The sequence below is a fragment of the Exiguobacterium sp. s64 genome (assembly GCF_018618035.1).
Classification (GTDB): Bacteria; Bacillota; Bacilli; order Exiguobacteriales; family Exiguobacteriaceae; genus Exiguobacterium; species Exiguobacterium mexicanum_A.
Window position 1 is genome coordinate 1 of record NZ_JACSLH010000003.1, and the last position, 55968, is coordinate 55968.

At 53.2% G+C, this 55968-nt stretch carries 62 protein-coding genes, 2 riboswitches and 2 other annotated features (1 of these 66 only partly in view); of the genes, 33 read left to right on the plus strand and 29 right to left on the minus strand.

Features of this window, described 5'->3' with window-relative positions; translation table 11 throughout:
• Nucleotides 1–106 precede the first annotated feature (106 nt).
• On the minus strand, nt 107–1468 hold the full coding sequence (locus KNP64_RS05930; RefSeq protein ID WP_214792114.1) for an amino acid permease: 1362 nt from the start codon (nt 1466–1468) through the stop codon (nt 107–109).
• A 195-nt stretch (nt 1469–1663) separates the two neighbouring features.
• Nucleotides 1664–1893: a binding site (T-box leader), on the plus strand.
• Nucleotides 1894–1943: 50 nt separating this feature from the next.
• Nucleotides 1944–2168: a binding site (T-box leader), on the plus strand.
• A gap of 56 nt (nt 2169–2224) precedes the next feature.
• Between KNP64_RS05930 and trpD the strand changes: the two genes are divergently transcribed.
• From trpD to trpA, 5 genes are read left to right on the plus strand one after another with little or no spacing between them, the layout of a single operon-like run.
• Entirely contained in the window at nt 2225–3214 is a 990-nt protein-coding gene (gene trpD, locus KNP64_RS05935) for an anthranilate phosphoribosyltransferase (RefSeq protein ID WP_214792116.1), read from the plus strand.
• Nucleotides 3211–3972, plus strand: a complete 762-nt coding sequence (gene trpC, locus KNP64_RS05940; RefSeq protein ID WP_214792118.1) for an indole-3-glycerol phosphate synthase TrpC — start codon at nt 3211–3213, stop codon at nt 3970–3972. The genes trpD and trpC overlap by 4 nt, the downstream gene beginning before the upstream one ends.
• Entirely contained in the window at nt 3948–4523 is a 576-nt protein-coding gene (locus tag KNP64_RS05945; protein WP_214792119.1) for a phosphoribosylanthranilate isomerase, read from the plus strand. Before trpC ends, KNP64_RS05945 begins: the two co-directional genes overlap by 25 nt.
• On the plus strand, nt 4505–5686 hold the full coding sequence (gene trpB, locus KNP64_RS05950) for a tryptophan synthase subunit beta (RefSeq protein WP_214792121.1): 1182 nt from the start codon (nt 4505–4507) through the stop codon (nt 5684–5686). Before KNP64_RS05945 ends, trpB begins: the two co-directional genes overlap by 19 nt.
• Nucleotides 5686–6462: a tryptophan synthase subunit alpha gene (gene trpA, locus KNP64_RS05955; protein WP_214792123.1), complete on the plus strand. Its 777-nt coding sequence runs from the start codon at nt 5686–5688 to the stop codon at nt 6460–6462. The genes trpB and trpA overlap by 1 nt, the downstream gene beginning before the upstream one ends.
• A 26-nt stretch (nt 6463–6488) precedes the next feature.
• On the opposite strand, the gene KNP64_RS05960 is transcribed toward trpA, so the two are convergent.
• Together KNP64_RS05960 and KNP64_RS05965 are read right to left on the minus strand one after the other, a co-directional pair.
• On the minus strand, nt 6489–6932 hold the full coding sequence (locus tag KNP64_RS05960) for an Hsp20/alpha crystallin family protein (RefSeq protein ID WP_214792125.1): 444 nt from the start codon (nt 6930–6932) through the stop codon (nt 6489–6491).
• Nucleotides 6933–7046: 114 nt separating this feature from the next.
• Nucleotides 7047–8543: a potassium/proton antiporter gene (locus KNP64_RS05965; RefSeq protein ID WP_138858682.1), complete on the minus strand. Its 1497-nt coding sequence runs from the start codon at nt 8541–8543 to the stop codon at nt 7047–7049.
• Nucleotides 8544–8698: 155 nt separating this feature from the next.
• Here KNP64_RS05965 and KNP64_RS05970 point away from each other — a divergent pair, with 155 nt between their 5' ends.
• Nucleotides 8699–9634: an ATP-grasp domain-containing protein gene (locus KNP64_RS05970; RefSeq protein WP_138858683.1), complete on the plus strand. Its 936-nt coding sequence runs from the start codon at nt 8699–8701 to the stop codon at nt 9632–9634.
• Between the two features lie 15 nt (nt 9635–9649).
• On the opposite strand, the gene KNP64_RS05975 is transcribed toward KNP64_RS05970, so the two are convergent.
• Together KNP64_RS05975 and hemQ are read right to left on the minus strand one after the other, a co-directional pair.
• On the minus strand, nt 9650–9796 hold the full coding sequence (locus KNP64_RS05975) for a hypothetical protein (protein WP_021066006.1): 147 nt from the start codon (nt 9794–9796) through the stop codon (nt 9650–9652).
• Nucleotides 9797–9873: 77 nt separating this feature from the next.
• Nucleotides 9874–10647, minus strand: coding sequence for a hydrogen peroxide-dependent heme synthase (gene hemQ / locus KNP64_RS05980; protein ID WP_021066007.1), 774 nt, complete (start codon nt 10645–10647; stop codon nt 9874–9876).
• A 339-nt stretch (nt 10648–10986) separates the two neighbouring features.
• On the opposite strand from hemQ, the gene pta reads away from it, so the two are divergent.
• The 4 genes from pta (at nt 10987) to KNP64_RS06000 (ending at nt 13273) form a co-directional block, all read left to right on the plus strand.
• Nucleotides 10987–11976 (plus strand): phosphate acetyltransferase, encoded by a 990-nt coding sequence (gene pta, locus KNP64_RS05985; RefSeq protein ID WP_214792127.1) that lies wholly within the window; start codon nt 10987–10989, stop codon nt 11974–11976.
• A 77-nt stretch (nt 11977–12053) separates the two neighbouring features.
• Nucleotides 12054–12773 carry a DUF2711 family protein gene (locus KNP64_RS05990; RefSeq protein ID WP_214792129.1) on the plus strand — a complete coding sequence of 240 codons (720 nt, stop codon included), beginning with the start codon at nt 12054–12056 and terminating at the stop codon, nt 12771–12773.
• Nucleotides 12774–12809: 36 nt separating this feature from the next.
• Nucleotides 12810–13109 (plus strand): rhodanese-like domain-containing protein, encoded by a 300-nt coding sequence (locus KNP64_RS05995; RefSeq protein WP_021066010.1) that lies wholly within the window; start codon nt 12810–12812, stop codon nt 13107–13109.
• On the plus strand, nt 13085–13273 hold the full coding sequence (locus KNP64_RS06000) for a hypothetical protein (RefSeq protein WP_214792494.1): 189 nt from the start codon (nt 13085–13087) through the stop codon (nt 13271–13273). The genes KNP64_RS05995 and KNP64_RS06000 overlap by 25 nt, the downstream gene beginning before the upstream one ends.
• A 35-nt stretch (nt 13274–13308) precedes the next feature.
• Here KNP64_RS06000 and folE2 read toward each other — a convergent pair whose 3' ends face one another.
• A complete protein-coding gene (gene folE2 / locus KNP64_RS06005) occupies nt 13309–14217 on the minus strand; it encodes a GTP cyclohydrolase FolE2 (protein WP_021066012.1) in 909 nt (302 codons plus the stop codon).
• 439 nt (nt 14218–14656) lie between these two features.
• Between folE2 and KNP64_RS06010 the strand changes: the two genes are divergently transcribed.
• Together KNP64_RS06010 and KNP64_RS06015 are read left to right on the plus strand one after the other, a co-directional pair.
• A complete protein-coding gene (locus KNP64_RS06010) occupies nt 14657–15517 on the plus strand; it encodes an Hsp33 family molecular chaperone HslO (protein WP_214764422.1) in 861 nt (286 codons plus the stop codon).
• 59 nt (nt 15518–15576) lie between these two features.
• Nucleotides 15577–16305, plus strand: coding sequence for a MerR family transcriptional regulator (locus KNP64_RS06015; protein WP_214792131.1), 729 nt, complete (start codon nt 15577–15579; stop codon nt 16303–16305).
• 183 nt (nt 16306–16488) lie between these two features.
• Here KNP64_RS06015 and KNP64_RS06020 read toward each other — a convergent pair whose 3' ends face one another.
• Nucleotides 16489–17061, minus strand: a complete 573-nt coding sequence (locus KNP64_RS06020; protein WP_214792133.1) for a GNAT family N-acetyltransferase — start codon at nt 17059–17061, stop codon at nt 16489–16491.
• A 92-nt stretch (nt 17062–17153) separates the two neighbouring features.
• Here KNP64_RS06020 and pdxR point away from each other — a divergent pair, with 92 nt between their 5' ends.
• Both pdxR and KNP64_RS06030 read left to right on the plus strand, forming a co-directional pair.
• The gene (gene pdxR, locus KNP64_RS06025; protein WP_240731282.1) at nt 17154–18515 is read left to right on the plus strand and encodes a MocR-like pyridoxine biosynthesis transcription factor PdxR; all 1362 of its coding nucleotides are present in this window, start codon (nt 17154–17156) and stop codon (nt 18513–18515) included.
• Between the two features lie 292 nt (nt 18516–18807).
• Nucleotides 18808–19641, plus strand: coding sequence for a TerC family protein (locus tag KNP64_RS06030; RefSeq protein WP_138858690.1), 834 nt, complete (start codon nt 18808–18810; stop codon nt 19639–19641).
• A 37-nt stretch (nt 19642–19678) separates the two neighbouring features.
• Here KNP64_RS06030 and KNP64_RS06035 read toward each other — a convergent pair whose 3' ends face one another.
• From KNP64_RS06035 to KNP64_RS06050, 4 genes are read right to left on the minus strand one after another with little or no spacing between them, the layout of a single operon-like run.
• Nucleotides 19679–20212: a 1,2-dihydroxy-3-keto-5-methylthiopentene dioxygenase gene (locus KNP64_RS06035; protein ID WP_138858691.1), complete on the minus strand. Its 534-nt coding sequence runs from the start codon at nt 20210–20212 to the stop codon at nt 19679–19681.
• Nucleotides 20213–20225: 13 nt separating this feature from the next.
• The gene (locus KNP64_RS06040; protein ID WP_128123584.1) at nt 20226–20843 is read right to left on the minus strand and encodes a methylthioribulose 1-phosphate dehydratase; all 618 of its coding nucleotides are present in this window, start codon (nt 20841–20843) and stop codon (nt 20226–20228) included.
• Nucleotides 20840–21490 carry a 2-hydroxy-3-keto-5-methylthiopentenyl-1-phosphate phosphatase gene (locus KNP64_RS06045; protein ID WP_138858692.1) on the minus strand — a complete coding sequence of 217 codons (651 nt, stop codon included), beginning with the start codon at nt 21488–21490 and terminating at the stop codon, nt 20840–20842. Before KNP64_RS06045 ends, KNP64_RS06040 begins: the two co-directional genes overlap by 4 nt.
• Complete coding sequence (locus KNP64_RS06050; RefSeq protein ID WP_214792135.1) at nt 21487–22644, minus strand: 2,3-diketo-5-methylthiopentyl-1-phosphate enolase; 1158 nt, start codon at nt 22642–22644, stop codon at nt 21487–21489. Before KNP64_RS06050 ends, KNP64_RS06045 begins: the two co-directional genes overlap by 4 nt.
• 69 nt (nt 22645–22713) lie before the next feature.
• A riboswitch (SAM riboswitch) is annotated at nt 22714–22815 on the minus strand.
• A 205-nt stretch (nt 22816–23020) separates the two neighbouring features.
• Nucleotides 23021–23123: riboswitch (SAM riboswitch) on the plus strand.
• Nucleotides 23124–23204: 81 nt separating this feature from the next.
• On the opposite strand from KNP64_RS06050, the gene mtnK reads away from it, so the two are divergent.
• Genes mtnK through KNP64_RS06075 form a run of 5 tightly spaced genes read left to right on the plus strand, consistent with a single transcriptional unit; the run spans nt 23205 to nt 28832 of the window.
• Nucleotides 23205–24356, plus strand: coding sequence for an S-methyl-5-thioribose kinase (mtnK, locus tag KNP64_RS06055; protein ID WP_214711275.1), 1152 nt, complete (start codon nt 23205–23207; stop codon nt 24354–24356).
• Entirely contained in the window at nt 24353–25387 is a 1035-nt protein-coding gene (mtnA, locus tag KNP64_RS06060; protein ID WP_214764417.1) for an S-methyl-5-thioribose-1-phosphate isomerase, read from the plus strand. Before mtnK ends, mtnA begins: the two co-directional genes overlap by 4 nt.
• Nucleotides 25380–26456 (plus strand): sugar ABC transporter substrate-binding protein, encoded by a 1077-nt coding sequence (locus KNP64_RS06065; RefSeq protein WP_138858696.1) that lies wholly within the window; start codon nt 25380–25382, stop codon nt 26454–26456. Before mtnA ends, KNP64_RS06065 begins: the two co-directional genes overlap by 8 nt.
• Nucleotides 26456–27829: a sugar ABC transporter ATP-binding protein gene (locus KNP64_RS06070; protein WP_138858697.1), complete on the plus strand. Its 1374-nt coding sequence runs from the start codon at nt 26456–26458 to the stop codon at nt 27827–27829. The genes KNP64_RS06065 and KNP64_RS06070 overlap by 1 nt, the downstream gene beginning before the upstream one ends.
• Before the next feature lies 1 nt (nt 27830).
• Nucleotides 27831–28832 (plus strand): ABC transporter permease, encoded by a 1002-nt coding sequence (locus KNP64_RS06075; protein WP_214792137.1) that lies wholly within the window; start codon nt 27831–27833, stop codon nt 28830–28832.
• A gap of 9 nt (nt 28833–28841) precedes the next feature.
• Here the strand turns inward: KNP64_RS06075 and KNP64_RS06080 are convergent, their stop codons facing one another.
• Nucleotides 28842–29327 carry a GNAT family N-acetyltransferase gene (locus tag KNP64_RS06080; protein WP_214792139.1) on the minus strand — a complete coding sequence of 162 codons (486 nt, stop codon included), beginning with the start codon at nt 29325–29327 and terminating at the stop codon, nt 28842–28844.
• Nucleotides 29328–29406: 79 nt separating this feature from the next.
• On the opposite strand from KNP64_RS06080, the gene KNP64_RS06085 reads away from it, so the two are divergent.
• A complete protein-coding gene (locus KNP64_RS06085) occupies nt 29407–29787 on the plus strand; it encodes a VOC family protein (protein WP_214792141.1) in 381 nt (126 codons plus the stop codon).
• A 28-nt stretch (nt 29788–29815) separates the two neighbouring features.
• On the opposite strand, the gene KNP64_RS06090 is transcribed toward KNP64_RS06085, so the two are convergent.
• Entirely contained in the window at nt 29816–30121 is a 306-nt protein-coding gene (locus tag KNP64_RS06090) for a winged helix-turn-helix transcriptional regulator (RefSeq protein WP_138858700.1), read from the minus strand.
• Nucleotides 30122–30239: 118 nt separating this feature from the next.
• On the opposite strand from KNP64_RS06090, the gene KNP64_RS06095 reads away from it, so the two are divergent.
• Genes KNP64_RS06095 through KNP64_RS06110 form a run of 4 tightly spaced genes read left to right on the plus strand, consistent with a single transcriptional unit; the run spans nt 30240 to nt 33217 of the window.
• On the plus strand, nt 30240–30731 hold the full coding sequence (locus KNP64_RS06095; protein WP_021066026.1) for a lactoylglutathione lyase family protein: 492 nt from the start codon (nt 30240–30242) through the stop codon (nt 30729–30731).
• Nucleotides 30732–30733: 2 nt separating this feature from the next.
• Nucleotides 30734–31714 carry a zinc-binding dehydrogenase gene (locus KNP64_RS06100; protein ID WP_214764414.1) on the plus strand — a complete coding sequence of 327 codons (981 nt, stop codon included), beginning with the start codon at nt 30734–30736 and terminating at the stop codon, nt 31712–31714.
• Between the two features lie 49 nt (nt 31715–31763).
• Nucleotides 31764–32822, plus strand: a complete 1059-nt coding sequence (locus KNP64_RS06105) for a threonine aldolase family protein (protein WP_214792144.1) — start codon at nt 31764–31766, stop codon at nt 32820–32822.
• Nucleotides 32823–32845: 23 nt separating this feature from the next.
• The gene (locus KNP64_RS06110) at nt 32846–33217 is read left to right on the plus strand and encodes a YidH family protein (RefSeq protein ID WP_021066029.1); all 372 of its coding nucleotides are present in this window, start codon (nt 32846–32848) and stop codon (nt 33215–33217) included.
• A 42-nt stretch (nt 33218–33259) separates the two neighbouring features.
• Here the strand turns inward: KNP64_RS06110 and KNP64_RS06115 are convergent, their stop codons facing one another.
• The 5 genes from KNP64_RS06115 to KNP64_RS06135 form a co-directional block, all read right to left on the minus strand.
• Nucleotides 33260–33760 carry an SRPBCC family protein gene (locus KNP64_RS06115; RefSeq protein WP_138858704.1) on the minus strand — a complete coding sequence of 167 codons (501 nt, stop codon included), beginning with the start codon at nt 33758–33760 and terminating at the stop codon, nt 33260–33262.
• 77 nt (nt 33761–33837) lie between these two features.
• Nucleotides 33838–36129: a bifunctional glutamate--cysteine ligase GshA/glutathione synthetase GshB gene (gshAB, locus tag KNP64_RS06120; RefSeq protein ID WP_214792146.1), complete on the minus strand. Its 2292-nt coding sequence runs from the start codon at nt 36127–36129 to the stop codon at nt 33838–33840.
• Nucleotides 36113–37441, minus strand: a complete 1329-nt coding sequence (locus KNP64_RS06125; RefSeq protein ID WP_214792148.1) for an MATE family efflux transporter — start codon at nt 37439–37441, stop codon at nt 36113–36115. Before KNP64_RS06125 ends, gshAB begins: the two co-directional genes overlap by 17 nt.
• A 133-nt stretch (nt 37442–37574) precedes the next feature.
• Nucleotides 37575–38039: a hypothetical protein gene (locus tag KNP64_RS06130; RefSeq protein WP_214711286.1), complete on the minus strand. Its 465-nt coding sequence runs from the start codon at nt 38037–38039 to the stop codon at nt 37575–37577.
• Complete coding sequence (locus tag KNP64_RS06135; RefSeq protein WP_021066034.1) at nt 38036–38245, minus strand: helix-turn-helix transcriptional regulator; 210 nt, start codon at nt 38243–38245, stop codon at nt 38036–38038. Before KNP64_RS06135 ends, KNP64_RS06130 begins: the two co-directional genes overlap by 4 nt.
• Before the next feature lie 119 nt (nt 38246–38364).
• Here KNP64_RS06135 and KNP64_RS06140 point away from each other — a divergent pair, with 119 nt between their 5' ends.
• Together KNP64_RS06140 and KNP64_RS06145 are read left to right on the plus strand one after the other, a co-directional pair.
• Complete coding sequence (locus KNP64_RS06140) at nt 38365–39297, plus strand: ring-cleaving dioxygenase (RefSeq protein WP_214792150.1); 933 nt, start codon at nt 38365–38367, stop codon at nt 39295–39297.
• Between the two features lie 29 nt (nt 39298–39326).
• Nucleotides 39327–39824, plus strand: coding sequence for a hypothetical protein (locus KNP64_RS06145; RefSeq protein WP_214792152.1), 498 nt, complete (start codon nt 39327–39329; stop codon nt 39822–39824).
• Nucleotides 39825–39865: 41 nt separating this feature from the next.
• Here KNP64_RS06145 and KNP64_RS06150 read toward each other — a convergent pair whose 3' ends face one another.
• The gene (locus KNP64_RS06150) at nt 39866–40306 is read right to left on the minus strand and encodes an RrF2 family transcriptional regulator (protein ID WP_021066036.1); all 441 of its coding nucleotides are present in this window, start codon (nt 40304–40306) and stop codon (nt 39866–39868) included.
• A 190-nt stretch (nt 40307–40496) separates the two neighbouring features.
• Between KNP64_RS06150 and KNP64_RS06155 the strand changes: the two genes are divergently transcribed.
• On the plus strand, nt 40497–41597 hold the full coding sequence (locus KNP64_RS06155) for a globin domain-containing protein (RefSeq protein WP_128123555.1): 1101 nt from the start codon (nt 40497–40499) through the stop codon (nt 41595–41597).
• Nucleotides 41598–41658: 61 nt separating this feature from the next.
• On the opposite strand, the gene KNP64_RS06160 is transcribed toward KNP64_RS06155, so the two are convergent.
• The 7 genes from KNP64_RS06160 to tnpA form a co-directional block, all read right to left on the minus strand.
• On the minus strand, nt 41659–42207 hold the full coding sequence (locus KNP64_RS06160) for a hypothetical protein (RefSeq protein WP_128123554.1): 549 nt from the start codon (nt 42205–42207) through the stop codon (nt 41659–41661).
• Between the two features lie 59 nt (nt 42208–42266).
• A complete protein-coding gene (locus tag KNP64_RS06165) occupies nt 42267–42680 on the minus strand; it encodes a DUF350 domain-containing protein (protein WP_021066039.1) in 414 nt (137 codons plus the stop codon).
• Complete coding sequence (locus KNP64_RS06170; RefSeq protein WP_128123552.1) at nt 42677–43900, minus strand: glutathionylspermidine synthase family protein; 1224 nt, start codon at nt 43898–43900, stop codon at nt 42677–42679. Before KNP64_RS06170 ends, KNP64_RS06165 begins: the two co-directional genes overlap by 4 nt.
• On the minus strand, nt 43897–44262 hold the full coding sequence (locus KNP64_RS06175; RefSeq protein WP_214792153.1) for a hypothetical protein: 366 nt from the start codon (nt 44260–44262) through the stop codon (nt 43897–43899). The genes KNP64_RS06170 and KNP64_RS06175 overlap by 4 nt, the downstream gene beginning before the upstream one ends.
• Nucleotides 44259–44717: a hypothetical protein gene (locus KNP64_RS06180; RefSeq protein ID WP_214708348.1), complete on the minus strand. Its 459-nt coding sequence runs from the start codon at nt 44715–44717 to the stop codon at nt 44259–44261. The genes KNP64_RS06175 and KNP64_RS06180 overlap by 4 nt, the downstream gene beginning before the upstream one ends.
• Nucleotides 44718–44907: 190 nt before the next feature.
• Nucleotides 44908–45984 carry an RNA-guided endonuclease InsQ/TnpB family protein gene (locus tag KNP64_RS06185; protein WP_214792155.1) on the minus strand — a complete coding sequence of 359 codons (1077 nt, stop codon included), beginning with the start codon at nt 45982–45984 and terminating at the stop codon, nt 44908–44910.
• 4 nt (nt 45985–45988) lie between these two features.
• Entirely contained in the window at nt 45989–46387 is a 399-nt protein-coding gene (gene tnpA, locus KNP64_RS06190; protein WP_138858715.1) for an IS200/IS605 family transposase, read from the minus strand.
• 203 nt (nt 46388–46590) lie between these two features.
• On the opposite strand from tnpA, the gene KNP64_RS06195 reads away from it, so the two are divergent.
• The 5 genes from KNP64_RS06195 (at nt 46591) to amyS (ending at nt 51436) form a co-directional block, all read left to right on the plus strand.
• Nucleotides 46591–47622 carry an ion channel gene (locus KNP64_RS06195; RefSeq protein WP_214764392.1) on the plus strand — a complete coding sequence of 344 codons (1032 nt, stop codon included), beginning with the start codon at nt 46591–46593 and terminating at the stop codon, nt 47620–47622.
• Entirely contained in the window at nt 47622–48749 is a 1128-nt protein-coding gene (locus KNP64_RS06200; protein WP_214764391.1) for a YfbR-like 5'-deoxynucleotidase, read from the plus strand. Before KNP64_RS06195 ends, KNP64_RS06200 begins: the two co-directional genes overlap by 1 nt.
• A 114-nt stretch (nt 48750–48863) precedes the next feature.
• Nucleotides 48864–49196, plus strand: a complete 333-nt coding sequence (locus KNP64_RS06205; RefSeq protein ID WP_214764390.1) for a PadR family transcriptional regulator — start codon at nt 48864–48866, stop codon at nt 49194–49196.
• Nucleotides 49193–49720, plus strand: coding sequence for a DUF2812 domain-containing protein (locus tag KNP64_RS06210; protein WP_214764389.1), 528 nt, complete (start codon nt 49193–49195; stop codon nt 49718–49720). Before KNP64_RS06205 ends, KNP64_RS06210 begins: the two co-directional genes overlap by 4 nt.
• 171 nt (nt 49721–49891) lie before the next feature.
• Nucleotides 49892–51436 (plus strand): alpha-amylase, encoded by a 1545-nt coding sequence (gene amyS, locus KNP64_RS06215; protein ID WP_214792157.1) that lies wholly within the window; start codon nt 49892–49894, stop codon nt 51434–51436.
• 56 nt (nt 51437–51492) lie between these two features.
• Here amyS and KNP64_RS06220 read toward each other — a convergent pair whose 3' ends face one another.
• Both KNP64_RS06220 and lipA read right to left on the minus strand, forming a co-directional pair.
• Nucleotides 51493–52323 (minus strand): lipoate--protein ligase family protein, encoded by an 831-nt coding sequence (locus KNP64_RS06220; protein WP_138858721.1) that lies wholly within the window; start codon nt 52321–52323, stop codon nt 51493–51495.
• An 18-nt stretch (nt 52324–52341) separates the two neighbouring features.
• Entirely contained in the window at nt 52342–53241 is a 900-nt protein-coding gene (lipA, locus tag KNP64_RS06225) for a lipoyl synthase (protein ID WP_308162274.1), read from the minus strand.
• Between the two features lie 327 nt (nt 53242–53568).
• On the opposite strand from lipA, the gene KNP64_RS06230 reads away from it, so the two are divergent.
• Nucleotides 53569–55518 (plus strand): glycoside hydrolase family 3 protein, encoded by a 1950-nt coding sequence (locus KNP64_RS06230; RefSeq protein ID WP_138858723.1) that lies wholly within the window; start codon nt 53569–53571, stop codon nt 55516–55518.
• A gap of 277 nt (nt 55519–55795) precedes the next feature.
• Here KNP64_RS06230 and KNP64_RS06235 read toward each other — a convergent pair whose 3' ends face one another.
• On the minus strand, nt 55796–55968 hold the final stretch of the coding sequence (locus tag KNP64_RS06235; protein ID WP_214792155.1) for an RNA-guided endonuclease InsQ/TnpB family protein. 904 nt of this gene lie beyond the right edge of the window; the window shows 173 of its 1077 coding nt (coding positions 905–1077); its start codon lies beyond the right edge, outside the window; its stop codon occupies nt 55796–55798.

The window sequence follows — 55968 nt, forward strand, 5'->3', positions numbered from 1 at the left end:
TATGTCGACTTCTCGTCATAAAAAAACACTCCCCAATCAGATAAACAGATTTGTTATTTCATCTGTCTACTTATTGGGGAGCATATCATGCGGACAGGCGCTTGTTTCAGTTGGCTTGTTCGATGTCGTTTAATTGTTCGTTCGCTTTGCGGAAGTGCTCACGCACGAGATAGATGACGGTCAATCCGACCAACCACGGAATCCCGAACTTGAGCAGAATATTGAAGTCGGTGAACCATGTCGTGATCATGAGGCTGAGCAATAGTCCGGCACCGAGTAACGGCAAGAACGGGTAACCGATCATGCGGACCGGTAATTTGCGTCCTGTCCACTTTTTGCGGAAGAACAGGTGCGAGACGAATACCATGAACCATGTGAAGATGGCTCCGAACATCGAGATCCCCATGAGGAACGGATACGACGATTCCATGAACACTTGAAGCAGCGCCGCGAGAATGATTCCGCCTGTAGAGACGAGCAAGGCGGGCATTGGAATCCCGCTAGTGCTGACTTTTTTAAAGAGACGCGGAGCATCACCAGCTTCGGCGAGGGAATACATCATTCGCGTTGAAGCATAGAGCTGAGCGTTCATCGCTGACAACGCAGCGATCAAGATGACAAAGTTTAAAATGCCGGCTGCGCCAGGCACGTCGAACTGCTGCATGACGAGAACGAATGGGCTTTGATCAATCCCGGCTTGCTGCCAAGGGATGAGCATGAGCATGATGGCGATTGTGACGAGATAAAAGAACGTCAACCGGAATACCGTCGCACGTAGCGCTTTCGGGACGGCGCGGTCCGGGTCTTTCGCTTCGCCGGCCGTGACGGCGACGAGCTCGGTCCCGAGGAAACTGAAGAGGGAGATGAAAATCGTCACCCACATCCCGTAAAACCCGAAGGCGAAGAAACCTTCATCACCGGTCGTGATCGATTCGATTGGTGAACCGGGTTGACCGAACAGCGTGGCTGCCCCGAGCACGATGAAGAGGATGATGGCGGCCACTTTGATGAACGATAACCAGTATTCGGTCGTCCCGAACGTATGGACGTGCCGGGCGTTCACATAGATGAGTAAACCGCCGAATACGGCGACCCAGACGAATCCGTTCACGTCGGGGAACCAGTAGCGCATATAGATGGCGATCGCGCTCACTTCGACGCCGATGGCGAGGACGTTGGCGACCCAGTACGAGTAGCGGACCAAAAAGCCGGCGAGTGGATGGACATATCGCTCGGCGATCGTGCCGAATGAGCCTGAGGTCGGATGGGCGACCGTCATCTCGGCGAGACAGCCCATCAGTAAGAGGACGATGAACGCCCCGATGGCGTAACTGACGAGCACGCTCGGTCCTGCCGTTTGGATGGCGAGCCCGCTTCCGAGGAAGAGGCCCGTCCCGATGGCGCTACCGAGCGAAATCATCGTCAACTGCCGTGTGGACAGTTCACGTTTTAATTTGCTAGTTTCCAAAGTTGATTCTCCTTTAGTTGAGTGAAGTGTTGTTGGGGACGACTATAGCAGACAAAAAAATCGGGTGTCAACTCGCGAAATCGTAAAAAGCGGTATCGATTCGGCCGCACCTATAGAAGCAAAGTTTTTTTGTACGCTTTTGTTTGACAGGGAGTTTCCTGCCCTGTATAGTACGAGTTAACTTAACTGAAACGAATAAAGGCGTCGACGAAGAGAAGTAACGACGGTCCCCGTATGACAGAGAGCTGATGGTTGGTGTGAATCAGTATGCGGGACGTCGCGAATGGACTTCCGAGCTCTAAACCGAAACTTTTAGTAGGCTTTAGCGGGTCACCCACCGTTACCATGGGAAAGCGGATGATTGTCCGTGAAGTGGGTTCTACGGAACCAACGAAGGTGGCACCACGGGGTTACTCGTCCTTCTCATAGCGCAAGCTATGAGAAGGGCGGGTAACCCTTTTTCGTTTCAATACATCATAAATCAGTGATTGAGAAGAGTAGCGTGAACAAGTCTCGTCAAGAGAGCCGGGGGTGGTGGGATCCTGGCCGAGACACTTACGTGAATGGGCTCATGAGAGCATGGCTGAATCAAGTAGGTCATGACGGTTTCCTCCGTTATCGGGATACGATGTGATAGCATCGGAAAGTGGGATCAATCGATCCAACGAGAGGTGGCACCGCGGTCCATACCGTCCTCCATACGACAGACGTCGTATGGAGTTTTTTTATACCCAAAATGCTTGAGGAGGAACGGACATGTTAACACGACTATTGACGAACCCATTGACGACGAATGAAATGAAACGGGCGGCGGCCGAGCTGTTCCAAGCCGACGAAGCGCAAATCGCCGAGGTGTTACTCGCCATGAAAGCGCGCGGTGAGACGGCCGAGGAGATGGCCGGACTCGCTGATTACATCCGTGAGGCGGCAACGTTCCCCGAGACGGCGCTTCCTGTGCTCGACGTCTGTGGCACGGGCGGCGACGGGGCGAACACGTTCAATATCAGCTCGACGGTCGCGTTCGTCTTGGCGGGGCTCGATATCCCGGTCGCCAAACATGGGAATCGCAGCGTGTCGAGCCGGTCAGGCAGTGCCGACGTCCTCGAGTCATTGAATATCCCGATCGTCCAAAGTCATGAGGCGATGCTCGCCGACCTCGAGCGGACGAACTTGAGCTTCTTGTTCGCCCAACACATCCATCCGGTCATGAAGCACGTCATGCCGGTCCGAAAACGACTTGCCACGGCGACCATCTTCAATCAAATCGGCCCGTTGACGAACCCGCTCAAGCCAAAGCGGCAATTGATTGGCGTGTACCATCCATCGCTCATCGAGAAGATGGCGACGGCGATGCGCCACCTCGGCGTCGAGCGCGGCATGGTCGTCCATGGGGCAGGCGGGCTGGATGAAGCGAGTCTCGCCGGCAGAAACGACGTCTTGTTCTTCAACGGCGACAAAGTGGCCCGCTACACCGTCGACCCGCGCGACGTCGGATTGATGCGAGCGCCGTTGTCGGCCTTGCAAGGCGGGACACCGACTGAGAATGCCGAGACGCTCCTGGCCGTCTTGAACGGAGAGCAGGGACCGACGCGCGACGTCGTCTTATTGAACGCCGCACTCGCCCTCTGTACGTACGGGACGGTCCAGACGCTTCGCGAAGGCGTCGCCGTGGCAATGGCAAGCATCGACGAAGGGCACGCCATCCGCGTACTCAAACAATTACAACGAACGGAGGTTGGCGCATGAGCTACTTGACGAAAATCATCGGAACGAAAATCGAAGAGGTTAATCAAATGGAAGACATCGAGGTGGCGAAGACGACACCGATCTCGCTACAGCGATTGATGGGGGAAGGGTTTCATGTCATCGCGGAGATTAAACGGGCTTCTCCGTCGAAAGGGTTGATTCGCGGCGAAATGGACGTCGCGGAGCGAGCCCGGACGTATGAACGGGCGGGAGCGACAATGATTTCCGTCTTGACGGACGAGACGTATTTTCAAGGTTCGTTCGACGACTTGCGCGATGTCGCGGCCGCCGTTGAAATCCCGGTCCTCTGTAAAGATTTCATCATCGACGAACGGCAACTCGACCGGGCCAAAGCGGCCGGGGCGAGTGCAGCACTGTTAATCGTCGCGGCGCTTCATCCGAGCCGAATCCACGCCTTGAAGACGTATGCCCGATCAATCGGCCTCGACGTGCTCGTCGAAGTGCACGATGAGGCCGAGCTCCAGACGGCACTCGAACTCGGAGATGTGTTGATTGGCATCAATAATCGGAACTTGAAGACGTTCGAGGTATCGCTCGATACATCGGTCGATTTGATGACGAAGTATCCCGATGTCGCGTTCGTCAGCGAGAGCGGTGTCAGCACAGGAGAGGCGGCCCGTCGGTTACAGACAGCCGGGGCCCGGTCGATTCTCGTCGGAGAGGCGCTTATGCGACAGGACGACCCGACAGCCTTGATCGAGGAGTTGACGTCATGTTCGTTAAAATATGTGGACTGACGACCGAGGCCAGTGTCGTCACGGCGGTAGAGGCGGGAGCGGACGCCATCGGGTTCGTGTTTGCGGATAGCCCGCGCCAAATCGATATCGCGACAGCGCAGCGGTTGCGACGGTTGATTCCAAATGAAGTTCGGGTCGTCGGCGTGTTTCTCGACCCGACAGTTGAAGAAGTCGAAGCTGCCGTCGCTTGTGGTTTGACCGACATTCAACTGCACCGTCGGACGCGTCCGCTTGAAGCGTTCCGTCAGTTCGAGCTTCCGCTCATCGAAGCGGATCACCACCAGTCGGAGGCCGACATCATTTTACTCGACGCGCCGACACCGGGCAGTGGGCAGGCGCTCGATTGGGAGACGCTGGAACGTCCGGAGCGAACGTTTTGGCTCGCCGGTGGATTGACAGTCGACAATGTCGGCGCGGCGATTCGCGCCATGCGACCGGACGGCGTCGACGTCTCGAGCGGTGTGGAAACGAATGGACAGAAAGATCATGATAAAATTCGCGCGTTCATCGGACACGCCAAGGAGGAAACACGATGTATACACAACCAGTGAACGGAAAGTTCGGCCCCTATGGAGGGAAATATATACCGGAGACGCTCATGCAAGCGGTCGAAGAGCTCGAAGTGGCGTACGAGGAAGCGAAACAAGACCCTGAGTTCCAGGAACGCTTCAACGATCTCCTCAGTGAGTATGTAGGACGGGAAACGCCACTCTATTATGCGGAGAACATGAGTCGCCGTCTTGGGACGAACGTCTATTTAAAACGAGAAGATTTGAACCATACCGGTGCTCATAAAATCAACAACACAATCGGTCAGGCACTCCTCGCCAAACGAATGGGCAAACGAAAAGTCGTCGCCGAGACAGGGGCCGGGCAGCATGGTGTCGCCACGGCGACGGTATGTGCGCTCCTCAATCTCGAATGTACGATTTTCATGGGTGAGGTCGACGTCGAACGTCAAGAATTGAACGTGTTTCGGATGGAGCTACTCGGTGCGACCGTCGTTCCCGTCAAGTCGGGGAGCCGAACGCTGAAAGATGCCGTCAACGAGGCGCTCCGTTACTGGGTCAAACACGTCGATGACACGCATTACGTGATGGGGTCGGTGCTCGGACCGCACCCGTTCCCGACGATGGTCCGCGATTTCCAAAGCGTCATCGGGACGGAGACGCGTCGCCAAGTACTCGAGAAGACAGGTCGTCTCCCTGACGCGGTCGTCGCTTGTGTCGGTGGCGGGAGCAACGCGATGGGCATGTTCTACCCGTTCTTGAATGATGAAACGGTCGCCTTATACGGTGTCGAGGCAGCAGGGAGTGGCGTCGATACGGACAAGCATGCGGCGACGCTCACGAAAGGTGAGGTCGGGGTGCTCCACGGGTCGCTCATGTACGTCTTGCAAGACGCGGCCGGACAAATCCAGGAAGCACACTCGATCTCGGCCGGGCTCGATTATCCGGGTGTCGGACCAGAGCACAGCTTCTTAAAAGACATTGAGCGGGTTCGCTACGCGGCGGTAACGGACGAAGACGCACTTGCGGCCTGCATGACGCTCAGTCGCCAAGAAGGGATCATCCCGGCACTCGAGTCATCGCATGCGCTCGCCTATGCGGAAACGCTCGCCAAAACGATGGACGCGGATGACGTGCTCGTCATCTGTCTATCTGGTCGCGGGGATAAGGATGTTCATACGATTCGAGAAAGGGTGACACAATGATGCGATTAGATGAAGCGATTCGACAGCGGAGTGAAGGGACGGCGTTCGTCCCGTACATTATGGCCGGGGACGACGGTCTCGACAGCTTGATCCCGACGATCGAACGGTTGGAGGCGATGGGTGCGACGGCGATCGAGCTCGGTATCCCGTTTTCCGATCCGGTAGCGGACGGCCCCATCATTGAGGCAGCTGGAATGCGCGCCCTCGAACAAGGGGTGACGTTGACGGACGTGTTGGACCGTTTAATAGAAGGAACGGGTCGTTTTTCGGTCCCGATTGTCCTGATGACGTACTTGAATCCGGTGTTCCGGTTCGGGGTCGAGCGCTTCTTCGAGCGAGCGGCAGCGTCTGGAGTCAGCGGCGTCATCATTCCCGATTTGCCGTTTGAAGAGAGCCTCGATTTGTTCGCCGGCATCGATCGTCACGAGGTCGCGGTCGTACCGCTCGTCACGTTGACGAGCAGTCAGGCTCGCATCGACACGATTCTGGATCAGGCGGAAGGATTCGTCTATGCGGTGACGCTCAAAGGGACGACCGGGAAAACGGATGTGTTCCCGGAGGCGTTACTCGACCACTTGCGTTCGTTGACGGAGCGGTCACCGGTACCGGTGCTCGCCGGATTCGGTGTCCATCGCGCCGATCAGGTTCGGACGCTCGGGGCAGCCTGTGACGGGGTCGTCGTCGGTAGTTTTATCGTCGAGGCGCTCCACGCCGGACGTGAACAAGACGTGGCGGCGTTGATTGCATCGGCACGGACGGTCAGCGTAAAAAAATAAGGATCGTGCTTCGGCACGATCCTTGTTCATTCCTCGATTTCGATGGTGCGTGTGCTCGAGCCGTCATCGGCTTTCGGTACGGTCAAGTGGAGCACGCCGTCCGACAGTTTCGCTTTGATGGCGTCTTCTTTCACGTTCGGCAGATAGAGTGAACGTTGCATCGATGTGACGCGGCGTTCCCGATAGACGTAGTCCTTGTCTTCTTCCTTCTCTTCACGTTGATCGACCGAGAGGATGAGATAATCTTTGTCGTAGCGGATGTGGATGTTGTCTTTTTTGATGCCTGGCATCTCGGCCTCGATGACGTATTGGTCGTCCTGGTCCCGAACGTCGAGTTTGAACGAGTCGAGGAACGACGTCGCCCCGTCTTTCGGGTCGAACAGATGATTCATCCGATCAAAGACATCCCCAAACAAGTCTTTGCGCAATCGATCGAGTTCATTCTTCCGAAATGGCGTCAAATCGAACATACAAATTCCCCCTTCAAAAAAACGGACAGAGTAGAAGTGTTGTCACTTTTACTGTGTCCGTTTTTAGCTAGGGATAAACGTAATCGACGTGACAGTTTATTGAAGAAACGAGAGTCACAATTCGACGCGTTCTAACCCGTCCTCCCCGAATTTTCGGTCGAGTTGGTCGTGGCGATACGTCGAGGCGAGCACGTACAACAAGTCACCGGGTTCGATTTTTGTCTGTCCCGTCGGTGGGATGAGATAGTCTTGACGGACGATAGCATTCACGACCGTGTTCGGTGGCAAGGTGATATCAGCAAGCGTCTTGCCAATCATCGAGGATTCCTCGGTCGCTACGTAAGGGACGAGCTGATGCTGCGATTGCTTGCTCGAGACGAGTGCGATCGTATAGGGCGATCGAATTTTATCCGGTCCGAGCAAATCGAGTTTCGCCGCAAGCGGTGTTAATGTCGTTCCTTGAATCAAGGCACTCGTCACGACGACGAAGAAGACGGCGTTGAAAATCAATTGGGCGTTGTCGATGCCTGCGATGAGCGGGAACGTAGCGAGGACAATCGGCACGGCGCCTTTCAGTCCGGCCCACGAGATAAACAGTTTTTCTTTGTGGGTAAACTGCATCTTGATTGTCGATAAATAGACGGCAATCGGCCGGGCGATGAACATCAGGATGAATGAAATCAATAACCCTTTCCAGATGAGCTCGGGGTCAAGCAACTGTCTCGGGAAGACGAGCAGACCGAGGATGACGAACATGATGATTTGCATGATCCAGGCCAAAGCCTCAGAGAATTGAACGATTGTCACTTCATGGGCCGTGTGCGCATTCCCAACAATCATCGCGGCGAGATAGACGGCAAGTAGTCCGCTACCGGCAAAGTAAGCAGCGACCCCATACGTCATAAAGGCCATCGAAATCATGAGGACAGCATGCAGACCACTCGACTCGAGACGCAAATGGTTGAGCATGAGTCGGGACAAGTTTCCGAGCATGTAACCGACGAACGCGCCGACAATGATTTGCAGGATGAACATCCAAATACCGTCCCAAATCGTCGTGTCGGGTTTTAACATGAAGTCGAGGGCGAGAATCGTCAAGAACATCGCCATCGGGTCATTCGTGCCGGACTCTGCTTCGAGTGTCGAACCAACTTTCGGTGAGATATTCTTTCCTTTGAAGGCGGCGAAAACAGCAGCCGCGTCAGTAGAGCCGATAATGGCGCCAAATAGGAAGGATTCCACCCAGTCGAAGCCAAATACGAAACGAACGGCCACAGCGATGAGTCCGGTCGTCAACAGCACACCAATCGTGGCGAGTGAAGCGGACGGGGCGAGCACGCTCCGGATCGACGACCATTTCGTCTGTAAGCCACCTTCGAACAAGATGACGACGAGGGCCGCGACCCCAATCATTTGGGCGAGATTGGTGTCATCGAAGAAAATCAGCCCGGTGATATCGCTGCCCATCAGCATGCCGATGCCCATAAACAAAATCAGGGCAGGTAAGCCGAAACGCGTCGATACGCGTGTGGCTAACACGCCGGCGACAAGGAGCAGACCAAATAAAAGAATCAAAAAATCGGTACTCAAAATCGGTGCGGTCAAACACATCACTTCCTTCTTCACGTTAATAGTCGCATTGTATTATTAAGTTCATTATACCATGAAATGGTTATGAAGTAAGAATCAACGCACTGTCGATTATGCAGATTGGAATAATCGGATATGGATATGGTAAAGTAAGGACAATCAAAAGGGGGATTCACATGGCCAAAATTCACGTACTCCACGAAAACAACGAATGGACGGACCATCTCGTCCGACGACTCGAGGAATTATCACTTCCATATGAGCTGTGGCATCTCGATCAAGGCATCATCGACATCGCGGCCGAGCCGCCAGAGGGCGTCTTCTATAACCGGATGAGTGCCTCGTCGCACACACGGGGGCACCGGTACGCGCCGGAGTTGACAGAAGGTGTGCTCGCTTGGCTCGAGGCGAACGGACGGACCGTCTTCAACGGCACACGCGCGATTCGGCTCGAAGTGAGCAAGGTCAATCAGTATACGGCGCTCCGCCAAGAGGGAATTCGGGTGCCGAAGACGATTGCGGCCGTCGGGAAAGCCCAAATCATCGAGGCGGCCGAGAAGCTCGGGATGACGCCGTTCATCACGAAACACAACCGGGCCGGTAAAGGGCTCGGGGTTCAGTTGTTTCATTCCGTTGATGCGTTGAAGGCATACGTGAACGGACCGACGTTCGAGGAATCGATTGACGGGATTACGCTCATCCAACAATATATCGAGGCACCAAAACCGTTCATCACACGCTGTGAGTTCATCGGGGGCAAGTTCGTTTACGCGGTACGAGTCGATACGTCAGACGGCTTCGAACTCTGCCCGGCCGACGCCTGCTCGATTGAAGACCAGTTTTGCCCGGTCGGCGAGACGCCACCGGCGAAGTTCGAGATCGTCTCTGGTTTCGACGACCCGATTATCAAGCAGCTAGAGGCGTTTCTGAAGAACAATCACATTGCCGTTGCTGGAATTGAAATCATCGAAGACGAGGATGGAAACGTGTACGCGTATGACGTCAACACGAACACGAACTACAACTCGGACGCCGAAGCGAAAGCAGGGCAGTACGGTATGCTCGAACTCGCGACATTCCTCGGGGACGCCTTGACGGTCACGACTAAATAAAGACAGAAGAAAGGGTCAGGCTTTTGCCTGACCCTTTCGCTGTGTATGTTGTAATTGCTGTTCAAATCGAAGTTGGACTAGTTCTGCCGTCGGTGCCATTCGTTCGATGAACGAATCTAAACGTTTCGCCGTGTCTCGATCTGATTCCTTGAACACGCGCATCGTTGTTCACCTCATTGATCATTGTTATGTTGCTTCTACAACAATGATTCCCGAGGGCATGATAGCGTAAACCTCGATTACCCGAGGAATGTGCCGAGTTCTTCTTTTGGAAGGATGTTCCCGACATAAAAGTCGCCGAACTCGCCATATTTGGCACTGACTTCATCAAAACGCATCTCATAGACGATCTTTTTGAATTGGAGCGAGTCTTCCGCAAACAAGGTGACGCCCCACTCCCAACCGTCAAAACCGGTCGAACCGCCGATGAACTGTTGAATCTTGCCGGCGTAGCTGCGGCCGATCATGCTGTGGCGATACATGAGGTCTTTGCGCTCATCCATCGACAACGTGTACCAGTTGTCCCCGTCGCGACGAGCCTTGCTCATCGGGTAGAAGCAGATGTGGGCCGCTTTCGGGAGTGTCGGATAGAGGCGGGCCCGAATGTGAGGGTTCTCGTACGGGTCACCGTCTCCTGAACCACGGTACATGCCGAGTTCGATGACAGACACGTATGAATAGCTTGGAATCATGTAATCGTACAATTTCGTCTTCCGAAGAGCGAGTTCGACTTGCTCGAGCTCTTTGAACGTCGGACGAAGGACCATCAAGACGACGTCCGCCTTTTGACCAAGGATCGAGTAAAAGGCATGGCTTCCTTCACCGCGTGTCTCGACCTCTTCGAGTGAGCCGAGGAAGGCGACGAACTCGTCAATCATTTCTTGACGGGCGGTTGGGTCGACTGCTTTTAAACGAGTCCAATCGATGGAGCGGAAATCATGGAGCGTATACCAACCGTCTAACGTGGCGGCTGCGTGTTGCGTTTCGGTTGTCGGTGCTGGACGTTCTGACATTAAAAAAAACTCCTTTCGAGACTAGGCTTCGCTGACTATTTTACCATACACGTTTGACCGTCTGGCAAATTTGACGCCGCCGTGAGGATAGTCACACTCCGGGCGGGGTAAAGAGATAGGGAGCAAGATTTTTGAAAACGGCTTCACGATGGGCTGTATCAGTCGGAAATGGTAAACTGTTCTATTCATATAATGATTGATTTCAAGCGATTTATGACGAAATGGGCAGAATAGTTTATTTTAAAAATCGTACTGTGTATAATAAAACTCGCATATGGACGAGAGCGTCCGAGAGAGAAAAAATCCGATTTCTTCTAATCGAAAAGGAGTTCATTCACTATGAAACTATTTGACACGTTGAAACAAAAAGTCAGCCCGATTCGCCCGACCATCGTCTTCCCAGAAGGGATCGATGAGCGCGTCCTCGGTGCCGCTGTCCGTTTGAAAAATGATGGCATGGTTGAACCGATCGTCATCGGACCAAAAGCTGAACTCGAAGCGGTCGCTTCGAAGCACGGCTTTGACATCTCAGGTTTGACGCAATACGACCCAGCGACGTACGAAGACATCGATACACTCGTCGAATCGTTCGTTGAGCGCCGCAAAGGTAAAGCGACACCGGAACAGGCACGTGAATTGTTGTCGTCAGACGTGAACTACTTCGGTACGATGCTCGTCCACACGGGTAAAGCAGAAGGTCTCGTCTCAGGCGCGATGCACGCGACAGCCGACACGGTTCGTCCGGCCCTTCAAATCATCAAGATGCAACCGGGCATCAAAAAGACGTCAGGCGTCTTCATCATGGTACGCGACGACGAGCAGTACGTCTTCTCGGACTGCGCCATCAACATCGCACCGGATGCGGCTGACCTCGCCGAGAACGCCTACTTGTCAGCGTTGACAGCGAAGACGTTCGGCATCGAGCCGCAAGTCGCGCTCCTCAGCTTCTCGACAAAAGGATCAGCGAAGTCGCCAGAGACAGAAAAAGTCATCGAAGCGACACGTCTCGCCAAAGAGAAGGCGCCAAACCTTCCAATCGACGGCGAACTTCAATTCGATGCGGCGTTCGTACCGAGCGTGGCGGCGAAGAAAGCACCAGGCTCTGAAGTAGCCGGAAATGCGAACGTCTTCGTCTTCCCAAGCCTCGAAGCCGGAAACATCGGCTACAAGATGGTTCAACGTTTCGGCGGATTCGAAGCGATCGGACCAATCCTTCAAGGTCTCAACAAGCCGGTCAACGACTTGTCGCGTGGCTGTAACGAAGAGGACGTCTATAAATTGACGCTCATCACAGCGGCACAAGCGATCGACGAGCGTAACGAAGCGTAAGTCGCAAGCATCCTTCCTGAGCGGAGGATGCTTTTTTTGTATGCCCATTGTAAACTATTGGAAAAGGGGGCGAGGAAATGGATGAAGAGGAAGGCATCATCACATTGCCGGAAGGGCATCGGTACGCCATGTTCGGTGGCGGGGATGATTATCCGATCAAAACGTATTACAAAGGGGTGTTCGAAACAGTATTCGTCGTGTTTCATCCGTTTCTGGTCCCGAAAGACGACCCGACCGCGGTTGACCGTTATGTCGAGTTGGATAAAAACGAGGTCGAACAGCAATTTCGGGCCATCACATGGGCAGATATGTGTCGCCGACTTGATTTCGATGACATCAAACGCATCGATCACGCGCTCCGGACGATGATTGCGGCGCTGAAACCGCATGCCGAAGATCGAGAAGGTGCGAATCGAATCATCGAATTTTGCAATCGCGAGAACGTACTTCCACCAGGCGAAGGAGAGCTGTCGAATCTTTTAGAGAATCAGGTGTTACGAGCACTGCTTGGGATGGGAGAAGAGTGGATGTGGAGCGGAGACGAGTTCTGCACGGAACGGCATCTCATCAACATTCGGGAGACGCTAACCTCCGATACGTGGGGGATGCGGCATCGGACGTTCTTCGGACATCAACATGATTGGCTCATCGTACCGCCTTGGGATAGCCATTTCACGTTGATTTGTGGCAGCCGAGCTTGGGTCGAGCAGGTGGTCGAGCGGTGCGAACTCGAAGGCTTCTATTGTGATGAAAACACGACAATCAATTGGAGTTTGCTTGATCGAAAACTGAGGTAAACTAGTAGGGGACAACACTATTAAGGGGGAACTACCATGCAAAACATCCATGCAACTGAATTACGGGAAAAGCTTGAGAACGGCGAAACGCTCCATATCATTGACGTGCGCGAACAAGACGAGTACGACGCGGGCCATATCCCGCACGTGCCGCTCTATCCGCTGTCTGAATTTCCTGGCGTCACGGACAAGCTCGCGAAAGATAACGTTTATCACGTCATCTGCCGCTCAGGCGGCCGCAGTGTGACGGCATGCGACTATTTGGAGTCGGAAGGCTATAAGGTCGTCAACGTCGAAGGCGGCATGCTCGCGTGGGACGGCGATATCGAGGCGTGATGCTCGACAATCCATGGGTCGTCATCCCGCTGTTAATCGCACTCTATTTGACCGTCTATACGTTCGTCAAACGAGTCGATGGCGATAAATGGAGGCTCGTCTGGGCTGTCTGGCTCGTCGTCATCGTCATGATGTTGACGATTCAGCTCGTCCAAAGTCTATAAAAAATGAGTGAAGCCCGCACAGGCTTCACTCGTTTTTAGTTATCGCGCTTATCGAATGTGATTGAGGCAATCGCATCGTGCTGATGAATCGACTCTTCGTTGCGGCATTCGACGAAGAAGTTGACGACTTGTTTCATTTCATACAAGTCAGCCGCGATCAAGCGGACCATGTCTTCGACGAAACGCGGGTTCTCGTAGGCGATTTCCGTGGCACGCTTCTCATCCGGACGTTTCAAGACAGGGTGAAGCGGGGCCGATGCGTTCGACTCAGCTGCCTCAAGGAGCGCGAGACGCCAGTCGAAACCGTCGAGCGATGCTTCATCGAGACCGGCTTCAATCGTGATGTAGCCGCGTTGGTTGTGGGCGCTGTACTCGCTGATTTCTTTCGAGCATGGGCAGAGCGTTGTCACGTTGATGACGAGACCAACCGTCACGCTTGCCATCCCTGTCTCGAGGTTGTACGTCACGTTGTGCATGACGTCCGCATTCATGAGACCGCTGAGACCTGTGGCCGGGGCTTTCCGGCTGAAGAACCATGGGTAACGGACCGTCAATTGACCTTCCGTCTGTTCCATGCGCTCGGCGAGTTCTTGCGCGAACTCGATGAGCGAGCGGTTCGATAACGTCCAGCCTTGCGTGTGGTACGCGTCGAGCTGTTCTGTCAGACGTGACATGTTGATGCCTTTACGGTCTTGGACGAGCGAAGTCGTCAACTCGAACGTGGCGACCGTCGCTTGGATGCCGTCTGGCGTCTCGATGTTGACTGGGTGTTTGACGTTTGAGATGCCGACGCTGTCAAGCGCGAACAAAAAGTTTTTTGGTGTGTTTTGTAGATCGACCATTTTATCTTTTTCAGTTGGTTTCGTGCCTTTGATGGGCGGGACCGAACCAAATAATTTATGTCGTTCTGCTTTAGTAGGTAAAGCGACATGGCTTGTAGACATAATCGGATTCTCCTTTTTTGAGAGGGCAAATGACTGCCACTCGTTCTTGTTAGGATTTTATCACGAAATGTACATCGACCGGGTACCATTTTGCTCTCTGAACATGCTTTGAACGTGCTTTGCATTGTTACTTCAAATTATATTTTGCGTTTTATTTGACAAACCGTCCTACAATATAAAACTATCAGTAGTTTTATATGGGTTATAGAAGTAAGTAATAATAGAGTAGTAGTAATTTTGAATAGAATTTTAAAAAACCAGTAACCTTAAAAAAGAAACTGGTTTTTAGAAATATAAACTTTTTTATAAAAGCTTCCAATAATCTCTCATATGTTAACTAAAAAAGAAATATTGTAAAAATGGTATTTACCCCTTGAACCTTACGTAAGGTAATGTCTTATAGTGAAACTAGCTTACTTTTGTAAAAGGAGGAATTATTGTGGAAAATACCATTGTTAAGGCATTGATCTACGAAGAGCAGATACGTTTATATTTTATTGATAATACCCAGCTGCTTCGAGACATCTTTGCCTTAAACCAGGAACTTCCTGAATCTCTTAAACTCATGTTGGGTAAAACGGTATCAGCGATGAGCATACTCTCTGGCACGCTCAAAGGGAACCAGCGCATGAGCATCCAGGTAACGTTGAGTAACCCTCACCATAAGATTTTTGCGGAAGCCGAAGCGAATGGAAATGTCAGAGGATACTTGAACGATGAACTTTTGAGATCTTCTGATACAGAAGAAAAGTCGATGCAAGATTTGATCGGACCTTCTGGGATGATCCGTGTCATAAAGGGTTCTGAGATGAATCAATTCACCAGCATTACCGATATGCCAAATCAACATATCACGGATGATATCGCCAACTATTTTGTGCAGAGTGATCAGACGCCGACCTATCTTTATTCCGACATTCAGTTGGATAATGAAGCTTCCCTTCTTTCCAGTCATGCACTGTATGCACAACTTCTTCCCGGTGCACCACCACAATTGCTTTCAGAAGTGAAAATGATTGTAAAAGCCAATCCAGATATTTTCAGTAAACTAAACGCTGAAGAAGCGAGTGACAGCGAAGAAGCGTTAACCCAGTTGTTTGGGGATGCAAAAATTATCGGCCATAGCTCCAGTCAATTTTTCTGCGGATGCAGCAAAGAAATGTTTTATGGCATGCTTTATTCCTTGAGTGAAGAGGAGATCAAACGGAGCATGGATCAAAATGAAGGCATTGAAGCTTTTTGCCATATTTGCGGGAAAACCTATACGTTTGAGCAAAAGGAGATGGAGCAACTCCTCTAACTTCGAATTTGTCGTTTTTAGTTGGTGAATAGAAATGTTGTTAAATGGAGGCTAAGCGAATGAAGGAATATTGGAAAGTCGGAGAAGTTGCAGAATTGGCGGGTTTAACGATTCGAACTTTACGCTATTACGATCAAATCTGTTTATTTTCACCTTCTCAGTATACGGAGTCAGGGCATCGGCTTTACACGAAAGCAGATTTGGTCCGTCTTCAGCCCATTTTGTCCTTAAAGCAGATGGGAATGTCGTTAGAAGAAATACAACTTCTGTTGTCTAATCCGGAGGAACAAACCGTTGCGGAGATTTTGCAAACCCAAATTTCTCGAGTCAAAAAAGAGATAGAGGTTCAGCAAAAACTAGTAGCGGAGTTGGAAAATGCGTTATCGGCTGCACACAGCAATCGGACCCTCTCGATTTCAGAACTTACTAAATTAATGGAGGCGCTGAAAATGAATAAGGAAAAATACTTTTCGAAGCAGCAATTGGATACCATGGAAAGCAGCTATGAAAATGCGGACAAACAGTTCTTGAAGCATACAGAACAAGAATTTGAAGCTCTCATCATGGAAATTCGTTTGGAAAAAGATAAAGGCACTTCTCCCGCCGATGAAAAAGTACAGCATTTAGCGAAAAAATGGAACGACATCGTGAATGTCTTTTCCGAAGGCGATATGGCTTTCCGTAAGCAAGCCGAGCGTTTCCACGCTGAAAACCCAGGGAACGAACTGCAACATGGAATAGATGGCGAGCTATACCAATTCATCAATAAAGCATTGAATCCTAAGTAATGTTAGAGAAAAAAGGAAGAGGAAAAGCTGGTTATAAAGCTTCTCCTCTTCCTTTTTTTTGTTGGTTTTTAGAGAACTGCTGATAATCTCGTGATATGTAAACTACTCTTTATAGGTCGCCTTATCCTTAGATTACAAACTCAAAACTGAAATAGGTCTCAAATACAGATATGGTATAAATTATTAATCTATTAGTATCTTGTGGAAGCGTTCTTTGACTTGTGGCCAATCCTCTTTTGTCACACTATACATGACGGTATGTCGAATTGTTCCTTCTTTGCGAATCATGTGGTTCCTTAAAATCCCTTCTTTAATGGCTCCGATTCTTTCAATGGCGCGTTGTGAACGGATGTTTTCATGACCTGTCTTGATTTGAACGCGATTCAATCCCAGTTCTTCAAAACAATACGTCAACAGTAAAAACTTGCAATTGGTGTTGATGTTCGTTCGCCAACTTTTGGGATTTAGCCAAGTTGAACCAATCTCTAGTCTTTTGTGTGGCATGGAAATGTCGAGAAACCAGGTGGCCCCAATGATCTTCTTTGTCTCGATATCTACAATCACAAAAGCAAACTCTGTTCCAGCTGCTCTCTTTTTTTGAGCGTCTTGTACATATTGTTCAACGTTCCTTTTGTCCGTCAAATCCACCGACATATGTTCCCAAATTTCATGGTTATTCGCTGCCTCCCAGATTCCTTCTATATGACTGATTTCCATCGGGACTAGCTTGACAACTTCATTCTCTAAGGTTTTCATTTCCCTCACTCCTTTCTATCATTACACTTCATTTCTGGTATGCTTAACATAACCAATTCGGAGTAAAATTTACATACCAAGGAGTGTTTGGAGTGGAACTGCAAGTAACGTTTCCATCGGGAACCACAAAATATATGGCCATTTATGAACACATCAAACAGCTCATTCTACAACAACAGTTAAAAGCGCATTCAAGAATGCCCTCTAAACGCGAATTAGCCAATCAATTGAATGTCAGTGTATTTACCGTACAGGAAGCATATGCCCAATTACTGAGTGAAGGTTACCTGTATTCAACAGAGAGACAAGGTTATTTTATAGGGGAGATTGAAGTCCCCTTCCAAGAAAAAGCTGCCCTTCAAAAAGAAGAATTACTGCCAACGATAAAAGAAGAGTCCTTAAATTTTAGAAACGGACAAGTTGATCCAACAGAATTTCCATACAAAATTTGGAACCGCCTGTATCAAAATTTTCTGGCTCCTGCCCATATTGCGAATGGTGCTTGGCAAGGGGAACCGGAATTACGGAACGAAATTGCAAACTATTTGCGCCGATCCCGAGGATTGCATTGCCATGCAAAACAAATTTATGTTTTCAGTGGTACTCAACAACAATTAAGTTGTCTGTGTCAATTCCTCATTCCTTCTAAAGTAGGAATCGAGGAACCTGGCTTTATTCGGGCAAATGCGGTTTTTCACCAATTAAACATACCTGTTTTACCTCTAAGGTTGGATTCTGAAGGCTGTACCGTACCGAAACAGCCAGTGACACTTCTTTATACAACTCCAGCTCACCAATATCCACTTGGCACCATAATGTCGATCAACAGGCGCCTTGAGTTGTTGACATGGGCAAAAGCTTCTTCCAGTTACATCGTGGAAGATGATTATGATTCGGAATTCCGTTACCGAGGAGCCTCCATTCCAACGTTGGCTCATTTAGACTCTTTAAATCAAGTTATTTATTTTGGTACGTTCTCAAAAACCTTACTGCCTTCTATTCGAATCAGTTATCTTGTCCTCCCCTTATCTTTAGTGAAAGAATATGAAGCATTCAATGCACTGCAGAAATCCACTGTTTCCAAAATCGATCAGTTAGTTGTTGCAGAATTCATTAAGACAGGTAGATATGAGAAGCACATCGCCAAAATGCGAACCCTTTACCGCTCAAAGAGAAAGTGCTTGATTGAAGCGATAGATGAATTTTTAGGAGAAGATTTTTCTGTTAGAGGAGATGAGGCTGGATTGCATATCATTGTCCAATTACCTGCCTTCTTAACGGAACGAGAAGCAATTGCAAGGGCGCATTCGCTTGGCATTGCAGTTGATGCCGTATCCCATATGTATCAAGAAACCAAATCCACCGACCGAGTGATCATCGGATACGGGGCTTTGAGTGTTGGAGAAATTCGGAAGGGCATTCAATCGCTTGCATCGGTCTGGAAAAGTCCCTAAGTTAAAGTCTTAAGAATAGGTTTCATATCTATCAAGCGTTCGTAAATGTGTCAAATCATTTTACGAACGTTCGTCACCTAACACACACTTTTAAGTGCAAGATAACGGTTAAAATCATCGCAAAATAACAGTAGAAGTAACACTTTGCATGTCCTCATAAATAAAAAAACTTCAGCAATTGAAGAAAAGAAGATTGATTTCGATATGAATCGGGAATAAAATGTTCCTGTGAACTTAAAAAATAGATCACTGTTAAATATGAAGGAACACAACAAAAAAGGGGATGTTTTTAATGGATTGGCAGTTAATTCTGCAGTACGCCTGGATCATCGTCGTACTCGTCGGTCTCGAGGGGCTACTTTCTGCAGACAACGCGCTCGTCTTGGCGGTCATGGTCAAGCACTTGCCGCGGACAGAACAGAAGAAGGCACTATTTTACGGATTACTTGGAGCGTTCGTTTTCCGCTTCATCGCCTTGTTCTTGATCTCATTCTTGATCAACGTCTGGCAAGTCCAGGCGCTCGGTGCGCTTTACTTGATCGGAATGAGCGCACGACATCTGTATATGACCTATAAGGCTCGTAAAACGGAGCCGAAACAAGATCTCGCTGCTGAGGCGAAAGAAGAGACGGCTGTCACAGAGAAGCCGGTCACGAAGAAAGAGTTCTGGTTGACGGTTGCGAAAGTCGAGTTTGCTGATATCGCCTTCGCGGTCGATTCGATTCTCGCAGCGGTCGCGCTCGCGGTCAGCTTGCCGCCGCTCGGTCTCGGTGAAATCGGTGGGATCGACTCTGGTCAGTTCTTCGTCGTCTTGACAGGTGGACTCATCGGGGTCATCTTGATGCGTTTCGCTGCTCGAATTTTCGTCAAGCTGTTGCATCAACGTCCGACACTTGAGACAGCCGCCTTCATCATCGTCGGCTGGGTCGGTGTGAAGTTGACGGTGCTCGTCCTTGAACACCCTGGCTTCAAGGAATTGATTGCCGGTACACCGTTCGCGTTCATGGGTCTTCCGGACGGCTTCGTCCACTCGACGGCGTGGACCGTGTTCTTCTGGTCGGTCATGGTCGGGATCGCGGTATGGGGTTGGTTCTCTTCAAAACCGACAGCCGCTGCCAAACATTAAAAAAATGGTCTCTCGCACAAATGCGAGAGACCTATTTTTATGCCTTCACGTCTTGTTTCTCGTAAATCGGCACCCAGCCCTCTGTCGTCACGAAGATGCGGACGGCGACGACTTTGCGGTCGTCTTGGAGCGTGAAGTAGTGGCGCGTGTTCACCGGCACCGAGATGAGGTCGCCGGGGTTGAGCTCGATGTTGAAGTAGCCACGCTCGGCGTCATCGATGGCGAAGATGCCATGGCCGCTGACGATGAAGCGGACCTCGTCATCCGTATGATGGTGCTCCTTTTGGAAGTTGACGAGCAATTCGTCCAAGTTCGGCGTCGCGTCTGACAATGAGATGACGTCTGCCGTCTCATAGCCGCGGCGCTCCGATACATCACGAATCTCGTCACGGAACGTCGACAAGATCGCTTGTTTGTCCTCGTCCGTCAACTGATAGTTCTCTTGCAGGTTTTCCGGTAGCTTCGTGATGTCCCACTGCTCATATAAAATCCCGCGAGACTCTAAAAAGGCGCTCACTTCAGTTTGATCGACGTAACGCTCTTCGGTTTGTTGGAAATAGACAGTTGCCATGGTTGGTTCCTCCTTATGAATGGACGCCTAGGGCGCGTAGTTTTAATGTATAGCTGAACAAGAACTCGTAAGCCTCTAAATAGCGTTTGGCCGCGGCCGGGGTCTCGCCCCAGACGGTGATGCCGTGATTGCGAATGAGGACGGCACCGGCGTTTGCGTGAATGTGAGGGGCGAAAGCGGCCGCAAGAGTCGGAATGTCCGCATGGTTCTCGATAATCGGTACGCGGACGACCGCATCCTCGTCCCAGAAGCCGAGCGCTTTGATGATTTCTTGACCGGTGAAGACGACTTCGCCGGTGGCGGCATGGAGCTCGGAGATGACATTATTGTCGACCGTATGGACATGGAGCGAACACGTCGCATCCGTCCGATTGAACACTTCGACATGTAGCAGCGTCTCGGCGGATGGTTTTCCTGTCTGTTCGCCGATTAAGCGTCCGCCCGCATCGACATGAACAAAGTCGTCTGGCGTTCGTTTCCGTTTATCGCGTCCACTCGCCGTGACGAGAAATTCGAGCGGGTCGTCAGAGACGCGAATCGCCAAATTCCCACTCGTTCCGGGGAACCAGTCGCGGGCGGCGAGTTCGTCTTTAATCTCGGCCAGTTCAAGCCAACGTGCCGTAAGGCTCATACGGCCACCTCCTTCAAGTGATGGGTGATGTCGTCGAACGTCTCGAACGGGGCGTAACGGATGCCTGCGTCTTCGCAGAGCGTGATGAGTTGACCCCGGGCGTAGACGAAGTCGGCACGCTTCGCGACCTCGAAGTCGGTCACCGAGTCGCCGATGATGATTAAGCGGTCACTCGGATTGACGATACGGCGGGCAATCGTCGGCTTGCAACAGCCGCAATCGTTCGTACACTGTTCGTCACAAGCGTGCGGCCACGTGACGGTTACCGTCTCGTCGGAGAAGTCGGCGACGTTACAGTAGATGTGCTCAGGGGCGACGTGACCATCTAAGACCGGCTGGACGAAGAAGTCCATCCCGCCGCTGACGACGTCAAACTTCCAACCGTGCGCCCGAACCTGTTCTAAAAATGATGGGAACCCTTGGCGGAGCGTGATCCGCTCCAACAAATAATCGTGGTAAGCCGGGGCGGCCTCGCTCGGCAATAGTTGAAACATTTGACCGACACCGGAGCGAATGGAAATCCGTTGTTCGAGCACCGCATCTTTCAACTCGACCCAAGCCGGCGGGGCGAATGCCTTCATCAACGCGATGATATTGTCTTCCGCCGTGATCGTCCCATCGAAGTCGCACAGGATGTGGACCGTCATCGTGACGCCCACGCCTTTAACGCGGTATCGAGTTCGTCCGTCTGTCCTTCGGTGGGACCGAGGACGTGAGTGATGGCTTGGCGGAAAGCACGGGCCCCGGCGGCTGCACCGTCCGGGTGACCATGAATGCCACCGCCGGCGTTGATGACGACCTCCGTCCCGAAATCACGAATGATATCGGCGACAAGCCCCGGATGAATCCCGGCTGACGGGACCGGTAAAATTGGTTTCGACCAATGCGGTTCGGCGCTCAAGTCACGAATCGCGAACGCCTCGTCCCGTGGTGTCGCGAGCGAACCGTATGGAGACGGGAAGAGCGTCAAATCGGCCCCGGCGAGACGTGGGAGTTTACCGAGTAAGAGCGAATGACTGATGGACCCGGTCAAGGCGCCGGCAAAGGCCGGGTGGGCCAAAATCGGCACACGGATGTCTGGGTCGTTCGCAAGTTCGCGCAGTGCGTCAAGACTGTACGTATAGACGTTGAATAGGAGCGCCGTCGCACCGGCCTCGATCAGCCGGAGCGCCTGGTCGCGAAGACCGAACACAGGGCCGCTCAGCGTGATGGCGTAGAGGACACGTTTCCCGGTCGCCTCAAAGTGCGCTTGAATGACGGCCGCTCCGATCCGGGCCCGTTCGAGCGACGGCGTGAGCGGATTGTCGTATAAAATCTCGTCGTCTTTGACGATATCGATGCCGCCGGCGAACTGATCGCGGAGTTGCTGCTCGAGAAACGCGAGGTCACGCCCGATGACGCCTTTGAAGATGCTCATGACGAGCGGACGGTCATGGACACCGAGCAACTCGCGAATCCCGTCGACGCCGAACTTGGCGCCTTTGAAATGAGGGGCGAGCGTTTCGGGCAACGTCAAATCGATTAACCGAATCGAATCGTCGAGGGATAGTTTCCCGAACGTCGTCGTCAAGATGGATGAAAAGTCAGGGCTGACATTATGTAACGGATAGCGGATCGTGAACCGGCTCGTCGTCTCCGTATGGGTGGTCGATACGACCTCACCCCGGTACGCCTGTAACTGCTCTTGCTCTAAATGACGCAGCTCAGTCCATGTGCCGACGGTCAGCTCGAGGGCGATTTTGTCGGCAATGCTTGCGACCGCATCCGTCCGTTTGATTTCATATGTGGCAGTGATACTCATATGGTTCCTCCTTCCAGGCAAACAAAAAATGACCCCATGCCGAGGCAAGAGGTCATCATAAAAAATGAACTCTTATCTCTCAGCTTTCGCTGCAAGAATTAGCACCGTGCCATCTCTGGTCGGTTGCTGCGACATCATCGGGCTCGTCCCTCCGTCTGCTCTTGATAAGAATGTGATTTGAAGTTGTGAAATTTAATTGAATTTTTACACAGATTCGTCACGTCGTCAATTCCTTTTTTTCCAAAAAAAATATTTTGGGAAGTTGTTTCCATATATGCACAAAAAAAAGACGAGTGGCACGGAGAAAAGGACGTTGACAATTGTGACGTCGAGTCCGTAATATTCATCACATAAGTTCACCGAATCGAATAAACCACTCTTATCGCGAGTTGGCAGAGGGAATTGGCCCGATGACGCCGCAGCAACCGACCATTAGGCACGGTGCTACATCCACCAGACGAATGTCTGACAGATGAGAGGAACAACCATTTTGGCTGTGCCTCTTTCTCGCGGAGAAAGGGGCTTTTTTTGTGGGCAACGTACAGGAAGGGGAAAACATCATGTCATATCAACCATTTACAGAACAGTCTGTCGTCGAGCACGTCCGTCAATTAGGATACTTGCAAGACGGAATCGCCGAGTGTGAGGAAATCGGGGACGGCAATTTGAATCTCGTGTTTCGGATTCGCCAAGGCGAACAGCGCCTAATCGTCAAACAGGCGCTCCCATACGCTAAAGTCGTCGGTGAGAGCTGGCCGCTTACACTCGAACGGGCATGGATTGAACAGTTGGCACTCCGTGAGTTTGCGAACGTGGCGCCGCGTTTCGTCCCGGACGTCCTCGGTAGCGACCGGACGCTCGCCTACACGATTTTAGAAGATCTGTCTGATTATGAGATTGTCCGCACCGGTTATTTGAAAGGGGAGAGCTATCCGGAACTCGCGCGTCATGTCGGTGAATTTTTAGGCGAGACGCTGTTCGCGACGTCGGATTATGCGGCCGGCCCGATCGCGAAGAAGCGGATTGAACGTGACTATTACAACCCGGAACTGTGTGACATCACCGAGAAGCTCATCTTCACCGACCCGTTCAAAGACGCGGAGTCGAACAACATCGAGGCGGCGCTTCGAGAAGATGTCGAACGCCTCTGGCAAGACCAGGCGCTCAAGGTCGAGGTGACGAAACTGAAAGTCGGATTTGTCACGAAACATGAGGCGCTTCTGCACGGTGACCTACATACAGGCAGCATCTTCGCGACTCAACAAGAGACGAAAATCATCGATCCAGAGTTCGCATTTTACGGACCGTTCGGCTTTGATTTGGGCCAAATTATCGCCCATTTGACGCTGTCGACGTTCCATGACCCGCTCAAACGCTTCGAACGTTTCACGGACGTCTTGACGGTGTGGGAGACGTTCGAGAAGACGTTCCGGGCCAACTTTGAGCGCGCTGTCGAGCCGTTCAATACGGACGGTTTCGTCGACGAATTGTTGCGGACAATCTTCAGCGACACGATCGGCTATGCCGGTTGCGAACTCATTCGCCGTGCCGTCGGACTCGCCGGTGTCGCCGATCTCGAGACGTTGCCGGAAGCGACGCGGCTCGAACGAAAACGTGACGCGCTTGCCCTCGGGACGGCGCTCATTAAAGAACGCCACAGCGTCGAATCGATTGACGACTTGGTGACGCTTTTGTCGGGGGTGCGCGTATGACGGTCCAAAACATCCGCTTTAATTCGCAAACGGACGAACTCATCCTATTGGATCAGACGTTGTTACCACATGAAGAGCGTTACGTGACAATCGAGACGCTCGAACAGGCCGAACATGCCATCGAGACGCTCCAAGTCCGTGGTGCCCCGGCCATCGCTTACTTCGGGGCGTTCGTCCTCGCCAAAGAGGCAGGCCGGTTAGTCGACGACCCGGACTTCACCCGTCGACTCGACCTCGTCGGACGCCGCTTGATTGCGACAAGACCGACGGCGGTCAATCTGCAAAACGTGATCGAATCGCTCCTTGATTTAAATGTCGGGGACGACTTTGAGGCGATTGCCGAGGAAATCAAACGCCGCGCCATCGCTTTGTACGACCGGGACGTCGATACATATCGGGCCATCGGCGAGCATGCGCTGACGGTGTTGCCGGCCGGGGGGAACGTGTTGACAATCTGCAACGCCGGTGCCATCGCGACATCGCGATACGGCACAGCGCTCGCGCCGTTTTACGTCGGAAAAGAACAGGGCGTATCTTTCAACGTCTTCGCCTGTGAGACGCGGCCGCTCCTGCAAGGGGCACGCCTCACTGTCTGGGAACTCGACCGGGCCGATATCGACGTGACGCTCATCACCGACAATATGGCGGCTTGGACGATTCAGTCAAAACGAGTCGACGCCATCATCGTTGGAGCTGACCGTATCACACGGACGGGTCACGTCGCCAATAAAATTGGGACGTTGCAGCTCGCCGTCCTTGCCAAACATTACGGCATTCCGTTCTATGTCGCGGCGCCGCATTCGACGTTCGATTTGACGGCGGATGACACGATTGAAATCGAGGAGCGGAACCCGTCAGAAGTGACACATATCGGTGGTCAACCGACGGCACCCGTCGGCATCACCGTCTTCAATCCGGCGTTCGACGTCACCCCACCGGACCTCATCACCGGACTCATCACCGAGGCGGGTGTGTTCGAGCCGACAGAGACTGCCATCACACATCATGTAGGGGGAACAATTCATGTCTAAAAAACTATTAATTTTACTATTCACATTCGTCTTGGCGCTCGTCGGTTGCACGAACGAACAAGCGGCCCCATCGAAGCCGGCTGAGAAGACACCGGAGACGAAACCCGTCTCGGTCTCGAATGCCACACTTCCGAAAGATATCGATGTCGCCCTGATCATGCAGATGTCGATCGGGACGTTCTCGTCGCAGTATATCAACGGGGTGACGGAACAAGTCGAATCGTTCGGCGGCAACGTGAAAGTGTACAACGCCGACAACGACCTGTCGAAGATGGCGAGCTATGTCGATACGGCGACGACGCAAGGCGTCGATGTCATCTTGATCGACCATGGCCGTGCCGATGCGTTGAAAGAACCGGTCCAACGCGCGCTCGATAAAGGCATCAAAGTCGTCGCGTTCGACAACGATTTGACGAACGAAGGCGTGACCGTCATCGACCAAGACGACTATTCGCTCGCTTGGCGTTCACTCAAGGCGCTCGCCGAAGATTTGGACGGTGAAGGCAAAATCGTCACGATTTGGGTTGGTGGCTTCACACCGATGGAACGTCGCCACACGATTTATGATGCGTTCTTGAAGCGTTACCCGGGTATCACAGAAGTCGCCAAGTTTGGTTCGGCGACGAACAATACGGCGCTCGACACACAGAGCCAGATGGAAGCAATTTTGAAGAAGTATCCGGAAGGTGAGATTGATGCCGTGTTCGCGATGTGGGACGAGTTCGCTAAGGGTGCGAGCCGTGCCATCAAACAGGCCGGACGCGATGAGATCGCCGTCTATGGGATTGATTTGAGCGATGAAGATTTGCAGCTCATGCAAGAGGACGGTAGCCCGTGGAAAGTGACGGCGGCGACCGATCCGGCTGAAATCGGACGGATTCAAGTCCGTTACGCGTATCAAAAATTAGCTGGTGAAGAGACGCCGTCGATTCATTCGGTCGACCCATATCTCGTCGACCGCGACGTCTTGCCGGACGAGAAAGTAACGATGGACGACCTCGGTCAATACGTCCCGAACTGGGGCGCATCAGACGCGGCCTGGTCGGACTGGATGAAAGGGACGGACTGATGTTACGGCTTGAACGCGTCACGAAACGCTATGGTGATGTCACGGTGCTCGACGACGTCAGCTTCACGCTCCGCCGTGGCGAGATTCATGGCTTGCTTGGGTTGAACGGGGCCGGGAAGAGCACGCTCGTGAAGCTGTTGAGTGGCGCCATCATCCCCACATCCGGGACGATCGAGCTCGACGAGACACCGGTCACATTCACACCGGCCGAGGCGATACGCCGTGGGATCATCACGGTGTCGCAAGAAGTCGATGACGCCCTCTATCTCGATTTACCGATTTATGAAAACGTCGTGCCGTGGCAGGCGGTCGAACGGATTCGTCCTCGTGAACTAAAACAGCGAGCGGCCACCTACTTGGAACGTGTCGGACTAGAGATTGACGTGACCGAACCGGTCGGACGATTCCCGCTCAGCGTCAAACAACGTGTCTTGATTGCCCGGGCGCTCGCGAGTGATGCGGCCTACCTCTTGCTCGACGAACCGACGGCCGCCTTGTCGACGGAAGATGCGACGTCACTGCTCACGTTATTGCAGTCGCTCGCAGAGGAAGGTGTCGGCATTCTTCTCATCACGCATCGGTCGGACGAACTGTCGCGCGTCACCACGACGACGACGTTCCTCCGGGATGGCCGTATCGCCTATGAAGGGCCGTTTCAGGCGTTGTCAGAACGGGATATCCATACGTATTTGAGCGGATCTGACATGGCAGAAGCGGTAGAGAAAGCCGTTCCGGAAACCGAGATGCGGATTCAGGCAGAGCTCACGTTACCGGCGTTCGGGACGAGTTTGCCGTTCACGGCGTATAAAGGCGAAGTCGTCGGCATCGGCGGTGTTACCGGGAGCGGGAAGACGGAGTTGATCGAGGCGCTATTCGGTCTCTCCGGCGTTGAACAACAGATGACGTTGGACGGAAAACCAATCAAGATTCGAGAACCGCGTCAGGCGGTCCGGTCCGGGTTCGCCCTCGTACCGGAAGAACGCCGGAAACAGGGACTCTTCCTCGACGATTCGATTGAACGGAACGTCCTCGCGATCGAAGGGAAGGCGAACGCAGTCACGCGCGTCTTGGCCTCGCTCCGTGTGAAATACGACCAGGTCGGGCAACCGGTCCGAGAGCTGAGCGGGGGGAATCAACAAAAAGTTGTCCTCAGCAAATGGCTCCTCGAGGACCGGGACGTCTATCTGCTCGACGAACCGACGAAAGGCGTCGACGTGACGGCGAAACGGGATATTTATGAACTCGTCACCCGCCTCGCGAAAAGTGGAAAGACTGTCATCTTTACGTCGAGTGAACCGCATGAACTAGAATTGATCGCCAACCGGACGCTTTGGCTCGACCGCGGCCGTTGGCAACAGAAAGGAGGGGTTTAACATGGCCCAACTCGTCATCAAACAACGCACGAAACGCTTCAGTGGCATCGGTCAATACGGGACGTTGTTCGCGATTCTCGCACTCATCGCCGTCTTCGGCGTGACGAACGACCAGTTTTTGACGTACGCGAACTTCAGCGACATCATCAAGTCCGTATCGATCGTCTCGCTGCTCGCCCTCGGAGTGACGTTCTCGCTCATCGTCGGCGGGTTCGACTTATCGGTCGGCTCAACGGCGAGCCTCGCGACAATCGGTGCGGCGTCGAGTCTCGTATTACATAGTCAAGAACTGCTCGTCGCTTTGCTCGTCCCGATTGCCCTCGGCGTGCTCGTCGGACTATTGAACGCGCTCGTGACAATCAAGTTTCGGTTACCGGATTTGCTCGCGACGCTCGCCATCATGTACGTCATCAATGGGGTCCAATTGACGTATACGAAGGGTTTTTCAATCTACGACAATATGCCGATTGAAGGAGGGACGGCACCGGGACGATTCATCCCGTCGTTCCTCTTCATCGGCCAAGGTTCGATCGGTCCTGTCCCGTTCGTCGCCATCTTGATGCTTCTCTTCTTCGCCGGGGCCCATCTATTTTTGACGTATTCGAAGACGGGACGCGAATTTTATTACGTCGGCTCGAACGTCGAGGCGGCCCGCCGCTCCGGCATCGCCGTCACGCGCATCAAGCTGTACGCGTATGTGTTGAGTGGTCTGTTCGCAGCCATCGGCGGCATTATCTTGGCGTCGCGCATCGGTACCGGACAAGTATCGGCCGGAGCACCGCTCCTCATGGACGCGGTCGCAGCCGCCTATATCGGTTACGCCGTCTTCGGGACCGGACGACCGAACGTCGTAGGTACGTTAATCGGTGCCGTCTTGATTGGGATTTTGTTGAACGGACTGACGATGTGGGACGTGCCGTATTACGCACAAGACATCGTCAAAGGCACAATTTTGATTGCGGCGCTCGGCTTGTCATACATCCAAAAGAAACAGCTCACATAGGAAAAGTCCTCAGAACGGTTGGTTCTGAGGACTTTCTTGACGTTCCATCTGAATAAAATTGAACGTGCTCCCGTTCGTCGGTTGTTGAAACGAACCGGTCTGCTTGAACCCGCACGTCTCATAGACACGGATCGCCCGCGCGTTGAAGGCGGCGACGGACAAGGTGATGCGATGAGGTGAGTACGTCGCTTTGACGAAGTCGAGAATCGATGTGACGAACGCTCGTCCGCTCCCGTTCCCGGTCAAATCGGGCTTCATGCCGAGACCGATATCGACCGTTTCAGCATCCGTTTGCGCGACGCTCACGAACCCGACGAGTGCACCGTCAGACGTGATGGCGAACACCGACTGTCCGCGCTGTTCGACGTCTAAAAATTCGGCTAAATCGTCTTTGTCGGCCGCCATATTGTAAAACGCATAATCGCCTTCGTAGTGCCACGTGTAGGCGATCGTTTCCGCCTGTGGCTGGGTCAGGACAGCGAATTGATGGGTCATTTGAATTTCCTCGTTTCACGAGCAGGATGTAGTGCTACACTCATCATAGCACCACCAACTTGGAAAATGAGGTGATCACATGGGAATCAAGCTAGATATGATTGGCATCGTCGTCGAAGACATGAAACGGGCGCTCGATTTTTACCGTTTGCTCGGCCTATCGATCCCGGAAGCGATGGATGGGGAAGCGCACGTCGAAATCGATGACGGCGGTGTCCGGCTCGCCTTCGATACGGTCGAAGTGGCGGAGTCGGTGTATGGGGAATGGAAACCGGCGACGGGGCACCGGGTCGAACTCGCCTTCTTGTGCGATAGTGGGGATGAGCTGGATGCGCGCTATGAAGCGATCGTCGGAAACGGTTATGCCTCGCACCGCGAACCGTGGGATGCGTTTTGGGGACAACGTTACGCCATCGTCATCGACCCGGATGGAAACCTCATAAGTCTATTCGCAGCATGACAAAACCCGCGCCGGATTCGGCGCGGGTTTATTCGTCGTGTGTCTCGCCCCAAGAGCAGAGCGCCTTCATGGCTGGTTGCAGGCTGAGTGCGTCCTCGGTGAGCGAGTATTCGACGTGAAGCTGTTTCTCGGTCGAATAGTCGATGCGGCGGACCATACCGAGCTGTTCGAGCTCGCGCAGTTGATCGGTCAACACCTTGCGGCTGACGTCAGGGATGGCGCGTTGAATCTCCGAGAAGCGGCGCGGGCCGTTTTCGAGCGTACAGTACACTTGAGGCCGCCATTTACCGCCGATGATGTCGAGCGCCTTATTGACGGGGAACGGGGTCGTCATGTTCAATTCGCCTCGCTTTCGGGTAGTTACTTGAATGTGCGTACTTTTTTTTATTGCTTCGATGAAGGTATCGTATCGTTATCCATCAAATTGAGCAAACAAAAAGGAGCAGATGACAGTGACATATCCACGTACATTCTCACATATCGGGCTATCGGTCCCGAGTGTGACCGAAGCAGTTAAATTTTATGAGGACGTGATGGGCTGGTACACCATCATGCAACCATCGGACGTCGTCGAGGACGACTCGCCGATCGGTGTCATGTGCACGGACGTATTTGGACCGGGCTGGGGCAGCTTCAGAATTGCCCACATGTCGACGGGTGATAAGATTGGCATCGAGCTGTTCGAGTTCCCAAACAATGAGAAGCCGGAGAATAATTTCGAGTTTTGGAAGACGGGTATTTTCCACTATTGTGTTCAAGACCCGGACATCGAAGGGCTCGTTGAGAAAATCGTCGCCCATGGCGGAAAACAACGGATGCCAATCCGGGAATATTACCCGGGCGATAAACCGTACCGGATGGTGTATTGTGAAGACCCGTTCGGCAACCTCGTCGAAATCTACTCGCATTCCTATGAACTGACGTATTCGGAAGGAGCGTATTGAGTATGAAGGCTTGGCTACTTGATCAACCTGGATTAGAACATCTGCACATCGGTGAGGTGGAGCGACCGACACCAGATGCGGGCGAACTGCTCATCAAAGTCGAAGCGGTCGCCTTGAACCCGGTCGACTATAAAGTCGGCACGAACGGCAACCCGAACTGGTCCTATCCACACATTCTCGGCGTCGACCTGGTCGGGGAAGTCGTCGAAGTCGGTTCGAGCATCGCCAATATCATTACCGGTTCACGTGTCGCCGTCCACACGAGTCTTGGAAACAACGGCGGCTTCGCCGAGTATGCGGTCGTCGATGCGCGTGCTTGCGCCGTCGTCCCGCCGGAAGTGAGCGACGAGGCCGCTGCGGCCATCCTCTGTGCCGGCATGACAGCGTATGAGGCTATCATGCAGAAGTTGAACACGCGCGACAAAGAGACGATTCTCGTCCACGCCGGAGCGGGAGGAGTCGGTGGTTACGCGATTCAACTCGCCAAAAAACTTGGGCTTAAAGTGTTCACGACGGCATCGCCGGAAAACTTTGACTGGGTCACATCACTCGGTGCCGATGTCGCCATCGACTACAACGTCGAGGACGTGACGGAGAAAATCATGGAACTGACAGACGGTCGCGGTGTCGACCTGATTTTGAACACGGTCGGACGCGATGTGGCGACGGCCGATCTCGACCGGCTCGCATTCAGTGGACAGCTCGCTTATATCGCCGGTCCACCTGACATGTCGAACATGAAAGGGTTCACGCTGTCGCCGTCGATTCATGAAGTCGCCCTCGGTGCGGCCCATGCGAGTGAGAACGAGCGGGCCATCCGTAACTTGTCCTATATGGCCGAAGAGATGATGAAGCTGCTCGAGGCGGGTGAATTGAACGACCTCGTCACGGACGTCTTGCCGTTCGAACGGTTAAAAGATGGTTTGGAACAGCTACAAACACGAAAAGTACGCGGCAAATTAATCGTCCGCATGCGCGACTAACTGATGGCCTCCTGTCTATGGACAGGGGGCTTCTTGTGGAGGGGATGACATGGATTTACGGACATCGTATCAACAGACGTCACATCAACTGAGCGGTCACGGGAAACGAACTGTCGGCGTCTTGCAACAGGCGTTCGCTGAGGTCGACCCGAATCAGGTGAGCGACCACTATGGGACGGGCGAGGTCATCATGCGGTTCGAGCAAAAAATGGCGCAAGAACTGGGTATGGAGGATGCGATTTTCTTCCCGAGCGGCACGATGGCACAACAAATCGCCTTACGGATTTGGGCGGACGAGACCGAAAATCGAAACGTCGCCTATCATCCGCTCTGTCACTTGGAGATTCACGAACAGGACGGGTTGAAGGAGTTGCATCACCTCGAACCGATTTTGCTTGGGGATGACGACCGGTTGATGACGCTCGACGAAGTGAAGGCGTTACTGGATGTCGCCTGCCTGTTGATTGAGTTGCCGCAACGGGAACTCGGCGGTTACTTACCGTCATTTGCTGAACTTGAGGCGATTAGTCATTTGTGCCAGGAGCGAGGGATTCGTCTGCATCTAGATGGAGCGCGCCTCCTCGAGACGCTCCCATATTATGAGAAGACAGCAGAGGACGTATGTGCGTTGTTCGATAGCGTCTACGTCTCATTCTATAAAGGCATCGGCGGTATTGCAGGTGCCATCTTAGCAGGACCTAAACCGTTCTGTGACGAGGCGAGAATATGGAAACGGCGGTACGGCGGTGACTTGATTGGACTGTACCCGTACATCATCCCGGCTGACTATTACTACGAGCTACGGAAAGACCGAATGGGGATGTATGTCGAGCAGGCGAAGGAACTGGCGCGCCGCTTCAATGCGCTCGACGGAGTGTGGACGACACCGGAAGTCCCGGTGACGAACATGTTCCATCTTCATCTCGAAGGGGACGACGAAGCGGTCGCGGCACGGATTCAATCCGTTCAAGAGACGACAGGGGTCGGCGTCACGGGATATCTCGTATCACATGACGACTATTGTTCGACCGAGATCAGTATCGGGGATGCGTATGGAGAGATTGATGAACATCAACTCAATCGATTATTCGAACAATTAGAGCAATGATGAGCTAGAAAGAAGGGATATCGGTGAAACTAGATTTAGAGAAGACGGTCGATTCGCAGTACATCCAGCAACATCTCGCCAATGAGCGGACGTTCCTCGCCTGGATTCGGACGGCCATCACGGTCATCGGAATCGGCTTTCTCGTGACGAACTTCCACTACTATCGAAGTGAAAATTTGAGCGGGGCCGAGCACCAATTGATTACGGCGATCGGCATCTTGTCGATCATCTTTGGGATCGCGACGATCCTCGTCGGGACCCGGTCGTATTTGAAAAAGGTGCATACGATCAACTCTCAGCAGTTCAAATCGGCGAAGATGAGCCTTGTCGCGCTCGCCATCGGGATGGTGTTCATTTTCACGTTGATTTTGATTGTCAGTTACTTTTTATTTTGACGACAAACAAGCACCGTGCCTCGAGAGGGACGGTGCTTGTTGTTATCGAGAGATGATGGCGTCGAGCCGTTCGAGTTGCGAAGAGAAGCCTTCGACAGCCCCCATCTCGACGACTTGCTGGAGCGACTCGGCGTCCGTGAATTCGGAGCGGCTGATGAACAGTGTGCCGTTCGGGATGTCGACAAACTCGTTCGTGATCGTCATGACGGGAAGTTCGGGATTGACGTGTCCGTCCGCGTCCGAAAATGCGTCCGTATAGACGATTTTTCGGTGCGGATCGATTTCGAGGAACGTCGATTTCCCCCATGACTCCATACCGTAGTAGTCACCCTGCTCCTTGTCGACACATGTCATTTTGTAATGCCATGTGCCACCTGGTTCGAACTCGAACGTACGAACCTCTGTCTTCCATCCGGCCGGTCCCCACCATGCTTCGAGGTGGGCCGGTGTTGAGAATGCCTCGAACACGAGCGCACGCGGCGCGTTAAAACTGCGTTCGACGACTAATGTTTTGCCTTCGATTTGAGACTTTACTTTTTCCATTGGAAAGACCCCTTTCTCGAGACAGAAGATACATCTGTCTAATCAATGTATTCTCTATTCCCGATTCAGGGATTTGTTCAACCTTTTCCGTCAAATAACAAATCGAGCACGGTCTCGCCAATCGGTCGTTCCTTGCCTTCGTAAGGGAAGGCGTGGATATGGATGGCCGGATTGAAGTTCAGCTCGATGATGCCGTAATCACCTTCACGCGCGAGCGACGGAATCATCATGTCGACGCCGCATATCGTCGCGCCAATCGCTCGGGCTGACTCGACCGCGATCCGTTTGTATGAATCGGAAATCTGGTCTGTATAGTCGATACTGTCACCTCCCGTGCTGATGTTCGAGTTCTCACGAAGGAAGACGAGTTCGCCATCGGCGAGGACACTGTCTGGCGTCTTGCCTTGTGGACGCAGGAACGCGACGACGATGTCATCGATGTCAATTTTTTCGAGCGGTGTCTTATAGCCTTTCCCGCGGAGCGGATCCTCATTCTTTTTGGCGACGAGTTCACGAATCGTCGATACGCCGTCCCCGGTCACGTTCGCCGGGACACGGTGTAAAATGCCTGCGACCTCGTCACCGATGACGAGGAAACGATATTCTTTCCCGGGTAGGAACGTCTCGAGCAGGACGACGTCGTCAAACGCAAGAGCGTGACGAAACGCCTCGAGCGCCTCCTCGAACGTCGTCCCGTCCTTGAAGATGTGAATGCCGATCCCGAAGTTCGTCGATTTTGGTTTCAAGACGATTGGTTCATTCGCGAACATAGTCCAGGCGTCCTGTAAATCGGCTTCACTGCGGAGTTCGATTCCTCCCGGAACACGGATGCCATGTTCGGCGAGCACATGTTTCGTCACCGTCTTGTTTTCCATCATGAGGACCGACACGTAGTTGTCTTTCGACGTCTTCGTCGCTTGTTTGACGTACTCGGTCTGGTTGCCGTTCCGGATTCGGATGAACTGATCATCCCGGTCAATCACGTCGACGGCATAGCCGCGTTTCAGGGCCGCCTTCATCAAAATCTGCGTCGACAGCTCCATATCCGTGTAGCCGTGCATCCGGAACCGGTTAGCGTATGCGTCTTGATAGAACAGTTCGGCTTGTCGGAGCGACCACTTTGTATAGCCGTCTGTCATCATGGCGGAGGTGAGGCGTGACGCGTAAGTCGCCTCGACACGGTCAATCCGATCCCGGACAGAGGCAAAGACGTCGTCGAACCCGAGTGTGTATCGGTCATTGAACGCTTCAATTTCGTCGAGCAAATCGCGTGCGTACGTCTGAAGTGGCACCGCCTCGCCATTGCGGTACAACATGAGTGTTGGCGATAGACCTTCTTTCGCGACGCGTTGTTGGTTGTGGAACGCCTCTGCCTGCCAATCCACAAATCGTGTCTCGTCTTTCAACGTCAAGTAGAGCAAGAAGACGTGCAGGAACTTCAAGTCGGACAGGGCGATGCCGGTCTTCTCGAACGGGTTGAGGTCGATGTTACGAATCTCGATGTAATCGATGCCGTTCGTCTCGAGTCGTTCCAAGTCATTGCCGCCCCGTGACGTCTTCAACCGAATCGGAGAGTAGAGCTCGTTCGGGTTGGCGATGTCACCTTGGGCGATGAAGCGGCGCACGCTCGCGGTATAGTCCGAGAGCGTTGAATAGTCCGGATAGAGCGGCTCGACATTCGTGTAGCCGCAGTCACTATTGCGGTACGACAACGCCGTCGTATTTGAATACACATCCTCGCTGAGCGCCTGCATTTGACTGACGCAGCGTTCTTCATAGCTCGTGTGGACGGCCGGAGTCCCGCCTAACAGATAGACGACGAGCCAGCGTGTCCGTAAATAGTTTCGGACGAGTTTTAAATACAGGTCGTTCTTGAAACGGTCGTATCGTTCCGGCGATCCTTCATAGAGGGAGGCAATCAACTCGTCTGCGAACGAGAAATTGAAATGGATGCCCGAGATGAGCTGTTTCTTCGCCCCGTATTTTTGGAGCAGGTGTTCCCGATAGCGGCCGGCCTCGAGTCCTGAATTGCCGAAATCCGCGAGCGGGATGACCCCACCGTCCGGAAGCGCGCACGGCATCGATTGCGGCCAAAGCCGTTCGTCACCGATATTCAGTGCCGTGATATCATACAGCGTCTGTAGGAAGTCGTGCGCCGCTTCGACGGTCGGAAACGTCGGGGTAATCAGTTCAATCTGACTTTCCGAGAAGTCGGTCGTAATATACGGGTGCGTCGCCTTGTCACCGAGTCCTGTCGGATGCTTCGTTACGGCGAGCGTCCCTTCAGGTGTCACGCGGAGCATTTCACGCTCGATGGCGAAGCGTCCGTGCAACAATTGTTTGGTTAGTTGATTAAATCGCTTCTGCAAGGGAAGTCACTTCCTTTTTCATTAGTCGGACATAGAGGACAGAGACGAGCCCTTTGACGATGCTTGAGATGGCGATGCTCCACCAAATGGCATCGAGACCGAGATAGGGCTCGAGGGCAAGCGCGAGCGGGATGCGGGCGACGGTGAAGACGATCGAGATCGTCGCTGGGATTTTAGGGAGTCCGAGCCCCGAGAAATAACCGTTCCCGATCATCTCGAAGGAGGCGAAGATGAGCGAGATCCCGATGATCCGTAAATAACTCGCGCCGATTTCGATTGTTCTCGGATCATCGACGAACAGCCCGATTAGGACGTCCGGTACGAATAAAAACACGAGTGTGATCAACCCGGTATACAAGACACCGAGTCGTGTCGTCACCCGATAGCCTTCATGGACCCGGTCCACTTTGCGGGCGCCGAGATTTTGTCCCGTGTAACTTGCGATGGCACCGTTCAGTCCACCAATCATCATATAGGCGATCGACTCGACTTGAAGCCCGATGCGCTGGGCCGCGATCGCTTCGGTCCCGTATGAGCCGATCATGCGGGCGAGGAAAATACTGATGACCGTGAACAAGACGCGCTGGGTCGCCATCGGGAAACCGAGGCGAAGAATTTCTTTATAGTCCGTGCGATTTGGTTCGACCGTCTCTTCCCAATCGAACAAAGCGCGGGCCCGGTGCCAGAAGAAACCGAACATGACGACGTTCGCGACGAGCGTCGCGAGACCGGCTCCGACGACGCCGAGTCCGAGCGGATAGATGAAGAGCGGTGACAGGATCATATTGAGGGTGACCCCGGTCGCGTTGATACGCATCGCCGTCGTCGTATTGCCATAGGCACTGAACAGACGGGCGAACAACAAGTTGAAGAACGAAAAGATGAGCATCGGTGCACTGACGAGCAAATAGCTGTAAGCCAATCGTTCGACAGCCGGTGCGTCCATGTTCAAAAAGCCGATAAGCGCCTGGCCGAACGCGGCGAGGACGGTGACGAATAACAGGCCGAGACCAAGGTTCATCCGCCTCCCGGCCCGGACGTAGCGCTGAATCAACGCCTGATCCCGCCGTCCGACGGCTTGCGACACTTTGATGCCGGCGCCGACGACGATAAGGGATTGAATCGCCTGACCGAGCATGATATAAAAGCTGGCCGCGCCGATGCTGGCGACGGCGTCGCTACCGAGCGCACCGACCCAGAACATATCGACGAGACTATACGTGAACTGTAAAAGCGAACTGCCGACGAGCGGGAGGGCAAGCGCCACGATGACGCGTTGAACCTGACCGGTCGTCAAATCGATGGTTTTCACGATGAAAGACCCCTTCAATACATTTAGTATATAACCGTTTAGTTATATATAAGCACGACGTGACCGAATTCGCAATCGTAGGGAACGACTCGACGAAAAATCGACACAAAAAAAGGAATTCGATGTGAATTCCTTAACGGGTATAGGCGCGGATCCAAGTCGTCATATAGACGAGTGTCGAGATGATCAGTGTCGAGGCGAGCGCGTAAATCGGATAGGCTGGGAGCGCGTTCTCGAACAGCGGATAAAACATGAACGACGCCATGAGGAGCGGTACGGTGATCCCGAATGAGACGTAGGCCGCTTTCGTCGCTTTCGCCGTGATAATCTGTTCCCGCTCGTCGACTTCGCTAAATTCCGTCATCCGGACCGACCATTGGCCGAAGCTTAAGTTTTGGTTCGGGCGTGTCTTGAACGAATAGATTGTCCAAATGATAAAGAAGCCGACTAACAGCAAGAGCGGTAACAGGTTAAACTCAATCTCGAATCGGTCGGTCTCGATGACGGTCGACACGTTAGACAAGAACGAACTGAACAGAAAAGCCATCAGGACATACAAGATGATGCTGGAGATGGATTGGATGACGACGTGTTTCAATTTGTTTCCTCCTCGATTGTGAAAATAGATTCGACCGGTTCCTCGAACACGCGGGCGATTTGCATCGCCAGCAGAAGCGACGGGGTGTAGCTCCCCTTTTCGAGCGAGATGATCGTCTGTCTCGTCACACCGACCTTGGCTGCCAAGTCGCCTTGGGTCAATTGATGCCGGGCCCGCAACTCTTTGACGCGATTGATTAATGGCATGCCGCCACCTCATTTCTTGTTTCTATCTTCAGTGTAAAGTAAACTTTACTTAATGTAAAGCTAACTTTACTTATTTGTGGATGGTACAATATAATCAAAGTTGAAAGGGGAGAAGTCGGATGAAGGCGATTTTAGGACAACATCACGTATCGGCGATGACAGGGGACGCGTTGAAGAACTTGCGATTCTATACGGAGGTACTCGGGATGCGACTTGTCAAAAAGACGGTCAACCAAGACGATCCATCGATGTATCACTTGTTTTACGCAGATGAATCGGGGACACCGGGGACGGATTTGACGTTCTTCGAGCTGCCTTTTCTCGGGCAAACGTATAAAGGGTCGAGCAGCATCTCGCGTACAGCGCTTCGGGTGCCGGACGGGGCATTGTCGTACTGGCTTGAGCGATTTTTCGAATTCGGTGTACTCCATGATCCGGTCGAGGAAGTGCTCGGTCGTCCGACGCTTTACTTCGAGGACGAGGAGGGGCAACGGCTCTGTCTTGTCGAGGGCGGATCAGGGACGCCGCGGAAAAACGGACCGGTGCCGGCAAATGTCGCCGTCTTCGGCCTCGGATTTAGCGAGTGGACGGTGCGGCGAATTGAGAAGACGGAGCGGGTACTGACGGACGTGCTTGGTTATCGGTTCACGTCCGAGTTCGAACGGAACGGCCAATCGGTTCGTGTGTTCGAGACGGGGGACGGGGGTGTGGCGACCGAGATTCATCTCGTCGACCGTCCAGATTTACCGTCGGAGCGTCCAGGACGAGGCAGTGTCCACCACATCGCGATCCGCGTCGAGGATGATTTGGAGATGGCGCGTTGGGTCGAGCGGCTCGATTCATTCGGCATCAGTCATTCGGGCCTGATCGACCGTTATTATTTCAAATCGATTTATTTCCGTGAGCCGAGCGGGATTTTAGTGGAACTCGCGACGGACGGGCCGGGCTTTGCGACCGATGAGCCGGTCGAGTCACTCGGGGAACGCTTGGCGCTGCCGCCGTTTCTCGAGCCGCGACGAGCGGAAATCGAGGCGAAGTTGAAACCGCTATAATTGGTTACACGGCTAACATAAGTGAGAGGATGAAACGATTGGACGAGCAGGAGATTAGTCTTGTCATTTCCAAACTGTTAGGGGACATCATCGAGAAATACCCTCCGTATCAATGGGTCAAAACAGTAGAGTCGTTTCCACATCCATATCAATTCAATAAAGTCAGCTATGACTACTCTGGGGACGTTGAGCCGATGACGATGGAAGTGTTTCAAACCATCGTAAAAAATCTTGGAGCAAAAGAATGGTATTCGTCTCCATTTGAGGAGTTGTTGCACGACATCCATATTAATCAATGGAAACCGACTTTCATCTCAAATTTCGGAAAGGATTGGATATCCTATCACGATTTGCTTCAAGACGCATATGATGATTGGAAATATGAACACTTCGAATTGTACGACGAGGACGGGAATGAGCTTGATGAAAACCTCGAGATTGATTTGAACAATTGTTTATATCATTTCCTGGAACATACATCTCCTGAGTTATACGTGAAGAAAATCATGAAACGTTGGTGGGGATGACATGCAAACATCATACCGACATACAAAACCCGACGGACTATTCAGTCTGTCGGGTTTTGTATGCCTAGCAACATGGCGAGTTCGTTCGTCCGGTTGGCGACGAGGTCGGCGATTGTGTAGCGGTCGAGCACGTGCAGGAAGGCGAGCATCGCCTCGTTCAAGACGCTCCGCAAATCGCATGCGGGCGCGATGACACATCGTCCCTCGCCGAAACATTCGACGAGCTCGAACGGTTCCATCGTCCGGACGACGTCGCCGACGTTGATGTCCTCCATCGGTCGGGCGAGTCGGAAACCGCCGCCACGGCCACGCACCGATTCGAGATAACCGTGCTTGCCGAGCTCATAGACGACTTTCATAACGTGGTTCTTTGAAATCTGATATTGATCCGCCACTTCTTGAATCGTCACGAGACGATGGGAGAACGTGGCGCTATACATGAGTGTTCGGAGTGCGTAATCGCACGTTTGCGTGAGCCGCATGATGTTTCACCTCTTCATCCGTTCATTGTACAAGACATCTGACGAAAGCGCGACGATGGAAGATGTGAAAAAAGCGTGGCGGATTCAAGGCGGAAATTTGAACTTGTGTCTAAACAAGTATTTTATATATTGCTTTTGGAGTGACTTACCTCACATAATGGACGTGTACTTTCAAAAAGGGGGAAACAATATGTTAGATCAACAAACCATGGATATCGTCAAAGCAACCGCACCGGTCTTGAAAGACCACGGCGTTGCCATCACGAGTCACTTCTATAAGCGCATGTTCGAAAACAACCCAGAAGTCCGCCACTTCTTCAACCATACGAACCAAAAACGCGGTCGTCAGCCAGAGGCGCTCGCCAACGCTGTCTACGCGGCAGCCGTCCATATCGATCGTCTCGAAGCGATTCTTCCAGCCATCCAACCGGCGCTTCATAAACATAAGAGCTTGAACATCCGTCCGGAACATTATCCGATTGTCGGCGAGAACTTACTTGGCGCGATTCAAGACGTGCTCGGTGAAGCAGCCACGCCGGACATCATTGACGCGTGGGCGAAAGCATATGGTGTCATCGCCGACGTCTTCATCTCACTCGAGAAACAGATGTATGCCGATGCGCCATGGATCGGTTTCAAACCGTTCACGGTCGCTGAAGTGATCGAAGACACGCCGGAAGTGAAACGATTCCGGATCAAAGCGAACGATGGCGTCGTCGGGACGGCCATCCCAGGTCAATACATCTCGGTCCAAGCCCGTATCGCTGGGGAAGACATCTTGCACCATCGTCAATATAGCGTCGTCGAGACGACAGAAGACGGCTACTGGATCGCTCCGAAGGCGGAAGGTCTCGTCTCAAACTGGCTCCATGAGCAGACGGTCGGCACGGAAATTCCAGTGAGTGCCCCAGCTGGCGAATTTGTCCTCGAAGAGACAAATCGTCCGCTCACACTCGTCGCCGGCGGAATCGGCATCACACCGCTCTTCAACATGGCGAAAACGGCACTCGGCCAAGGGCGTTCAGTCACGTTATTGCACGCGGTCCGTAGCACGAACCTCCGTCCGCTCGGTGAAGAGCTCGATGAACTTGTGAACGCTGGTCTCCAGCTCATCACACACGTCGATGACGTATCAGGTTGCATGAGTGCAAAACAACTCGAAGCACTCGATGTCGACGGACACGACGTCTACACGTGTGGCCCGACCGCGATGATGGAGACGGTCGTCCAAACGATTCCACAAGCCCGTTACGAGTTCTTCGGTCCATCGGCCGTACTCGCCAAAGCATAAGAAAAGACGACTGCAAAAACAGTCGTCACATCACCGCAGACCGGTCATCGGTTTGCGGTTTTTATAATTGTTCAGAATGAAGCACATTTTTTTCACGGTCGAGCGTTTCGAGTGTCCAGTCGCCAAGTAGCGTCTTCTCTAGAGTAATCAAGTAAGTCCTTATATATCCTTCGTCTTGAGGATTGTTGACCATGTAGGTTTTACTCCAATCGGAATTCTGTAACCGCAAGTACACGACGTCTTCGGGTTGATTGTTCAACCGAACCCCAAGGTATTCGTCTGTTCCATTGCCAAGATGAGCCCAGTCGAATGGTGTTTCTTCAATTGTGTCACGTGTCGAGCTACTAAACTCACCGTTCGTTTTCATGATGCCTAGACCGAGAATCGTGTCGTCTGCGTTCGTGAATAGCGTGACGGTCGATCCTTCTAATTTATGGTATTCGTAAGCAGACCACCCTTGGGCAGTCATCTGGTCGTTCAATTCTTGTTGTACCTGTTCGGATGCTTGCTTTTCATGTACATCGTTATACGATTGGATTCCGGCGGTCACGGAAATGGTGATGACGGTGAGCATTCCCAGTAGCAAGATTAAAAATCCACGTGCAGACATTTCGTCCCTCCTTTATAGCAACAGCCCATGCCTCAATCCTGAGCGCATGGGCTGTTTGATTAGTACGTCAAGCTCGCGGCGACGATGATGCCGACGACGAGTGAGGCGGAGAAAAGGCTGATCCCGATGGCGAGGTTGCCGTTCTCGACTTCTTTCTCTAAGTTCACGCCTGGCGTCAGGACGTATTCAAACGTCCAGAAGGCGAGCACTTGAGCGAGAATCCCGACGAGTCCCCAGATGAAGGCATCGAGCAAGTTAACGCTGTTCGCCCACACCGTGTAGATGACGATGGCGAGTCCGATTGCTTTCCCCCAAAGTTTCAAGGCGACGGCGACGTTACCTTCTTTAATCAATTTACGTTCCGAATACTTCGTCGTAAGGGCGAAGACGACAAGTCCGGCTAAAATCAGGCCAAACCCTGTGCCGAGGTGAGCGAGGAAGCTCAAGATGGAATCGAGCGTGATGAACGTCATAAGTTATTCTCCTTTGTTGTGCCGATGGCTAAGTAGTAAGACTGGTTGTTCGTGATCATGCTGCCGGCGCGGACACCGAGAGCGGACGGATGGCCGTTCAAGCAAAAACAGCCGACCATGTAGTGCGTCTCAAGCGGACCGTTGACCGTGTTCGTCAGACGGGTCGGCAGCTCGATGAACTGTTGATACACCGCCGTCTCGTCCGCGTACGTCTGGAGCGCCTCTTTATGGAACGGGACACCGGCTTGGTCGTATAGGATGACCGAGTCGCCTTCTCGGCCGAAGGCGGGCTTTTGTACGTATGCGCTCTTGTCGATAAACGGCTCGGCCTCGAGATACGTCGGTAAAAAATACGTCTCGATGATAGAACGCTCCGCTTCGTCGAAATATGTATCGGCCTCATACAGTTCCCAAATGAGCGCTTGGACGCCTTTGGACTGCATGAGAAACGCCGAGAGCGGATTGAGGAGCGAGACGTGTTTGGCCGCGTTCAGTTCGAGCAGGCGGATGCCGATTAAATCGCCATCGGGTGCCCGGTCGTCGATCAGATGTTCAATCGGGTACGTCTGACGATACAAGACGTCAATCCGCTCCCCGGACGGTGTGAACACGCCGTCCGTATCGACGAGCAAACGGTCGAGCGGGACGAACTCCGACGGCAAGTCGAGCGTCTCTTGGAGGAAACGCGTCGTCCATTTGTCCTCGATGTTGTCATCGTGGGCCGTGAAGACGATTTTCGGTGTCCCGTCCCGGCCGAGTCGTTGCCACGCCGCGATGACGGCTTTTCGAAGTTCGGTCTTGAGCTCGTCGGTCGACGTCGCGTTCGGGTCATCGAGTCCGAATTCTGTCGTCACATAGCCGTTCACATCGAACAGTTCTTTGATGAACGTCGGCGTGTCGGCATTGAACTCCATCAATTTGATGGTGCCGTCTTTGACAATCCAGTCATAGCGGCCAATCACCGTCTCTTGCGGCAGCGCCTTGTCCCGAAGGAACGGCAAGCTCGCCTCGGGATAACCGAGCAAGCGGAGCGTATCGTCCGGGAGCGTTCGCAACAGCCGGTTCGTCTTGCGGAAAATCGTATCGACGTCACGCGTCGCCGCCCGAATCTGCCTCACCGCGTCCGTGGACATGGTGAGACAGTCGTAAAGGGCGTATTCCTCGTCGTTCAAGTCAGGCCAAAAGAAAGGGATTTGGCCGAATAATGCGTCCCGTTTCATCCCCCGAAGCCGCCTCGTGAGCCGCTCCCGAGTCCCGATTTGGAACTTGAGTTTGATTTGTTCGGGGTGATGCTGTTGGCGCCGCCATTCGAACGGTAATTCTTATAAGACGAGGAGTTCTTCAATGCACTCTTTGAATTGAACAAGCTACCGAGTAAGAAGAAGCTCCCGAAGTGAGGGGAGCGCTCGTCGTCACAGTAATATGACTCCGTCTCATCATCCCAGTCCCAATCGTCGCACTCATAGCCCGTCGGTTCTTCCGGTAACGTTGCTTGTTCGGTTTCGTCGGTGCCACACGCCGCGAGTGAAGCGGTTAATACCGCGGCTGACAGACCGCTCAAGATTTTTTTGCTTGTCTTCATGTTGATTCCTCCAATGTATAACCTGTAGGGGTGACGTAAATGACATAGACGCCACGATCTTCGTCCGCCTCGGCCGAGTCACGTTCATATTCTTTGCCGGCGACGTACAAGTACTGGCTGCCGAGCATGGCGAGCGCGTCGAGATGGCGGTCGACGTAATACGCCTCGAGCATCGGATTGTCGAAGCGGTCGTCGAGCGTGCGGATCTCAACTTTGATGTCGCTCGTCTCGTGTTTGTCGACGGGGCCTTCCGTGTAGCGGTCGACGTAAATCAAGAAATATTGTTCGCCTTCAAGCGCCGATGAGCGCTGTTTGTAGGTCATGCCGTCCTTGACGAAAAATTCGCATTCGCGGCGGGCGAGTACTTCATCGAGGCCGAGCGATGTATAATGGTAGAGTGGCTCGAACGAAAGTTCATTTTTATAGAGTCGATATTCTAAAACGATTGAGTTCATGACGTCGTCCTTTCTTTTTTCTTTCTATACGAAACCGAACTTGACACTCCCACGGCTAAAGCCGCAAGCCCATCCCTTCAGGATGGGTGGGATTCTGAAGTGCCCGTGCGGACGCAGGCCATTTCTGTTTTGTCCGAGCCTTCAGATGAGGGTGTGCCATCACCCCTCCTGAGACAGACCCTATAGGTTCTCAGGCTGGTTGACTGTCACCATCAACCACAGGTGCGTATCGGATGTTCATCGCACCGACTAAATCTCTATGCTTCTTGAATCCGCATGAACACGAATATGTTCGATCTTTCGCTTTATTTCGGTTCCCGCAAGAAGGACATGTCTGAGATGTGTATGCAGGGTTGACATATTCGACCTTGATTCCTTCTAACTTCGCCTTGTATTCGATGAATGTTGCTAAGCGATAGAACGACCAGGTGTGCAGGTTCTTATTGTTTTTACGGCTTGTTCTTGCCGTCTGTCGGATGTTCGCCAGTCTTTCGAGGCGGATGACAGAGATGTGGTTCTCTTTCGCGAAGTCGACGATCCCACGGCTCACCTTGTGATCCTTGTCTCGCATCCAGCGCTGTTCTTTGTTGTCCAGTTTCTTGATCGCCTTCAGTTTCTTGTGTTGACCGAGCTCTTTCCGCTTCGCCCGGAACTTGCGCTTCATGTACTTGTTCTCGCGCCCGTTCCCGAAGAACCGCGCTTTGTCGCAGCCCGTGGACGCGACGGCAGGGACTTTCAGGCCGAGGTCCACCCCGAGCACGTTGGTGCCCGTCTTCTCCGTCGTGCGGATCGTGACGGCGATCTGGGCGATCCATTTGTTCGACTTCTTCGTGATGCGGAGCGTCCCGAGCTTGTTGGCGAGGAGCGTGGCGTTCCGGTTGTCCGGGTCGACCATATCGGCGCGGATGACCGTCTTCTTCACGTTCCCGTCGATGATGATCGGGAGGGAGACCGACTCGAAGTCGAACGAGTAGTTCTGGTTGTTCCAGGTGCAGTACGGTTTCTTCAAGACGGGGATGACCTGGAAGTCCTTCTTCTTTGCCCTCTTGAAGATGCTCTTCGCGTCCTGGATGGCCTGGTTCTTGACGGCGCTCGGCAGGTCCGCCGTGACATGTTTGCTCGTCAGATTCAAGCTCTCCCGGGCCTGCACCATGGCCGCGACGAGCTGGTTCGCCGTGCGGATGTAGGTGTCCATCATCCGCTCCAAGATGGCCTGTTGCGCTTTCGTCGGATGGAGTTTGATGTTCACGGTCAATGTCTGCGACACGGTCTCATCCCCTTGTCTTTTGTTCCTCGACATAACGTTTGATGGTCTCGCTGGAGACGTTTCCCGCCGTCGACACGAAGAAGGATCTCGTCCAGAGGCTCGTGAGATGTGTGAGGTGCGGGAACTCCTCCCTGAGCCGCTTCGACGAGACGCCTTTGATGCGCGCCATGATATCGGACGGGCTGATGGACGGCAATGCGGATAAGAATAGATGTGTGTGGTCCCGGTCGCACTCGATGGCGAGGAGGTGGATGTCGAGCCCTTCGCAGACATCATGGACGATCTCTTTGAACCGTCGCTCGAACAGGTCGTCATCGAACAGTTTTCGGCGATACCTCGGGCAGAACACGAAATGATAATGGAGCATCGACACGGTGGTGTTGGTTCTTCGATAGTTGTTCATACGTTTATCGTATCACTTTGTCTATTTAAGCGATACATTTTCTCGGGATAAGATCACACGTGTTGATCTCTGAAATTCCGACTAGCGGAATTCCGAAATCAAGCTCACGTTCATCCCACACTGAAGCAGTGGGCTTTCTCGTTCGCAAATTCTGTAAATCAAGTAAGTTGTCTCTAGTATATAGGAAAAGGAGGGAATTTTCTGTGCATATCTTTTTTCGTGTCTGGCGCGGATTATCGAAATTATCGTTTTTGAACGTCGTCTTGGCATCGCTAGGCATCATCTTGACCGGTACCGTCCTCGGGTTTGTGCTCGAGCCCGAGACGTTCCCGTCGATGTTCGACTCGTTTTGGTGGACGATGACGACGCTCACGACCGTCGGATACGGTGACTTTTTTCCGACATCGGTCGCGGGACGCTGGCTCGGGATATTCTTGTTCCTGTTCGGGATTGGGATTATCGGGGCGTTGATTGGAAAACTCGTTGAAGTCGGTGCGACGTTTCAACGGTTAAAACGGGAGGGAAAGCTCATGTATCGAGGAGAAGGACATTACGTCTATATCGGCTGGTCGCCGAAGACAAAGAAGGCCATCGATGAAGTGCTCGTCTATGAGCCAAAGGCCGAGATCGTCTTAATCGATCAGTTGAAGCAAGAACCGTACGACCACGATCACGTCCACTTCGTCCACGGTGACGCGTCGGACGAGTCCGTGCTCTTGCAGGCCAATATTTTAAAGGCGCGCCGGGTCGCCATCTTCGCGGATGCCCGCATCACGGAGACACTCCTCGCCGACGGGAAATCATTGCTCATCGCGTCAGCGGTCGAAGCGCTCTCGTCTGAACGCGGCGTCGATTTGCATACGGTCGTCGAGGTGTGCGAAGAACGGAACATCTCGAAATTCAAACACGTCCGAATCGACGACTTTATTCTCGCGAACGACTCGGTGTCACTCCTCATGGCGAAAGCGACGCTGCAGCCGGGGACGACATCGATTTTCCGTCAGCTGCTTAGTAAACAGTCAGGCGGCAACATCCAGGCGCTCGCGCCGAAACCGGAATGGACGACCATCCGGGACGCTGCGGAAAGCTTGTTGCATCAAGGCGTCACGTTAATCGCCGTCAACGACCGTCTCGATTACGCGACGGTGCTCGATACACCGCTTCAAGCGAACGATATGTTGTATGTCGTCTGTCACGATGACTCGTGGGAGCGACTGAACCAAGGGGGAATTTGATGTATAACGGAACGTTTATCCGCAAGATGACACGTATGCAGAACGTGCAACGTTGGGACGAGTATGCGCCGCATTATCATGACAATGCGGCAAGCCACAGTTTCCGCGTCGCTGTCTTCAGCTTGATCGCGGCGTACTACGAAGAGAACAATGGACGGGACGTCAATTTGCTCGACGTGCTCGGCAAGGCGCTGTTCCATGATATGAACGAAGTGCAGACCGGTCCAATCATGCACCGGACGAAAAAAGAATCGACGCTCAAAGAACATATCGAACGGATGGAGCGGACGGCGAGTCTCGGACTCGTCGAGTTGTTGTCGCAGTCGCTCCGGCCGCATTTTTATCGTTTCCTCGTCGAGGCGGAGGACGACTCATTCGAAGGACGGCTCGTCGATGGAATCGATTCGTTCGACGCGATGCTGTTCGTCCGCCGGGAAGTCGGACACGGCTCGCCCCATTTCGTCGCGAAGCTTGAAGAGATGAAAGCAGCCCTGCGCAATCATCCGCTCGAATCGGTCCGCTGGCTCTATGAACAAGTCGAGGCCGAGACCGACGTGGCGACGTTCATCGAGAACGTCATGCGGATGGACAGTGTAAGACGGTGGAAAGGCCGTTTCAATACGATCGACGATAACGACGCCATCCATGGATTCCGGGCGGCCGCGCTCGGGCTGTTCAGCGGCTTGTTGGAGCGCGAGAAGTATGATGTCGACGTCGATGTCGCCGAACTGACGGCCCGACTTCTCTGTCACGACCTCGTCGAAGGGGTGACCGGGGACGTGCTCGGACCGGTAAAGCATTCGACCGCCGAGACCGGGACGGCGTTCGAGGCATACGAACGGGCTGAGAGCGAGGCACTGTTGTCGCTCCTTCCAGACTATATGCAGCCGGCGTTCCGCCGCTATATGGCCGATTCGAAAGATGACACGTATGAAGGCATGCTCGTCGATATGATGGACAAGCTCGACGCGCTCATCAAGATGAACATGGAGAGGAAGATGAACGGGGCCGAATATGAGGTCACGTATCGGGAGCAACTCCGTAAAGTGCAGATGCGTTATGAGAACCCGAGCATGTTGTTCTTCTTGGCGTACATCTTGCACGATTTAGATTACGTCACCAGTTAAGGAGGCCGCAGACAAATTGTCTGCGCCTTTTTTTATATCATTTATTGACATATATCATTCAACGATATATATTAAGGGTAAGATATATCAATGAATGATATAGGAGGTGGCGGGATGCCGCGCAATGACACGATCGAGCTCGGAGAATTGACCGACAGCATGCTCTATATCCTGCTCGCCTTGACCGAGGCGCGTCACGGTTATTTGATTATGCAGTTCGTCGAGGAGCTGACGAACGGACGGATCAAGATCGGTCCGGCGTCGATGTACACAATCATCAAGAAGCTCGTGAACGCCCAGTTGATCGAGCCGATCGACGGGGACGGGAAGCAGAAACGCTATGTGATCACGAGCCGAGGACGCGCGCTCGTGGAGGAAGACGTAAAACGACGGCAAACAATCGTTGATGATGCACGCTTCATTTTAGACGGGGAGGTACACCGATGAAACGGAAATATATGTCGAGTTGGGGCTTGGCGTTCGCGGAAGAAAAAGAAATGAAAAAGCTAGGAGAGATGGCAGCCCGGGGCTGGCATTTAGAGAAGTTCGCACCGCTCGGCTATACGCTCGTCGAAGGGGAGCCGATGGACGTACGCTACAGTCTCGATTATCGCAAACAGCCTGACGAGGATTACTTTGAGCTGTTCGCCGCGAGCGGGTGGGAGCACGTGACGTCGACCGGTGATGAGATTCACGTATTCAAAGGCAGTCCGGACGCGACACCTCTCTATACCGATCGCCAGACGACCCAAGAGAAATATGGGCAAGTCGAGCGTGCGATGGGGCGGGGTGCGCTCATCTGCTTGCTGTTATCACTTGGATTTGTGTTCATGCTTCAACTAGATTGGCCGCAGACGGCGGAAGCCATCATTTTGGTGTTACAGACGCTTGTCGTCATCGGGCTCGTCTTCACAGGACTCCCGTATCTCGGTTTCCTCGTGAAGCGAAAACGTTTGGAACGGAATGAATGACTAGGCGGATGGCATAAGCCATCCGTTTTGTTTTGGTCGACTGAACTATTCAAGAAAAAAATAGTTAGGTGCAGAGAACTGTTTTATGGAAATCCTCTATTCAACCAAAATAGAATCGGGCATGATAATTAATGAAATCGCTTGCATTCATTTTGAAGAGGAGGAAAGGGCATGGGTAAAAGACGGAAAGGCTTGGCGGTGACGGCTGGTGTCACTGCGATTGCACTACTCGCTGGGCAACCGGTCGCACAGGCGGCGACGCCGCAAAACGGCACGATGATGCAGTACTTTGAGTGGTACGTCCCGAACGACGGCCTGCATTGGAATCGGTTATCGAACGACTCGCAGCACTTGAAAGACATCGGGGTGACGACGGTGTGGATCCCGCCGGCGTATAAAGGCACGTCACAGAACGATGTCGGGTATGGGGCGTACGATTTATACGACCTCGGCGAGTTCAATCAAAAAGGGACGACCCGGACGAAGTACGGCACGAAAGCCCAGCTCCAGACCGCCATCTCGAACTTGCGCGGCAAAGGCATCGGCGTCTACGGCGACGTCGTCATGAATCATAAGGGCGGTGCCGACTATACCGAGTCCGTCCAGGCAATCGAGGTCAATCCGTCGAACCGGAACCAAGAGACGTCCGGGGAGTACGGCATCTCAGCCTGGACCGGCTTCAATTTCGCGGGGCGCAACAATACATACTCTCCGTTCAAATGGCGCTGGTACCATTTTGACGGGACCGATTGGGATCAGTCACGCAGCTTGAGCCGCATCTATAAGTTCAAGAGCACGGGCAAGGAGTGGGACACGGACGTGTCGAACGAGAACGGAAACTATGACTACCTCATGTACGCGGACGTTGACTTCGAACATCCCGAGGTCCGCCAAGAGATGAAGAACTGGGGCAAATGGTACGCCGACTCGCTCGGGCTCGACGGTTTCCGGTTGGATGCGGTCAAACATATCAGCCACTCGTACTTGAAGGAGTGGGTGACGAGCGTGCGCCAGACGACCGGGAAAGAGTTGTTCACGGTCGCCGAGTATTGGAAGAATGATCTCGGTGCCATCAACGACTATCTGTACAAGACGGGCTACACGCACTCCGTCTTCGATGTGCCACTCCATTACAACTTCCAAGCGGCCGGTAACGGCGGCGGGTATTACGATATGCGCAACATCTTGAAAGGCACCGTCACCGAGCAGCATCCGTCGCTGTCCGTGACGATTGTCGATAACCACGATTCACAACCGGGCCAGTCGCTCGAGTCGACGGTCGCCAACTGGTTCAAACCGCTCGCCTACGCGACGATCATGACGCGCGGTCAAGGCTATCCGGCCCTCTTCTACGGGGACTATTATGGAACGAAAGGGACGACGAACCGTGAGATCCCGAACATGTCGGGCACGCTCCAACCGATTCTGAAGGCACGAAAAGACTTCGCCTACGGGACGCAGCATGACTATCTCGATCATCAGGACGTCATCGGCTGGACACGTGAAGGGGTGACCGACCGCGCCAAATCGGGTCTCGCGACAATCCTATCGGACGGTCCGGGCGGCTCGAAGTGGATGTACGTCGGCAAACAGAACGCCGGCGAGGTATGGAAAGACATGACGAACAACAACTCCCGTCTCGTCACGATCAATGCTGACGGCTGGGGTCAGTTCTTCGTCAACGAAGGCTCGGTCTCGATTTATACGCAACAATAACGAAAACACCCGATCGAAGTGAGGTGAACCTCTCTTCAATCGGGTGTTGTTTGGATTTAGCGTTTCCAGACCCATTCGTCACTCTCGTACTTGGCGACGAGTTGCTGAATCTCTTGTTGCTGCGTCTCGGTGAACGTCAGCGGTTCGAACGTCAAATCGAACGCGTCACGGAACCCGTCCGTGAACGCTGCCGCGACCTCGTCGAAGGCGACCGGTCGTCCGAGTGTCTCGTTCAAGGAGACGGCCTTGTCACCAAAGCGGGCTTTCGCCTCCGCCTTCGCATCGGCCTCGAGATTGAAGCAGTCGAACAAGACGTCATCGTCAATCGACAATGGGATTGACCCGTGTTGCAAGACGGCGCCTTGGTGGCGCACTTGGGCGCTCCCGGCAATCTTTTTCCCGCCGACGGCGAGCTCGTAGTACGAAGCGGCGTCAAAACAGACGGCCGACTTCGGTTTTCGGAGCGCCTCGCGGTCTGCCTCGGTCAATGGTACCGAGAATTCGGCCGGGACGCCGAGCGCGTGGTAGCCGCGACGCACCCCTTCGGTCAGGAGGCGATAGCTCTCGATGACGTTCGTCGGCAAGGACGGCATCGTCTCCGGCAAGATGACGCTATACGTCAGTTCATCTGCGTGCAAGACGGCCCGCCCACCGGTCAAACGGCGGACGACCGGGATGCCATTCAACGCGAGCGCGTCGCGGTCGAGGTCGCGCGTCGCCCGTTGGAAGCGCCCGACGCTGATGGCGTGCGGGGCCCAGGCGTAAAAACGGAGTGTCGGTTTCATGTCGCCGCGTGCGACCCAGCCGGCGATGGCCTCGTCGATGGCCATGTTCTCGGCCGGGGACAGCGGGGCGGTGTGAAGCAAATGCCATGTCGTTCCAGTCATATGTGTCTCTTCTTTCTCTTAGTCGATTGGCAACATCGTATGACGACGCGCCTTGTGGACTTGTTCGTCCGCATGATATGAAGAACGGACGAGCGGTCCGGCTTCACAGTGGGAGAAGCCTTTCGCCAAGGCGATCTCTTTCAACTCGGCGAACTCATCTGGATGGTAGTAACGCTCGACGTCGAGATGCTTCTTCGTCGGCTGCAAGTATTGGCCAAGCGTGAGGATATCGACGTGGTGGGCCCGCAGGTCATCCATCGCCTCAATCAACTCTTCGCGTGTCTCGCCGAGTCCGACCATGATCGACGACTTCGTCGGGATGTCCGGGTTCAGCTCTTTCGACCGTTTCAAAAATTCGAGCGTCCGGTCGTACGTCGCTTTGGCGCGGACTCTCGGCGTCAAGCGGCGGACCGTCTCCAAGTTATGGTTCATGATGTCCGGTCCGGCATCGATGAGCGTCTGGAGTGCCGAGAAGTCACCCATCATATCGGACGGGAGCACTTCGATTGACGTCTCGGGGTTCATGCTACGGACAGCGCGGACTGTCTCGGCGAAGACGGTCGCCCCGTAATCGTTCAAGTCGTCGCGGGCGACGGCCGTGATGACGACGTGCTTCAAATTCATGAGACGGACCGATTCGGCGACGCGTTTCGGTTCTTCCCAGTCGAGCTCGTTCGGTTTGCCTGTCGTGACGGCGCAGAAGCGGCAAGCCCGCGTACAGATACTTCCGAGAATCATGAACGTCGCCGTACGGCGGACGGCCCAACATTCGTGGATGTTCGGACATTTCGCTTCCTCACAGACGGTATGTAGATTTTTCTCGCGCATCATGTTTTTGAGACCGGTGTATGTCTCGTTCGTGTTCAGTTTAATCTTTAACCATTCCGGCTTTCGTTTGATTTCCCCTCGTGCCAAGATGATTTCCCCCTTTGTGAAAGTTAACCCCTAACGGAATGAGTTTACCAAAGATGGGGCCGAATTCGAACCAGCGAAATTATTGGCTTTGCCAATACAGGTCAGCTGTGTGTCAAAACAGAACATATATTTCAAAATGGTTACGCTTTCACGTGAAGTGTTGTTTCCCATTTTTTGAATTGCTATACTGACGTTGACCACCTGAATAAGGACCATATGTAACTGATACGATCAGGCATGGGGTGAACGAGCGTTGGTGAGGCAACGCTTCTTCCTCCATGCCTTTTTGTTTGGGGGTAGGGGAAACTTTCAAAAAGGAGTGGGGAAAACATGAACAAAGCACTGAACTGGACGGCGACACTGGGGCTAACGACAGCACTACTCGTCTCATCGGTCCCGATGGCGAACGCGGTCGTGGCAGAGGAGACGCCGGCCCCGTCGATTGAGCAGCGTGTCGACGCCAAGCTCGATTCGATGACGCTTGAACAAAAGCTCGGCCAAATGATCATGCCAGACTTCCGATTATGGAACGGGGCGAACCATACGGCACTCGCGACAGACGTGGCGCGGGTCGTCGATCGGTTTGACCTCGGGGGTGTCATCTTGTTCGCGGAAAACGTGACCGAGACCGAACAGACGACGAAACTCGTCCACGACCTCCAAGAAGTCGTCAAACAAGACGAAAGCAACGATATACCGCTCTTCATCACGATCGACCAAGAGGGTGGGATCGTGACACGGCTTGGCACGGGCACGAACTTGCCGGGTAACATGGCGCTCGGGGCGACACGGAGCAGCCAGTACGCATACGACGCGGGGAATATCATCGGTTCGGAGTTGAACGCTCTCGGGGTGAACGTCAACTTCGGTCCGGTACTAGACGTCAACAACAACCCGGCCAACCCGGTCATCGGCGTCCGCTCGTTCTCGAGTGACCCGGAACTCGTCGGCGAGCTCGGCTCGGCGATGACGCAAGGGATTCAAGACCAGGGTGTCGCTGCGACGGCGAAGCATTTCCCGGGTCATGGTGACACGGCGGTCGACTCGCATTACGGACTTCCGATTGTTGACAAGTCGCTCGAAGACTTGCGTGGGCTCGAACTGTTACCGTTCAAACGGGCCATCACGGAAGGCATCGACATGATCATGACGGCACACATCGGGATGCCGCAAATCGAGGATGAGGTCGTCAACTCACCGCGCGGCACGTTCCCGCTCCCGGCGACGCTCTCGGATGACGTCATCACGGGCGTGTTACGGGAAGACATGGGCTACGACGGCATCGTCATCACGGACGCCTTGAACATGCAGGCGATCGCCGACAACTTCACGGAAGCGGAAGCGGTCATCAAGACGTTCGATGCGGGCGTTGATATCGCGCTCATGCCGACGATTTTACGGTCGAACGCGGACGTCGTGAAGCTCGAGACGATTTTTGAAGACGTCATGGGCGCTGTCGAGGACGGACGCCTGTCAGAAGAGAAGATTGATGCAGCGGTCGAGCGGATTTTGACGCTCAAAGCGAAACGTGGTATTTGGGACGAGTCGGTCGACACGACGACGCTCGAGGCGAAACTCGCCGAGGCGAACGCGGTCGTCGGCAGTGCCGAGCATAAAGCGAAAGAACGTGAAATCGCCGAGGCGGCCGTCACGCTCGTGAAGAACGACGACAAGACGCTTCCGTTCAAACCGAAAAAAGGTGAGACGGTCCTCGTCTTGTCACCGGCGAAAGACCAGACGGACAGCATGATCAAGACGATTAAGTCGCTCGAGAAGAACGCCGGCAACATGAAAGACGTGAACGTCATCGCCGCGAACTATACGGCATCGACGAAACACTTAGATCAAAACCCAGACTTGAAAGCGAAACTCGATGCGGCCGACTATATCATTGTCGGTTCGAACGTGAACAACAGCGCCAAGCTGAAATCGACGTCGGCGGACAACTACGTGCCGGCCGAAGTGTTCCGTTACGCGAACGAGACGGGCAAGAAGTCAGTCTTGCTCAGCCTGCGTAACCCGTACGATGTGGCAGTTCAACCGGACGCACCGGCCCAGCTCATCATCTACGGCTTCAAAGGTGACCCGAACGGACCGGACTCAGAGGCGGGCAATGCCAAATCGGCAGGTCCGAACCTCCCGGCCGGCATTCGCGCCATCTTCGGTGAAGTGAAGCCGACGGGCAAACTCCCAGTCGACGTACCGACGTTCGAGAACGGCGTGTTCGGTGACGACTTGCACCTCGAGTTTGGTGACGGATTCCGCAACTGGAACAAGTAAACAAAAACCGCGGGCGCCCCATGAGGGTGCTCGCGGTTTTTCATTTGAATAACGTATCAAGGATGGCGTAGTTGACGGTTTCGAACTCGCGGTCACGGAGACCGTGTCCTTGTTCCAAATTAAAACTTTGACACTCCCACGGCTAAAGCCGCAAGCCCATCCCTTCAGGATGGGTGGGATTCTGAAGTGCCCGTGCGGACGCAGGCCATTTCTGTTTTGTCCGAGCCTTCAGATGAGGGTGTGCCATCACCCCTCCTGAGACAGACCCTATAGGTTCTCAGGCTGGTTGACTGTCACCATCAACCACAGGTGCGTATCGGATGTTCATCGCACCGACTAAATCTCTATGCTTCTTGAATCCGCATGAACACGAATATGTTCGATCTTTCGCTTTATTTCGGTTCCCGCAAGAAGGACATGTCTGAGATGTGTATGCAGGGTTGACATATT

Excerpts from the sequence above, each read along its gene's own strand:
- trpD (WP_214792116.1), top strand. The coding sequence starts at position 2,225 with ATGTTAACACGACTATTGACGAACCCATTGACGACGAATGAAATGAAA.
- trpC (WP_214792118.1), top strand. The coding sequence starts at position 3,211 with ATGAGCTACTTGACGAAAATCATCGGAACGAAAATCGAAGAGGTTAAT.
- KNP64_RS05945 (WP_214792119.1), top strand. The coding sequence starts at position 3,948 with ATGTTCGTTAAAATATGTGGACTGACGACCGAGGCCAGTGTCGTCACG.
- trpB (WP_214792121.1), top strand. The coding sequence starts at position 4,505 with ATGTATACACAACCAGTGAACGGAAAGTTCGGCCCCTATGGAGGGAAA.
- trpA (WP_214792123.1), top strand. The coding sequence starts at position 5,686 with ATGCGATTAGATGAAGCGATTCGACAGCGGAGTGAAGGGACGGCGTTC.
- KNP64_RS05960 (WP_214792125.1), bottom strand. The coding sequence starts at position 6,932 with ATGTTCGATTTGACGCCATTTCGGAAGAATGAACTCGATCGATTGCGC.
- KNP64_RS05965 (WP_138858682.1), bottom strand. The coding sequence starts at position 8,543 with ATGTGTTTGACCGCACCGATTTTGAGTACCGATTTTTTGATTCTTTTA.
- KNP64_RS05970 (WP_138858683.1), top strand. The coding sequence starts at position 8,699 with ATGGCCAAAATTCACGTACTCCACGAAAACAACGAATGGACGGACCAT.
- KNP64_RS05975 (WP_021066006.1), bottom strand. The coding sequence starts at position 9,796 with ATGCGCGTGTTCAAGGAATCAGATCGAGACACGGCGAAACGTTTAGAT.
- hemQ (WP_021066007.1), bottom strand. The coding sequence starts at position 10,647 with ATGTCAGAACGTCCAGCACCGACAACCGAAACGCAACACGCAGCCGCC.
- pta (WP_214792127.1), top strand. The coding sequence starts at position 10,987 with ATGAAACTATTTGACACGTTGAAACAAAAAGTCAGCCCGATTCGCCCG.
- KNP64_RS05990 (WP_214792129.1), top strand. The coding sequence starts at position 12,054 with ATGGATGAAGAGGAAGGCATCATCACATTGCCGGAAGGGCATCGGTAC.
- KNP64_RS05995 (WP_021066010.1), top strand. The coding sequence starts at position 12,810 with ATGCAAAACATCCATGCAACTGAATTACGGGAAAAGCTTGAGAACGGC.
- folE2 (WP_021066012.1), bottom strand. The coding sequence starts at position 14,217 with ATGTCTACAAGCCATGTCGCTTTACCTACTAAAGCAGAACGACATAAA.
- KNP64_RS06015 (WP_214792131.1), top strand. The coding sequence starts at position 15,577 with ATGAAGGAATATTGGAAAGTCGGAGAAGTTGCAGAATTGGCGGGTTTA.
- KNP64_RS06020 (WP_214792133.1), bottom strand. The coding sequence starts at position 17,061 with ATGAAAACCTTAGAGAATGAAGTTGTCAAGCTAGTCCCGATGGAAATC.
- KNP64_RS06030 (WP_138858690.1), top strand. The coding sequence starts at position 18,808 with ATGGATTGGCAGTTAATTCTGCAGTACGCCTGGATCATCGTCGTACTC.
- KNP64_RS06035 (WP_138858691.1), bottom strand. The coding sequence starts at position 20,212 with ATGGCAACTGTCTATTTCCAACAAACCGAAGAGCGTTACGTCGATCAA.
- KNP64_RS06040 (WP_128123584.1), bottom strand. The coding sequence starts at position 20,843 with ATGAGCCTTACGGCACGTTGGCTTGAACTGGCCGAGATTAAAGACGAA.
- KNP64_RS06045 (WP_138858692.1), bottom strand. The coding sequence starts at position 21,490 with ATGACGGTCCACATCCTGTGCGACTTCGATGGGACGATCACGGCGGAA.
- KNP64_RS06050 (WP_214792135.1), bottom strand. The coding sequence starts at position 22,644 with ATGAGTATCACTGCCACATATGAAATCAAACGGACGGATGCGGTCGCA.
- mtnK (WP_214711275.1), top strand. The coding sequence starts at position 23,205 with ATGTCATATCAACCATTTACAGAACAGTCTGTCGTCGAGCACGTCCGT.
- mtnA (WP_214764417.1), top strand. The coding sequence starts at position 24,353 with ATGACGGTCCAAAACATCCGCTTTAATTCGCAAACGGACGAACTCATC.
- KNP64_RS06065 (WP_138858696.1), top strand. The coding sequence starts at position 25,380 with ATGTCTAAAAAACTATTAATTTTACTATTCACATTCGTCTTGGCGCTC.
- KNP64_RS06070 (WP_138858697.1), top strand. The coding sequence starts at position 26,456 with ATGTTACGGCTTGAACGCGTCACGAAACGCTATGGTGATGTCACGGTG.
- KNP64_RS06075 (WP_214792137.1), top strand. The coding sequence starts at position 27,831 with ATGGCCCAACTCGTCATCAAACAACGCACGAAACGCTTCAGTGGCATC.
- KNP64_RS06080 (WP_214792139.1), bottom strand. The coding sequence starts at position 29,327 with ATGACCCATCAATTCGCTGTCCTGACCCAGCCACAGGCGGAAACGATC.
- KNP64_RS06085 (WP_214792141.1), top strand. The coding sequence starts at position 29,407 with ATGGGAATCAAGCTAGATATGATTGGCATCGTCGTCGAAGACATGAAA.
- KNP64_RS06090 (WP_138858700.1), bottom strand. The coding sequence starts at position 30,121 with ATGACGACCCCGTTCCCCGTCAATAAGGCGCTCGACATCATCGGCGGT.
- KNP64_RS06100 (WP_214764414.1), top strand. The coding sequence starts at position 30,734 with ATGAAGGCTTGGCTACTTGATCAACCTGGATTAGAACATCTGCACATC.
- KNP64_RS06105 (WP_214792144.1), top strand. The coding sequence starts at position 31,764 with ATGGATTTACGGACATCGTATCAACAGACGTCACATCAACTGAGCGGT.
- KNP64_RS06115 (WP_138858704.1), bottom strand. The coding sequence starts at position 33,760 with ATGGAAAAAGTAAAGTCTCAAATCGAAGGCAAAACATTAGTCGTCGAA.
- KNP64_RS06135 (WP_021066034.1), bottom strand. The coding sequence starts at position 38,245 with ATGCCATTAATCAATCGCGTCAAAGAGTTGCGGGCCCGGCATCAATTG.
- KNP64_RS06140 (WP_214792150.1), top strand. The coding sequence starts at position 38,365 with ATGAAGGCGATTTTAGGACAACATCACGTATCGGCGATGACAGGGGAC.
- KNP64_RS06145 (WP_214792152.1), top strand. The coding sequence starts at position 39,327 with ATGAAACGATTGGACGAGCAGGAGATTAGTCTTGTCATTTCCAAACTG.
- KNP64_RS06150 (WP_021066036.1), bottom strand. The coding sequence starts at position 40,306 with ATGCGGCTCACGCAAACGTGCGATTACGCACTCCGAACACTCATGTAT.
- KNP64_RS06155 (WP_128123555.1), top strand. The coding sequence starts at position 40,497 with ATGTTAGATCAACAAACCATGGATATCGTCAAAGCAACCGCACCGGTC.
- KNP64_RS06160 (WP_128123554.1), bottom strand. The coding sequence starts at position 42,207 with ATGTCTGCACGTGGATTTTTAATCTTGCTACTGGGAATGCTCACCGTC.
- KNP64_RS06165 (WP_021066039.1), bottom strand. The coding sequence starts at position 42,680 with ATGACGTTCATCACGCTCGATTCCATCTTGAGCTTCCTCGCTCACCTC.
- KNP64_RS06170 (WP_128123552.1), bottom strand. The coding sequence starts at position 43,900 with ATGAAACGGGACGCATTATTCGGCCAAATCCCTTTCTTTTGGCCTGAC.
- KNP64_RS06175 (WP_214792153.1), bottom strand. The coding sequence starts at position 44,262 with ATGAAGACAAGCAAAAAAATCTTGAGCGGTCTGTCAGCCGCGGTATTA.
- KNP64_RS06180 (WP_214708348.1), bottom strand. The coding sequence starts at position 44,717 with ATGAACTCAATCGTTTTAGAATATCGACTCTATAAAAATGAACTTTCG.
- tnpA (WP_138858715.1), bottom strand. The coding sequence starts at position 46,387 with ATGAACAACTATCGAAGAACCAACACCACCGTGTCGATGCTCCATTAT.
- KNP64_RS06200 (WP_214764391.1), top strand. The coding sequence starts at position 47,622 with ATGTATAACGGAACGTTTATCCGCAAGATGACACGTATGCAGAACGTG.
- KNP64_RS06205 (WP_214764390.1), top strand. The coding sequence starts at position 48,864 with ATGCCGCGCAATGACACGATCGAGCTCGGAGAATTGACCGACAGCATG.
- KNP64_RS06210 (WP_214764389.1), top strand. The coding sequence starts at position 49,193 with ATGAAACGGAAATATATGTCGAGTTGGGGCTTGGCGTTCGCGGAAGAA.
- amyS (WP_214792157.1), top strand. The coding sequence starts at position 49,892 with ATGGGTAAAAGACGGAAAGGCTTGGCGGTGACGGCTGGTGTCACTGCG.
- KNP64_RS06220 (WP_138858721.1), bottom strand. The coding sequence starts at position 52,323 with ATGACTGGAACGACATGGCATTTGCTTCACACCGCCCCGCTGTCCCCG.
- KNP64_RS06230 (WP_138858723.1), top strand. The coding sequence starts at position 53,569 with ATGAACAAAGCACTGAACTGGACGGCGACACTGGGGCTAACGACAGCA.